The 56141-nt window shown below is 71.8% G+C and carries 54 protein-coding genes, 1 tRNA gene and 3 pseudogenes (1 of these 58 running past the window's edge); 38 read left to right on the forward strand and 20 right to left on the reverse strand.

All coding sequences use genetic code 11. The features are described from left to right. Window positions 1-4055, reverse strand: a 4055-nt coding sequence (locus ACWCPW_RS42175; protein WP_449766920.1) for an ATP-binding protein, incomplete at its 3' end; no start/stop codon positions are given. Between the two features lie 780 nt (window positions 4056-4835). Here ACWCPW_RS42175 and ACWCPW_RS42180 point away from each other — a divergent pair. Further along, window positions 4836-5042, forward strand: coding sequence for a cold-shock protein (locus ACWCPW_RS42180; protein WP_020554951.1), 207 nt, complete (start codon window positions 4836-4838; stop codon window positions 5040-5042). A 310-nt stretch (window positions 5043-5352) separates the two neighbouring features. Here ACWCPW_RS42180 and ACWCPW_RS42185 read toward each other — a convergent pair whose 3' ends face one another. From ACWCPW_RS42185 to ACWCPW_RS42200, 4 genes are all read right to left on the reverse strand, one after another. Beyond that, complete coding sequence (locus ACWCPW_RS42185; RefSeq protein WP_449766921.1) at window positions 5353-6792, reverse strand: MFS transporter; 1440 nt, start codon at window positions 6790-6792, stop codon at window positions 5353-5355. Next, entirely contained in the window at window positions 6789-7562 is a 774-nt protein-coding gene (locus tag ACWCPW_RS42190; RefSeq protein WP_449766987.1) for a TetR/AcrR family transcriptional regulator, read from the reverse strand. Before ACWCPW_RS42190 ends, ACWCPW_RS42185 begins: the two co-directional genes overlap by 4 nt. Window positions 7563-7663: 101 nt before the next feature. Further along, window positions 7664-9151: a sensor histidine kinase gene (locus ACWCPW_RS42195; protein WP_449766922.1), complete on the reverse strand. Its 1488-nt coding sequence runs from the start codon at window positions 9149-9151 to the stop codon at window positions 7664-7666. After that, window positions 9148-9837 (reverse strand): response regulator transcription factor, encoded by a 690-nt coding sequence (locus ACWCPW_RS42200; protein ID WP_449766923.1) that lies wholly within the window; start codon window positions 9835-9837, stop codon window positions 9148-9150. Before ACWCPW_RS42200 ends, ACWCPW_RS42195 begins: the two co-directional genes overlap by 4 nt. 150 nt (window positions 9838-9987) lie before the next feature. Between ACWCPW_RS42200 and ACWCPW_RS42205 the strand changes: the two genes are divergently transcribed. From ACWCPW_RS42205 to ACWCPW_RS42230, 6 genes are all read left to right on the forward strand, one after another. Then, the gene (locus tag ACWCPW_RS42205; RefSeq protein ID WP_449766924.1) at window positions 9988-11343 is read left to right on the forward strand and encodes a ferredoxin reductase family protein; all 1356 of its coding nucleotides are present in this window, start codon (window positions 9988-9990) and stop codon (window positions 11341-11343) included. Window positions 11344-11356: 13 nt separating this feature from the next. Next, window positions 11357-11842: an FMN-binding protein gene (locus ACWCPW_RS42210; protein ID WP_449766925.1), complete on the forward strand. Its 486-nt coding sequence runs from the start codon at window positions 11357-11359 to the stop codon at window positions 11840-11842. Window position 11843: 1 nt separating this feature from the next. After that, window positions 11844-12563, forward strand: a complete 720-nt coding sequence (locus ACWCPW_RS42215; RefSeq protein WP_449766926.1) for an FAD:protein FMN transferase — start codon at window positions 11844-11846, stop codon at window positions 12561-12563. Window positions 12564-12686: 123 nt separating this feature from the next. Further along, complete coding sequence (locus ACWCPW_RS42220) at window positions 12687-13424, forward strand: hypothetical protein (protein WP_449766988.1); 738 nt, start codon at window positions 12687-12689, stop codon at window positions 13422-13424. A gap of 134 nt (window positions 13425-13558) precedes the next feature. After that, window positions 13559-13912: an antibiotic biosynthesis monooxygenase family protein gene (locus ACWCPW_RS42225; RefSeq protein ID WP_449766927.1), complete on the forward strand. Its 354-nt coding sequence runs from the start codon at window positions 13559-13561 to the stop codon at window positions 13910-13912. Window positions 13913-13948: 36 nt separating this feature from the next. After that, on the forward strand, window positions 13949-14596 hold the full coding sequence (locus ACWCPW_RS42230) for a DsbA family oxidoreductase (RefSeq protein ID WP_449766928.1): 648 nt from the start codon (window positions 13949-13951) through the stop codon (window positions 14594-14596). Window positions 14597-14974: 378 nt separating this feature from the next. On the opposite strand, the gene ACWCPW_RS42235 is transcribed toward ACWCPW_RS42230, so the two are convergent. Further along, window positions 14975-15901: an SMP-30/gluconolactonase/LRE family protein gene (locus ACWCPW_RS42235; protein ID WP_449766929.1), complete on the reverse strand. Its 927-nt coding sequence runs from the start codon at window positions 15899-15901 to the stop codon at window positions 14975-14977. Window positions 15902-16164: 263 nt separating this feature from the next. On the opposite strand from ACWCPW_RS42235, the gene ACWCPW_RS42240 reads away from it, so the two are divergent. Together ACWCPW_RS42240 and ACWCPW_RS42245 are read left to right on the forward strand one after the other, a co-directional pair. Further along, entirely contained in the window at window positions 16165-16614 is a 450-nt protein-coding gene (locus ACWCPW_RS42240; protein WP_449766930.1) for an Lrp/AsnC family transcriptional regulator, read from the forward strand. Between the two features lie 236 nt (window positions 16615-16850). Continuing rightward, window positions 16851-18014, forward strand: a complete 1164-nt coding sequence (locus ACWCPW_RS42245) for a cysteine desulfurase family protein (RefSeq protein ID WP_449766989.1) — start codon at window positions 16851-16853, stop codon at window positions 18012-18014. Window positions 18015-18041: 27 nt separating this feature from the next. On the opposite strand, the gene ACWCPW_RS42250 is transcribed toward ACWCPW_RS42245, so the two are convergent. After that, entirely contained in the window at window positions 18042-18758 is a 717-nt protein-coding gene (locus tag ACWCPW_RS42250) for an NAD(P)-dependent oxidoreductase (protein ID WP_449766931.1), read from the reverse strand. Between the two features lie 94 nt (window positions 18759-18852). On the opposite strand from ACWCPW_RS42250, the gene ACWCPW_RS42255 reads away from it, so the two are divergent. The 7 genes from ACWCPW_RS42255 (at window position 18853) to ACWCPW_RS42285 (ending at window position 23161) form a co-directional block, all read left to right on the forward strand. Further along, complete coding sequence (locus ACWCPW_RS42255; RefSeq protein WP_449766932.1) at window positions 18853-19536, forward strand: TetR/AcrR family transcriptional regulator; 684 nt, start codon at window positions 18853-18855, stop codon at window positions 19534-19536. Window positions 19537-19946: 410 nt separating this feature from the next. Continuing rightward, entirely contained in the window at window positions 19947-20498 is a 552-nt protein-coding gene (locus tag ACWCPW_RS42260) for a hypothetical protein (protein ID WP_449766933.1), read from the forward strand. A 3-nt stretch (window positions 20499-20501) separates the two neighbouring features. After that, window positions 20502-21023: a MauE/DoxX family redox-associated membrane protein gene (locus ACWCPW_RS42265; RefSeq protein ID WP_449766934.1), complete on the forward strand. Its 522-nt coding sequence runs from the start codon at window positions 20502-20504 to the stop codon at window positions 21021-21023. Continuing rightward, a complete protein-coding gene (locus ACWCPW_RS42270; RefSeq protein WP_449766935.1) occupies window positions 21020-21583 on the forward strand; it encodes a hypothetical protein in 564 nt (187 codons plus the stop codon). The genes ACWCPW_RS42265 and ACWCPW_RS42270 overlap by 4 nt, the downstream gene beginning before the upstream one ends. Next, complete coding sequence (locus ACWCPW_RS42275; RefSeq protein ID WP_449766936.1) at window positions 21580-21942, forward strand: hypothetical protein; 363 nt, start codon at window positions 21580-21582, stop codon at window positions 21940-21942. The genes ACWCPW_RS42270 and ACWCPW_RS42275 overlap by 4 nt, the downstream gene beginning before the upstream one ends. A gap of 151 nt (window positions 21943-22093) precedes the next feature. Next, window positions 22094-22645, forward strand: coding sequence for a hypothetical protein (locus tag ACWCPW_RS42280; RefSeq protein ID WP_449766937.1), 552 nt, complete (start codon window positions 22094-22096; stop codon window positions 22643-22645). A gap of 153 nt (window positions 22646-22798) precedes the next feature. Then, window positions 22799-23161 carry a hypothetical protein gene (locus ACWCPW_RS42285; protein WP_449766938.1) on the forward strand — a complete coding sequence of 121 codons (363 nt, stop codon included), beginning with the start codon at window positions 22799-22801 and terminating at the stop codon, window positions 23159-23161. Here ACWCPW_RS42285 and ACWCPW_RS42290 read toward each other — a convergent pair. Further along, window positions 23139-24281 carry a helix-turn-helix transcriptional regulator gene (locus ACWCPW_RS42290; RefSeq protein ID WP_449766939.1) on the reverse strand — a complete coding sequence of 381 codons (1143 nt, stop codon included), beginning with the start codon at window positions 24279-24281 and terminating at the stop codon, window positions 23139-23141. The two genes, ACWCPW_RS42285 and ACWCPW_RS42290, sit on opposite strands and share 23 nt — an antisense overlap. Before the next feature lie 331 nt (window positions 24282-24612). On the opposite strand from ACWCPW_RS42290, the gene ACWCPW_RS42295 reads away from it, so the two are divergent. After that, window positions 24613-25074 carry a VOC family protein gene (locus ACWCPW_RS42295; protein WP_449766940.1) on the forward strand — a complete coding sequence of 154 codons (462 nt, stop codon included), beginning with the start codon at window positions 24613-24615 and terminating at the stop codon, window positions 25072-25074. A gap of 119 nt (window positions 25075-25193) precedes the next feature. Here ACWCPW_RS42295 and selB read toward each other — a convergent pair whose 3' ends face one another. From selB to ACWCPW_RS42310, 3 genes are all read right to left on the reverse strand, one after another. After that, the gene (selB, locus tag ACWCPW_RS42300; protein WP_449766941.1) at window positions 25194-26981 is read right to left on the reverse strand and encodes a selenocysteine-specific translation elongation factor; all 1788 of its coding nucleotides are present in this window, start codon (window positions 26979-26981) and stop codon (window positions 25194-25196) included. 131 nt (window positions 26982-27112) lie between these two features. Then, a complete protein-coding gene (selA, locus tag ACWCPW_RS42305) occupies window positions 27113-28441 on the reverse strand; it encodes an L-seryl-tRNA(Sec) selenium transferase (protein ID WP_449766942.1) in 1329 nt (442 codons plus the stop codon). A gap of 51 nt (window positions 28442-28492) precedes the next feature. Continuing rightward, window positions 28493-28589, reverse strand: a tRNA-Sec gene (locus ACWCPW_RS42310). Between the two features lie 64 nt (window positions 28590-28653). Here ACWCPW_RS42310 and selD point away from each other — a divergent pair. Next, window positions 28654-29682 carry a selenide, water dikinase SelD gene (gene selD, locus ACWCPW_RS42315; RefSeq protein ID WP_449766990.1) on the forward strand — a complete coding sequence of 343 codons (1029 nt, stop codon included), beginning with the start codon at window positions 28654-28656 and terminating at the stop codon, window positions 29680-29682. A gap of 187 nt (window positions 29683-29869) precedes the next feature. On the opposite strand, the pseudogene ACWCPW_RS42320 reads toward selD, so the two are convergent. Then, window positions 29870-30027, reverse strand: a pseudogene (locus tag ACWCPW_RS42320) (carboxylesterase family protein); the annotation flags it as partial. Between ACWCPW_RS42320 and ACWCPW_RS42325 the strand changes: the two are divergent. The 3 genes from ACWCPW_RS42325 to ACWCPW_RS42335 all read left to right on the forward strand — a co-directional run bounded on the left by ACWCPW_RS42325 (window position 29984) and on the right by ACWCPW_RS42335 (window position 33362). Continuing rightward, a complete protein-coding gene (locus ACWCPW_RS42325) occupies window positions 29984-30238 on the forward strand; it encodes a hypothetical protein (RefSeq protein WP_449766992.1) in 255 nt (84 codons plus the stop codon). The pseudogene ACWCPW_RS42320 and the gene ACWCPW_RS42325 sit on opposite strands and share 44 nt — an antisense overlap. A gap of 148 nt (window positions 30239-30386) precedes the next feature. Then, on the forward strand, window positions 30387-31244 hold the full coding sequence (locus tag ACWCPW_RS42330; RefSeq protein WP_449766943.1) for a hypothetical protein: 858 nt from the start codon (window positions 30387-30389) through the stop codon (window positions 31242-31244). Window positions 31245-31580: 336 nt separating this feature from the next. Continuing rightward, the gene (locus ACWCPW_RS42335) at window positions 31581-33362 is read left to right on the forward strand and encodes a glycoside hydrolase family 3 protein (RefSeq protein ID WP_449766944.1); all 1782 of its coding nucleotides are present in this window, start codon (window positions 31581-31583) and stop codon (window positions 33360-33362) included. Window positions 33363-33511: 149 nt separating this feature from the next. Here ACWCPW_RS42335 and ACWCPW_RS42340 read toward each other — a convergent pair whose 3' ends face one another. The 3 genes from ACWCPW_RS42340 to ACWCPW_RS42350 form a co-directional block, all read right to left on the reverse strand. After that, a complete protein-coding gene (locus ACWCPW_RS42340; protein WP_449766945.1) occupies window positions 33512-34072 on the reverse strand; it encodes a DinB family protein in 561 nt (186 codons plus the stop codon). A 231-nt stretch (window positions 34073-34303) separates the two neighbouring features. After that, window positions 34304-34771, reverse strand: coding sequence for a MarR family winged helix-turn-helix transcriptional regulator (locus ACWCPW_RS42345; RefSeq protein WP_449766946.1), 468 nt, complete (start codon window positions 34769-34771; stop codon window positions 34304-34306). A gap of 157 nt (window positions 34772-34928) precedes the next feature. Beyond that, window positions 34929-36056, reverse strand: a complete 1128-nt coding sequence (locus tag ACWCPW_RS42350; protein ID WP_449766947.1) for a M20 family metallopeptidase — start codon at window positions 36054-36056, stop codon at window positions 34929-34931. A 308-nt stretch (window positions 36057-36364) separates the two neighbouring features. Here ACWCPW_RS42350 and ACWCPW_RS42355 point away from each other — a divergent pair, with 308 nt between their 5' ends. The 3 genes from ACWCPW_RS42355 (at window position 36365) to ACWCPW_RS42365 (ending at window position 37740) form a co-directional block, all read left to right on the forward strand. Next, the gene (locus tag ACWCPW_RS42355) at window positions 36365-36886 is read left to right on the forward strand and encodes an acyl-CoA thioesterase (RefSeq protein ID WP_449766948.1); all 522 of its coding nucleotides are present in this window, start codon (window positions 36365-36367) and stop codon (window positions 36884-36886) included. Beyond that, window positions 36883-37152 (forward strand): hypothetical protein, encoded by a 270-nt coding sequence (locus ACWCPW_RS42360; RefSeq protein ID WP_449766949.1) that lies wholly within the window; start codon window positions 36883-36885, stop codon window positions 37150-37152. The genes ACWCPW_RS42355 and ACWCPW_RS42360 overlap by 4 nt, the downstream gene beginning before the upstream one ends. Before the next feature lie 348 nt (window positions 37153-37500). Next, window positions 37501-37740 carry a hypothetical protein gene (locus ACWCPW_RS42365; protein WP_449766950.1) on the forward strand — a complete coding sequence of 80 codons (240 nt, stop codon included), beginning with the start codon at window positions 37501-37503 and terminating at the stop codon, window positions 37738-37740. 210 nt (window positions 37741-37950) lie between these two features. Here ACWCPW_RS42365 and ACWCPW_RS42370 read toward each other — a convergent pair whose 3' ends face one another. Beyond that, window positions 37951-38457, reverse strand: coding sequence for an RrF2 family transcriptional regulator (locus ACWCPW_RS42370; RefSeq protein WP_449766951.1), 507 nt, complete (start codon window positions 38455-38457; stop codon window positions 37951-37953). 124 nt (window positions 38458-38581) lie between these two features. Here ACWCPW_RS42370 and ACWCPW_RS42375 point away from each other — a divergent pair, with 124 nt between their 5' ends. Continuing rightward, complete coding sequence (locus tag ACWCPW_RS42375; RefSeq protein WP_449766952.1) at window positions 38582-39322, forward strand: SDR family oxidoreductase; 741 nt, start codon at window positions 38582-38584, stop codon at window positions 39320-39322. A 114-nt stretch (window positions 39323-39436) separates the two neighbouring features. Then, complete coding sequence (locus ACWCPW_RS42380) at window positions 39437-39883, forward strand: PPOX class F420-dependent oxidoreductase (RefSeq protein WP_449766953.1); 447 nt, start codon at window positions 39437-39439, stop codon at window positions 39881-39883. A 200-nt stretch (window positions 39884-40083) separates the two neighbouring features. Here ACWCPW_RS42380 and ACWCPW_RS42385 read toward each other — a convergent pair. After that, a pseudogene (locus tag ACWCPW_RS42385) lies at window positions 40084-40236 on the reverse strand (serine hydroxymethyltransferase); the annotation flags it as partial. Window positions 40237-40743: 507 nt separating this feature from the next. Between ACWCPW_RS42385 and ACWCPW_RS42390 the strand changes: the two are divergent. From ACWCPW_RS42390 to uppS, 3 genes are all read left to right on the forward strand, one after another. Then, the gene (locus ACWCPW_RS42390; RefSeq protein WP_449766954.1) at window positions 40744-42132 is read left to right on the forward strand and encodes a salicylate synthase; all 1389 of its coding nucleotides are present in this window, start codon (window positions 40744-40746) and stop codon (window positions 42130-42132) included. Window positions 42133-42448: 316 nt separating this feature from the next. Next, entirely contained in the window at window positions 42449-43669 is a 1221-nt protein-coding gene (locus ACWCPW_RS42395) for a cytochrome P450 (protein ID WP_449766955.1), read from the forward strand. A 396-nt stretch (window positions 43670-44065) separates the two neighbouring features. Further along, complete coding sequence (gene uppS / locus ACWCPW_RS42400; protein ID WP_449766956.1) at window positions 44066-45886, forward strand: polyprenyl diphosphate synthase; 1821 nt, start codon at window positions 44066-44068, stop codon at window positions 45884-45886. 39 nt (window positions 45887-45925) lie between these two features. Here the strand turns inward: uppS and ACWCPW_RS42405 are convergent, their stop codons facing one another. Both ACWCPW_RS42405 and ACWCPW_RS42410 read right to left on the reverse strand, forming a co-directional pair. Then, window positions 45926-46414 (reverse strand): nucleoside deaminase, encoded by a 489-nt coding sequence (locus tag ACWCPW_RS42405; protein ID WP_449766957.1) that lies wholly within the window; start codon window positions 46412-46414, stop codon window positions 45926-45928. Further along, window positions 46405-47277, reverse strand: a complete 873-nt coding sequence (locus tag ACWCPW_RS42410) for an LLM class flavin-dependent oxidoreductase (RefSeq protein WP_449766958.1) — start codon at window positions 47275-47277, stop codon at window positions 46405-46407. The genes ACWCPW_RS42405 and ACWCPW_RS42410 overlap by 10 nt, the downstream gene beginning before the upstream one ends. Window positions 47278-47370: 93 nt before the next feature. Here ACWCPW_RS42410 and ACWCPW_RS42415 point away from each other — a divergent pair, with 93 nt between their 5' ends. Further along, a complete protein-coding gene (locus ACWCPW_RS42415) occupies window positions 47371-47844 on the forward strand; it encodes an Lrp/AsnC family transcriptional regulator (protein ID WP_449766959.1) in 474 nt (157 codons plus the stop codon). Between the two features lie 125 nt (window positions 47845-47969). Beyond that, complete coding sequence (locus ACWCPW_RS42420; protein ID WP_449766960.1) at window positions 47970-49145, forward strand: epoxide hydrolase family protein; 1176 nt, start codon at window positions 47970-47972, stop codon at window positions 49143-49145. 103 nt (window positions 49146-49248) lie between these two features. On the opposite strand, the pseudogene ACWCPW_RS42425 reads toward ACWCPW_RS42420, so the two are convergent. Continuing rightward, window positions 49249-50127, reverse strand: a pseudogene (locus ACWCPW_RS42425) (haloalkane dehalogenase); the annotation flags it as partial. A 196-nt stretch (window positions 50128-50323) separates the two neighbouring features. Here ACWCPW_RS42425 and ACWCPW_RS42430 point away from each other — a divergent pair. The 7 genes from ACWCPW_RS42430 to ACWCPW_RS42460 all read left to right on the forward strand — a co-directional run. Then, entirely contained in the window at window positions 50324-50857 is a 534-nt protein-coding gene (locus tag ACWCPW_RS42430; RefSeq protein WP_449766961.1) for a MarR family winged helix-turn-helix transcriptional regulator, read from the forward strand. A 175-nt stretch (window positions 50858-51032) separates the two neighbouring features. Next, window positions 51033-51575 (forward strand): SigE family RNA polymerase sigma factor, encoded by a 543-nt coding sequence (locus ACWCPW_RS42435; protein WP_449766962.1) that lies wholly within the window; start codon window positions 51033-51035, stop codon window positions 51573-51575. Next, window positions 51572-52297: a hypothetical protein gene (locus tag ACWCPW_RS42440; RefSeq protein ID WP_449766963.1), complete on the forward strand. Its 726-nt coding sequence runs from the start codon at window positions 51572-51574 to the stop codon at window positions 52295-52297. The genes ACWCPW_RS42435 and ACWCPW_RS42440 overlap by 4 nt, the downstream gene beginning before the upstream one ends. Window positions 52298-52642: 345 nt before the next feature. After that, complete coding sequence (locus ACWCPW_RS42445; protein ID WP_449766964.1) at window positions 52643-52879, forward strand: acyl carrier protein; 237 nt, start codon at window positions 52643-52645, stop codon at window positions 52877-52879. 408 nt (window positions 52880-53287) lie between these two features. Further along, window positions 53288-53656: a chaplin gene (locus tag ACWCPW_RS42450; protein WP_402241732.1), complete on the forward strand. Its 369-nt coding sequence runs from the start codon at window positions 53288-53290 to the stop codon at window positions 53654-53656. A gap of 1186 nt (window positions 53657-54842) precedes the next feature. Continuing rightward, the gene (locus ACWCPW_RS42455) at window positions 54843-55352 is read left to right on the forward strand and encodes a hypothetical protein (RefSeq protein ID WP_449766965.1); all 510 of its coding nucleotides are present in this window, start codon (window positions 54843-54845) and stop codon (window positions 55350-55352) included. A gap of 245 nt (window positions 55353-55597) precedes the next feature. Further along, window positions 55598-56141: the 5' portion of a hypothetical protein gene (locus tag ACWCPW_RS42460; protein WP_449766966.1), read on the forward strand. Its footprint extends 254 nt past the window's final position; 544 of the gene's 798 nt are visible here — the first part of the coding sequence; the start codon lies at window positions 55598-55600; the stop codon falls past the right edge of the window.

Below are 56141 nucleotides of genomic sequence, written 5' to 3' on the forward strand. Positions count from 1 at the left end.
CGCATGCGCTCGGCCAGGTCCAGCGCGGCGATCACCCGACGGCACTCCGGCTCCGACAACGCACCCAACGCCTTCGTCGGATCCCCGAGCAGCACCACCCGGATGACGCCCTCGGGGTGCCGCGTGGTCGGGGTGGTGACCACGCCCGCGACGATCGCCGCGGTGTTGTTCCCCCTGGGCCGGTCGACTTCCACCAGCGCGCCGTGTTCGTCGAGGTCGTACTCGGCGAAGTCGCCCAGCAGACGGACCAGTTCATACGGGTACACGGTGTTGCGGCCACTCGCGCGCAGCACCTTCTGGCGGTAGTCGTCGACCGGCTCCACCGGCTCCACCGTGCGCTCGCCGACCGTGAGTTCGGTGCCGCCGGAGGCGTCGAAGGTGATCCGTACCACGATCTTGTTCAGTTCACCGGTCTTGCGATCGCGCTGCCGCAGGATGAACAGGATCTCCTCCAGGCCGGCGCCCGCGGTGGTCGGCAGTACGCGTCCGGCGATCGTCTCCAGTTCCGCGCGGGTGATCTCGCTCGGCGGCCAGACGTAGATCACGATCCGGTTCGTGTTGGCGTGTTTCGTGGTCGACCGCCGCGACCGCGCGCGGCGGATCGAGTCGAGGCAGGTGGCGAAGACGTCCTCGGCCGTCGGCAGCGCGAGCAACCTGCCGTCGTGCCCGCGTAGTTCGGTCAGGTCGCGGACCTGGGCGCAGGCGACGAGCCGGTCGTCCGACGGGTTTTCCTTCGCCACGCACTGGTAGAGGTAGACCTCCTCGTCCGACGAGGGCAGTCGGGTGAGGTCGAACCCGCTCAGCCGTTCCAACTGCATGCGCTGCGCGATGTAGGGATGCAGACCGCGAATCAGTCGCTCCTCGGCCATCCCGGTGCCCGACGGGCGGAACGTGAAGTGGTGGTGCATGACCGTGCCCCGGCTGCCCGCGACGGTGACGGTGAGTCGGCGGACCCGGTTCGGCAGCGCGTGCAGGTCGAGGACCTCGTGCAGCGCCGTCGCCATCTCCTCGGAATCCGCCGGCTGCTTCTCCCAGGCGAGATAGATGTCGGCTTCGACGGCGTCCTCGCCCGCCAGTCTCGCCAGCCCGCGCAGCGCGCCGCCCAGCGCGTCGAACCGCACCGCCGCGGAGACCAGGTGTGAACTCGCGCGCTCGGCGACCACGAACGTGCAGCCCGCGACCTCGGTGGTGCGCACTCCGGTCAGAGCCTTGTTGCCGTAGTACCGCCGGGTCAGCACCTCCAGCATGATCGCGTTGTCCCGGTCGTCGCGCACGAGCCGCCGGCCCAGCAGCCGCACCAGCGGCTCGGTGCTGCGCACCATCGCGGCGATGCGCTCCGCGCGGTCCGGCGCGTCCGGGTGGGCGTCCAGGTGGCGCAGGTGCTTGCGGACGTCGGCGTACACGCGAGCGCGGTTGCGGCGCAGCAGCGGCTGGGCGAACCAGGCGAACACCATGCCGCGCGCGAGGTCGGCGACCGCCGGGAAGCGCACCTGTGTGGCGGCCACCAGCCGCTCCAGTACCAACCCGGCGGGCTCGCGCAGCGTCTCGTCCGGCGGCGGCTCGCGCAACCACGCGCGCAGCAACGTGGTCACGAGCAACGCGTCCGCGGACGCGCGTTGTTGGGCGAGGAAGATCCGGAACACCGCGGCCTCGAGCGCGGTCGAGGGCTCCGACTCGGTGACGCCGTAGTGTCCCAGTGCCTTGGCGAGCTTGGCCCGGAAGGCCTCGGGCAGCCCGGCCCGTTCGACGTCGAGGCTTTGCAGATAGGTGTGGAAGTGTTCGCGGGCGCTGTGTACGTGGCCGTGACCGTCGCCGGCGCCGTCCTCGCCTGCCGGGCGGTTGCGGCTCAGTTCGGCGAGGTCGGCGAACATGTCGACGAGCTCGAGTTCCTCGGCCAACGGTCGCCCGTGGCCCTCCTCGGCGGCCGCCCGGCGCGCGGTGAGGTAGTCGTCCAGGACCCGGCGTTCGTCGTGTGGATCGACGTCGAAGCCCAGAAGCAGCCCGCGCAGGTCCGCGAGGCCGCGGGCGACGCGCTCCCGCGTCGGGATCGTCGCGGGCGCGGCGGGCAGGTCCAGTTCGACGGATTCGGCGGACGAGGTGTCCTCGGCTCGGGCGGTGTCGTCGGCGAGCGGTTCCAGACGCAGCAGTGGTGCCCCGGTGTCCACCTGGCTGCCCACGGACACGGCGCACTCCTTCAGCCGCGCCTTGAACGGCGCCCGCAGCACCGTCTCCATCTTCATGCTCTCCAGCACCAGGACCGGCGCGCCCGACTCGACCTCGGCCCCGACCGCCACCGGCGTGGCGACCACCAGCGCGGGCGCGGGCGAGCGGACGACGCCGCCCTCGTCGCGGCTGACCCGGTGGGTGACGCCGTCGACCTCGACCTGGTGGACCGGCCCGTGGGTGTCGGTGAGCAGGCGGTAGGGGGTGCCGTTGACGATGATCTGGCCGGTGTGCCGGTCGAAGCGGTCGAGCTCGAAGTCGGCGGTGCGGATGTCTTCGCCCGCCTGGATGCCGACGCGGAACCGGTGTGCGCCGACCCGAGCGACGCGTACGCGGTAGCCGACGCCGCGCAGCTTGAGGTCCAGCGGCCGACCGCTCTCGTGCCGCACCTGCGGGCGTCCGCCGAACGCGGTCGACAACAGCCGCCGGCGCTCGACGCGTTCGTCCTCCTCGTACGCCTCGATCGCGGCGGCGGCCAGCGCGACGGCGGAGTGCCGGTGCGAGACGAGCCGGCCCTGGGCACGCACGCGGTCGATCCAGCCGGTGTCGGCGCTCGCGTCGATCACCTCGGGCTGGTCGAGCAGATCGAGTACGAAGCTCTTGTTGGTCGCGCCGCCCTCGATGATCACCGTGGTCTGCGCCATCGCCCGGCGCAGCCGGCCGAGCGCCTCGTCGCGGTCGCGGCCGTAGGCGATGATCTTGGCGATCATCGAGTCGAAGTCGGCCGGGATGGTGTCGCCCTCGCCGACGCCGGTGTCCACCCGGACGCCCGGTCCCGCCGGCAGGTCCAGTCGCGCGATGCGGCCCGGGGAGGGTGCGAAGTCGCGGTCGGGGTCCTCGGCGTTCAGCCTGGCCTCGATGGCGTGCCCGCGCTCGGCGGGCGGCTCGCCGTCGAGCCTTGCCCCGGATGCCACCCGCAGTTGCGCCTTGACCAGGTCGAACCCGGTGGTGATCTCGGTGATCGGGTGCTCGACCTGGAGGCGGGTGTTGACCTCGAGGAACGCGAAGCGTTGCTCGCCGGGGTGGTACAGGAACTCGACGGTGGCCGCGCCGCGGTAGTCGACCGCGATGGCCAGTCGTTCGGCCGATGCCTTGAGTTCGGCCGTCTGTGCGGGGCCGAGGACCGGTGAGGCGGACTCCTCGATGACCTTCTGGTTGCGCCGTTGAATCGAGCAGTCGCGGACGCCGAGCGCCCACGCGGTGCCCTGCCCGTCGGCGATGACCTGGACCTCGACGTGCCGGGCGCCGGTGACCAGGCGCTCGAGGAAGACGATGCCGCTGCCGAAGGCGCGCGCGGCCTCGTCGCTGGTGCGCTCATAGGCGTCGGTCAGCTCGGCCTCGCTCGTGACCACCCGGATGCCGCGCCCACCGCCGCCGGCGGTGGCCTTGAGCATCAGCGGGTAGCCGATCTCGGCCGCCGCCGCCAAGGCGGCGTCCAGGGTCTCCACCGCGCCGCGACTCCACGGTGCGACCGGGACGCCGACCTCCTCGGCGATCAGCTTCGCGCCGATCTTGTCACCGAGTCGGCGCATCGCCTCGGCGCTCGGGCCGACGAACGTGACACCGATCCGCTCGCACAACTCGGCGAACGCCGGGTCCTCGGCCACGAAGCCCCAGCCGACCCAGGCGGCGTCCGCCCCGGTCTCCACCAGGGCCCGCTCCAGGACGGCGTGGTCGAGATACGGCCGGGCCGAGGCGGGGCCGAGATCGTAGGAGAGGTCGGCCTCGCGCACGAAGGTGGCCGCGTGGTCGACGTCGGTGTGCAGGGCGACGGTCTCGATCCGGGTTCCGGTTTCCGCGGCCAGTTCGCGGACGGCGTGGACAAGCCGCATCGCGGCCTCACCACGGTTGACGATGGCGACACGACTGAACACCCGAACGACCCTCCTGTGAACCGACGATGACGCGCCGCGACAGGGCGGCCCGGCGGTGACGACCTCCGTCCCGCGGCCATGGCCATATCGCAGACGGCGCACGCTACAGGTGACGGGGTGTTCCGAACGACCACCGACCGTCACGTGCCGCGGCCCGACCGGGGCGGGCGCGACGGTGGTCGGGGCAGGTTCCGCCGCACCCGAACCGCACCTCGTAGCGGGTCCTCGGCACCGCCCGCCCCGATCACCCACACGACGGGTGCCCTCGGATCCGGCTTGATGATTGCCTGATTGGCCGTCATCCGTTCGGAGTAGCGTCGCTCGTCCTCGTCTTCCGTCCTCGCGTTCGGCGCTCTCCTTCGGCGCTCTCCTTCGGCCGAACCGAGCAACCCCCCGTGCGAGTGCCCGCGTTGGGGTCGTGACGCCGGTCGTCGACTCGTCGGCCCGGTCGGCCCCGGCCGTCGCGCGGTGTCGGGCACGCGGGCTTCGTGGCCGTCCCCGCCCGGTCGCGCGCCGTCGCGGGCGGGTCGAGCCGACGGTCCGCCGTGCTCTCGTCGCTTTCCGTGCTACCTTGATTCCAGTTGCAGTTGTGGTCCTCATGAACTCTATGTGCACCTGACGGGCGTGATCCGTGGGTGCACTTTTTGTTTGTCCGGTCATCTCCGGGTGGGCTCCTCGCGGCGACACGGAATCGCACATCGCGAATTCCGGCACTGCCCCCGAAAGACGGAGAATGACATGGCGACCACCGGCACCGTGAAGTGGTTCAATGCGGAAAAGGGCTTCGGCTTCATCGAGCAGGACGGCGGCGGCCCGGACGTCTTCGCCCACTACTCGAACATCGCCGCCCAGGGCTTCCGTGAGCTCCAGGAAGGCCAGAAGGTCTCCTTCGACGTGACGCAGGGCCAGAAGGGCCCGCAGGCGGAGAACATCGTTCCCGCCTGACGCTCTTCGATGTCCCGTGCGGGACCCGCGCCGTCGAGGCCGCGGGTCCCGCTTCCGTTTTCGCTTCGCGACCGCGCCACCCGCGCACCGGACGGCGGCGGCCACGACGGAGCAGCACGTGCCGCGCGGGGGCGTGGTCACCCGTGGGTCAGGGTTGCTTCACCGGTGGCATGCCGGCCGCGTCGCGCAGTTCGGCGTTCAGCCGCAGCGCCTCTTCGAGTCGGTCCTCCAGGAGCACTGTGCGGCAGGCCGCGTCCACCGAGGTGCCCTGGTCGACTCGACCGGCAATCGCCGCACTCGGCCCGGGACTTCACACCGGCCGGTCGGCGGGGCGGAGGCGTTCGTCGGCCGAGGCCGACGTGTCGCTCCTCGCGTCGGGCCGGGCGCGGGGCAGGAGCAACGCCGGCAGCAGGCCCAGGGCGGCGAGTCCGGCCAGGGTCGACAGGGTGGGACCCATCGTCGAGGCGGGCATCGCACTCACGGGCCCGACACCGGACGACCTCGGCGGCATCATGCCGGCGGCGACCGCGATGCCCAGGGTCGGACCGACGTTCATCGCGGTCTGTTTGAGTCCGCCGACGACCCCGGCGTACCCGGGCGGCGCGTCGCCCACGACGGTCCCGGTGGCGGTGACCATCACGGCGGCGAACCCCGCGCCGAGCACGGCCAGGGCCGTCTCGGTGAGGATCCATGTGCTGCTCGGACCGACCCTGGACAGCGCCGCGATGCCGAGGACGACCAGGCCGACGCCGGCGATCGCGGTGTGCCGCGCTCCGTACCGGCGCAGCGCGGCGGTGGCGACGGGCGCGCCCAGGACCATGAGCGCGGTCAGCGGAAGCACCCGCAGAGCGGTGTCGAGCGCGTCGAGCCCGAGCACGCCCTGAAAGAAGAACGTGCTCACGAACAGGGCCCCGAACATGCCGCCGCTGACGACCAGCAGCAGCACCATCGATGCCGTCACCGGTATGGAGCGGGCCACCACCGAGGGCACGATCGCATCGGCGGCGCGGCGCTCGTGGACGACGAACACCACCGCGACGCCCGCGGCCGCCGCGAACCCGAGCCACGTCGGCGCGGCGGCCCATCCGTGCGCCGGAACGTCGGCCAGCGTGTGCACCAGGATCGCGAGCGCGCTCGCGAGCAGGGTCGCACCGACGAGGTCGAGCCGCCGCGATCCGGCACGCGCGGGCGTCGGCACCCGCAGGGCGAGGGTGAGCGCGGCGATCACGAGCGCGGCGGGGACGTTGATCCAGAACACCGCGCGCCAGCCAAGTTGTTCGACGAGCACACCCCCGAGCAGGGGCCCGGCCGCCGCGGCGATCCCGATCGCGCCGGTACGGATGGCGACCGGCGTACCCAGGCGATCCGGGGCGTAGGCCAGTCTCAGCAGCGCGAGGGTGGCGGGTTGCAGAAGTGCGCCGAACACCCCCTGGACCGCCCGCAGGACGATCACCCAGCCGACGTTCGGCGCGAGCGCGATGCCGGCCGATGCGGCGCCGAAGCCGAGTACCCCGATGAACATCAGCCGGGGGTGTCCGTATCGGTCGCCCAGGCGTCCGGCGATGACGAGCAGCCCGGCCACCGCGAGCAGGTAGCTGGTACTGGTCCACTGGACCTGCGCCACACTCGCGCCGAGGCCGCGCTGGAGACTGGGCTGCGCCACGAGCAGGACCGTGCCGTCCAGCGCGACGATCATCGCGCCGGCCACGCTGACCGCGAGCGCGAGGTGTCGCCTCGTGTTCTCGTTCATGCGGTCGCCGGGCCGAGGTGCGCGTCCAGGGCCGCCGTGACGAGCAGGTCGAGATGTCCGCCGTCGGGGCCGACTTCGGGGCCGACTTCGGGGCCGCCCTCGGAGCCGCCTCCGGGTCCTCCTGCGGGCCCTCCTGCGGATCCGGCGCCCGCCGACGTGGTGTCGAGCGCGAGTTGCAGGCTGTCCCAGGCCCACAACTGGGCGATGCCGTGCAGGTTCGACCAGAGCGCCGCGGCTGTCACCTCCGGCGACGGCAGCGGCAGCGGCAGCGGCAGCGGCAGCGGTGGCGACGACGCCCCGGAGTCGCTCGGTGCGCCGCCGCGCCGCGCGTCCTGCTCCCGCTCCGTCCGGCATTGCGTGATCAGCCCGACGATGATCTCGAACAGCGGGAGGGTCGACTCCCGGAGCCGCGGTTCCGGCGATCCGTGTCGTTCGCTGTCCAACAGGTCGTGCCGGAACATCAGCTCGAACATGCCGCGGTGCTCCAGCGCGTACCCGACATACGCCCGTGCGAGCGCCGCCAGCCGGCCGCGCGGCGACGCGCCGGCGACGGTAGCGGCCTCGAACCGCGTCCTCAGGTCCGCGAAGCCGCGCCGGGCGATCGCCGAGAGCAGCGCGTGATGCGTGGCGAAGTACCTGCGCGGAGCCCCGTGCGACACCCCTGCCCGGCGAGCGATCTCACGCAGTCCCAGTGCGCCGATCCCGTCGGTCGTCACGACGTCCACGCCGACGTCGATCAGCCGTTCCCGAAGCGATTCCTCGCGTGCCATGTGTGCCATGGACAGTGTCTACCATCATGCGTAGACAGTGTCTACGCCGGACGTGGACACTGTCTACGCTTACGGCTCCCGCGCGGGCGAGTCCCCAGGCCTCACGCCTTCCGCAAGGCCGCCGCGCCGGAGCCCGACGCGGCCGGCTCGCCGGCGGGGCTGTTCAGGGGCAGCCGAACCGCGAAGACCGTCGCCTCGGGGCGGCTGGTCACGTCGACGACGCCCCCGTGCGCTCGGACCAGGGACCACGCGACCGCCAGGCCGAGGCCGCTGCCGCCGCGTTCGCGGCTGCGGGCCCGGTCGACGCGGTAGAAGCGGTCGAAGATCCGGGCCTGGTCGGCGGCCGGGATGCCGGGGCCGGAGTCGGCGACGCGTACCACGGCGGTACCGCCCTCCACCGCGACCGTCACGGTCACCCTCGTCCCGGCGGGAGTGTGCACGGCGGCGTTGGTCAGCAGGTTGTCCAGCACCTGCCGGATCCGCATCGGGTCGAGCCGCAGCCGCACCGGATCGGACCCCGCCGACAGGGTCAGCGGGTGGTCGGGGCGGCCCGCCCGGAACGCGTCCGCGGCCTGGCGGGCCAGCTCCACGAGGTCCGCCTCCTCCAGCCGCAGCGGTGCCTCGACCTCACCGGCGTCCAGGTGGGCGAGCAGCAGCAGGTCGTCCAGGAGCACGCTCATCCGGGCCGCTTCGGCGCGCAGGCGAGCCAGGTGCCGGTCGCGCTCCTCGGGCTCGTTGGCCGCCGCGTACTGGAACAGGTCCGCGTACCCGCGAACCGACATCAGCGGGGTGCGCAACTCGTGCGACGCGTCCGCGACGAAGCGCCGCAGCCGTTGTTCGACCTCGGTACGCACCGCCAGCGAGTCGTCGATGTGTTGCAGCATCGTGTTGAACGCGGTGCGCAACTCCTCGACCTCCGGCCCGCCGTCGCTGCCGTCGGCGCGCATCGACAGTCGCGCGGAATCGGTCAGGTCGTGCGAGGTGATGCCGTGAGCGGTCCGCGCCATGTCGCCGAGCGGCATCAGGCCCCGGCGCAGCAACGCCCGGCCTACCAGCACCAGCGCCGACAGGGCCAGGGCGAAGGTCACCGCGAGCACGGTGATCAGCCGGCGCGTGGTGTCCTGGATGTCGTCCATCGGCGCGGCGCTGACCAGGATCACGCCCGGTTGCACGTTGCACGCGCGCACGAGGTAGTCGCCCTCGCCGTCGATGCGCACCGTGCGCAGCAGATGGGCGTCGTCGGACCGGCGCCTCATCGCCTCCGCGGTGGCGGCGAAGGCGCGGGTGTCGGCGGGAACGTCGGCGGGCGGGCGCAGTTCGACGCGGTCGCCGTCGACCTGGTAGACCGCCGTGTACCAGCGGTAGTACGGCTTGCCCTGCACGGTGCCGTGCAGCATCGCGTCCTTGGTCTGGGTGAGTTGGACCATCCGCATCTGGTCGCCGAGCTGGCGCTCCAGGTAGTCGCGCATGTACGCGGCCATGACCGTCCCGACGATCGCGAAGACCGCGAGCGCCAGCACGCCCAGGCCCAGCGCGAGGCGGGTGCCCAGGCGCAGTCTGCGGTACGTCTGCCGCAGCCGGCGGATCACCCGGCGACCTGCCGGACCACGTATCCCACGCCGCGCACGGTGTGGATCAACGTCTCGCCGGTGTCGTCGAGCTTGCGGCGGAGCCTGCTGACCACCAGCTCCACGACGTTGGAGCGACCGCCGAAGCCGTACTCCCACACGTGGTCGAGAATCTGAGCCTTGGTCAGCACGGTCGGCGACTTGCGCATCAGGTAGCGCAGCACCTCGTACTCGGTGGGCGTGAGGGTGAGCAGCCGGTCGGCGCGGCGGACCTCGCGGGTGTCCTCGTCCATGGTCAGGTCGGCGACCCGCAGTACGGAGCGCTCGAATCCGGGCCCGGAGCTGCGGCGCAGCACGGTCCGCAGCCGGGCCATCAGTTCCTCGACCGCGAACGGCTTGACCAGGTAGTCGTCGCCGCCGCGGGTGAGCCCCTCGACCCGATCGGCGACGCCGTCGCGGGCGGTGAGGAAGACGACGGGCGCCATCGTCCCGGCCCGGCGCAGCAGGTCGAGCACCCGGAATCCGTCCAGGTCGGGGAGCATGACGTCGAGCACCACGATGTCCGGAAGGAACACGGCGGCCTGGCGCAGCGCCTCCTCGCCGGAGTACGCCGTCGCCGTGTCCCAGCCCTCGTAGCGGGCGACCGTGGCCACCAGGTCGGCGATCGGGGGGTCGTCGTCCACCGCGAGCAATCGTACTTTCGTCACACCCCAATACTGGGGGACGCCGCGAAGGACGCCATAGCCGTTCTCGTCGCGGGCGCGGGTTGATAAGGACTTGAAAGCTCATCGACAGCGGATCGACAGCTTCTGCCCGGCAGGCTGGACGGCATCACCGGGACCGAAGGAGTCGTATCCGTGACGATCGCCCCGCCCGCCCGAGATGCCAGGCACGCCCATCCGCCCCCGACGGCGATCCGCCCCAAGACGGCGGCCCGCGCCGGGCTGTACGCGCTGCTCGCCGCGAACGTCGTCGCGGTGGCCGTGTTCTTCGTGCGCGCCGGAACCGACGGGTCGAACGCGTTGATCCTGCTGGGTCGGCTCGCCGGGCTCTACGGCGCGCTGCTGATGGCCTTCCAACTCCTGCTCGTCGCACGGCTGCCGTGGTTCGACCGGCGCATCGGCATGGACCGCCTCACCGTCTGGCACCGTCGGGTGGGCTTCGGCCTACTGTGCACGCTGCTCTCGCACGCGGTGTTCATCACCTTCGGCTACGCGCGGATGTCGTCGCTGCCGCCGGCCGAGGAACTGGTGGAACTGGCCAAGACCGTCGAGGGCGTGCTGCGGGCGATCACCGCCCTACTGCTGATCCTCGTGGTCGGCGCGGTGTCGGCACGCTACGCACGGCGTCGACTGGCCTACGAGACATGGCATTTCATCCACCTGTACACGTACGTCGCGGTGGTGCTGGCGTTCTCGCACCAGATCGCGGTGGGCACCACCTTCACCTCCTCGTCCACCGCCACCGCCTACTGGTGGACGTTGTGGGGCGCGGCCCTCGGCTCGATCCTGGTGGGGCGCGTGTTGCTGCCGGTGCGGCGCAACCTGCGGCACCGGCTGCGGGTCACCGCCGTGGTACCCGAGTCCGACAACGTCGTGTCGGTGTACATCACCGGCCGCCGACTGGACCGACTGCCCGCCCGTGCGGGCCAGTTCTTCCTGTGGCGCTTCCTGACCCGGGACCGCTGGTGGCAGGCCAACCCGTTCTCGCTGTCCGCCGCGCCGGACGGTCGCACGCTGCGGCTCACCGTGAAGACCGCCGGTGCGGGCACCGCCTCGCTTCGGCATCTCCCGGTCGGCACACGGGTGTTCGCCGAGGGACCGTACGGCGCGTTCACCACGATGCACCGCACCCGCCCGAGCACACTCCTGATCGCCGGCGGCGTGGGCATCACCCCGATCCGGGCCCTGCTGGAGGAACTGCCCGGCGACGTCGTGCTGATCTACCGCGTGGCCACCGGCAAGGACGCGGTGCTCCTCGGGGAGTTGCGCGAGCTCTCCGCCGACCGGGATGTCGAACTGCACCTGATCACCGGCCCGGCCACGCCGGACAAGTTGGCGCCGGAGGCGATCGCCGCACTGGTACCCGACGTGTGCGACCGCGACGTGTTCGTGTGCGGCCCGCCCGGCATGACCGGCGCCGTCCTGCGCGGTCTGGGTGAACTGCGGGTGCCGACAGCGCAGATCCATGCCGAGCGCTTCAGCCTGGCCTGACCGGAGGGACGTCATGAAGCGAGCATTGTTCGTGGTGGCCGTGAGCGCGGTGGGCTTGATCCCGCTGTGGCGGTTCGAGCCGTCGGCCGGCACGTCCACCGTCGTCGCCGATGCCCCGGCGCCCGTGCGGGCGCCGGCGGAGGCCGGCGCGGCGCCCGACCCGGCCGGCACGCCCGACCCGGCCGGCACGGCCGCGCCGGGTGCCCATGGCACACCCCCGACCGCGTCGAGCGGCGGCACGCGGGTGATCCCCGGGTCGACGATCAGTACCAAGCACGGCAACGTCCAGGTGGAGATCACCTACGCGGGCGACCGGATCACCTCGGCGCGCATGCTCAAGCAGCCCGACAGCGGGCCGACCCGCAAGGCCGTGCCGCAACTCATCCAGGAGACCCTGGTCGCGCAGAGCGCCGACGTGGACTCGGTCTCCGGGGCGACCACGACCAGCCAGGCCTACGTGAAGTCGCTGCAGGCCGCCATCGACGCGAAGGGGGCGTGAGGTGCGCCGCGTCGAGCACATCATGGGCCTGCCGATCTCGCTGGCCACCGACGCGGTGGTGCCCGGCGAGGCCGCGGACCCGGTGTTCGCGTGGTTGCGCGAGGTCGACGCCAGGTTCAGTCCGTTCCGCCCGGACAGCGAGGTCTCCCGGCTGGACCGCGGCGAGCTCACCGAGGACGAGTTGAGCGCGGACCTGACCGAGGTGCTTCGGTTGTGCGAGGACTACCGCGTCGCCAGCGACGGCGCGTTCCGGGTACGGCTGCCCGGGCGCGGGCTGGACCCCTGCGCGATGGTCAAGGGCTGGGCCGTGCAGCGCGCGGCCGAACTGCTCGCGGTGCGCGGCGTACGGAGGTTCTGCCTCAACGCCGGGGGCGACGTCGTCGCGGCGGGCGGCCCGTGGCGGGTCGGCGTCCGGCACCCGACCCGGCCCGACCGGCTGTGCACCGTGCTGGAGATCGCCGACGGCGCGGTCGCCACCTCCGCGCGGTACGAGCGCGGCGATCACATCCTCGACGGCCGCACCGGCCGTCCGGCGGTCGGCCTGCTCAGCATGACCGTCGTCGCGCGGTCGCTGACCGAGGCCGACGCCACCGCCACCGCCGCGTTCGCGCTGGGCACCGACGGCGTCGCGTGGGCCGCCGCCCGCGACGGCTGCGAGGTGTTCGCGATCGACGCCGGGCACCGGGTGTACCGCACACCGGGCCTCCCGCTCGCGGGGTGACCGATCTTCGCGTCCGCGCGTGAGGATGTCGGCTCGGTGTGGTGGACTCCTGGCCGAGGCGAGGGGTGTTCCGCCACACCGTCGGCGGGACGACGAATCGAGAAGCGGGAGTTCGCGGTGTCGATGCATGAGATCGAGGATCTGGTGGCGGACTCGATCAGGGTCCTGGACGCCCACCACGGGCCGGACGAGCCGCGCCTGCGCGACTGGTTCGCCGTGCTGTACGGCTTCCAGGAGTGGTTCGACTGCTCGTTCACCCATTTCCGGGTGATGGACATCCTCCTGCGGCGCCGGTTCAGCTATGCCTTTCCCCTCGATCAGCACCCGAACTACGCGCAACGAAGGGACCGTTTCGACGCGTTGCACGAATTCACCGCGTTGCGGACCTACCCCGAGGACGCGGAGGAGCACGACGACTTCGACGGCTACACCTCGTGGCTCGAGGACGGCTACGTCGATCCGCCGTTGTTGTACTGCGACGCGGGCTCGCAGTTGTGGCGGCGCATGGTGGAGTCCGGCCGGCTCGGCGGCCCGGACGCGGCGGCACCGCGGCCCGTCCCGTTGATCGACGTGGTTCGCGAGGTCGCGGTCGCCGCCGAGAAGCGGGGCGACCGGGAATTGATCGCCATGTGGTACTCGCAGGGCTGCCACATGCTCCTGGACGGCCCCGCCGGCTGCCCGTTCGACGTCGAGGAATTGGCCGAGATGCCCGCCGTCCGCGAACTGCGGGCCATCGTCCGCCGCACGCACGCGCTCGCCGTCGACGTGCCGCCCGAACACCGCCCGCCGGCCGAGGCACTCGACGGCGACGACCTGGAATCCTGGTGGTGGACCGGCGTGTCCGCACCGGGAAGGCCGTAGGGCGTGTCTTCGATCCCCCGCCGACACGTTCGTCTTCGACGCCCTTGACCTCAACCCAGCTTTAAGTTCCAGAATACCGGTCAGGGGTCGCGCCACCCCACTCCACTCGAACAACCGGTAGCGGGAGAACTGACATGAGCACCGACCAGGGTTTCTACTCGATCATCGACTACACCGTCGACGGCCCCGCCACGCAGACCGAACTCGTCGATGCCTTCGCCGAGATCCAGGAGCGGTGGGTCAACTTCTACCCCGGCTACCGCTCGGCCCGCTTCCACGTGAGCACCGACGGGACGCGGGTGTACAACATCGTGCACTGGGCGAGCGAGGCCGACTATCGCCACTTCGTCGAGAACTCCGACACCGACGGCAGGATGGCCGCCATCGGGAAGGCGCTGGAGGCACTCGGCGACCGGGCCGAACCGCGCATGACGGGAGTCCCCACATACACCGTCGTGCGCGAAGTGGGCCCCCGGACCGGCGAATAGCCCGAAATCGGCCGCCGTCCGAGGAGAGGACCATCCATGAAGGTCGAGATCTACGGAGACGTCCTGTGCCCGTGGTGCTTCATCGGGAAGAGACGCGTCGAAGCGGCCGTGCGCGGCCTGCCGGAGGGCGGTCCGCTCGTCGAGATCCTCTGGCGAAGTCGCGAACTCGCCCCCGATGCCGGTCGCGTCCCCGGCCCGACGGCGGCCGAGTCGATGGCGACGTGGTGGGGCGATCGAGCGGCCGAGCGGGTCGAGCACATCCGCGCCGAAGGCAGGCTCGAAGGGCTGGAGTTGAACCTACATCTCGCCCGGCCGGTGAGCACGTTCGACGCGCACCGCCTGGCGTATCTGGCCGCCGAGCACAACCTGGCCGACCCGGTGATGGAAAGCCTGTTCCACGCCTACCACACCGACGGTCGGAACATCGCCGACCCGGAGGTCCTGGCGCACTTGGGCACCACGGCCGGTCTGCCCGGGTCCGATGTCCGCCGCCTGTTGCACGGTGACGCCTACACCCGGGACGTACGAGCGGACGAGGCCCGCGCCACGGCTCTGGGCATCACCGGCGTCCCGTCGGTGGTCATCGACGGCGGATCCCCGACCTCGGGCATCCAGCCGCCGGCTCGACTTCGCGCCCTGCTGGAGGAGGCCATGGCGGCGGCACGCGTCGGGTCCGCCGACTGACGGGCCGGGCCCGGCGTACAGCGTGGCGGGGCGAGGCGTTGGGCAGCCCTGTGCCGACGCCCCTCGCCCCGCCGCCCGGTGACGAACGGTTGGCCGATGGAGCCACGCGGGCGGGCTGTTCGGCGGCAGCGGCAGCGGCCTGCCCGCGTTGCGGATGAGGTGGCGCGTACGTACCCGGCTGCTCGCCGGGTGGTGTGGGCTGCATGAACTTCCCCTCCCCTGAGGCGTCCTGCCTGTCCGGCAAGCGTCCGCCGCCCGGTCGTCGAGCACCGGCCGGCGCCGCACGCCGGCTGCGCCGCGTTTCGTCCGATTCACCCCGGGGTCGAGCACTCCCTTCCATCCCGCGCACCGCAGCGGCGACAACACCCGGAAGAGCGGTCAGCGCTTCGGCAGCCGTGAGGTGCCGGTGACGGCCGCGACCAGGGAGTACAGCGAGGTGTTGGCAGCCAGGAACATGCGATTGCGCTTGGGGCCGCCGAAAGTGATGTTGGCGACGGGCTCGGGGGTACGGATGCGGCCGATGAGGGTGCCGTCCGGGGCGTAGCAGTGCACGCCGTCCGCCATCGCGGCGACCCACAGACGACCCCCGTCGTCGAAGCGAATGTTGTCGAACCGGCCGTCACCGGGGCGGCATTCGACGAAGACCTCGCCGTCCGAGAGCGTCCCGTCCGCACGAACGTCGAAGACGCGCACGTGGTTGGCCCGGGAGTCGGAGACGTACAGCCGCCGCTCGTCCTCGGACAGCACCAGCCCATTGGGTCCGGCGAACCCGTCGGCGACCAGGCGCACTTCAGCGGTCACCGGGTCGATCCGGTAGACGTTGGTCGCCCCGATCTCGCTCTCCGCACGATTACCCTCGTAGTCGCTGGTGATACCGAAGTCGGGGTCGGAGAAGTAGATCGAGCCGTCCGAGTGCACGACGGAGTCATTGGGGCTGTTCAGCCGCTTGCCTCCGAAGCGGTCGGCCAACACGGTGATCGAGCCGTCGTGTTCGGTACGGGTGACGCGACGGTTGCCCTGTTCGCAGGTGACCAGTCGGCCCTCGCGGTCGAGGGTGTTGCCGTTGGGGTGTCCGGCCGGCGAACGGAAGACGCTGACGACGCCGTTGGTCTCGTCCCAGCGCAGCATGCGGTCGTTGGGGATGTCGCTCCAGATCAGGAAGCGCCCTGCGGGGAAGTACAGCGGGCCCTCCGACCAGCGGCCACCCGAGTACAGCGTCTCCAGCCGGTCGTCACCGTTCATGCAGCGCTCGGTGCGGAAACGTTCGTCGATCATGTCGTAGATCGGGATTCGCGCCTCGGACATCGTCTCGCAACTCCTTGCAGTCTCTGAATGACATCCTATTGGTCATCATGATTGCAGAATATGCTTCGGTATCGTCAAGGTTTCACCGAACCTAGTCCACATTGACGGGATCGTAGGCGCGAGCCCGCGCGCCCGAGCTTCGGCCGCACCCCCGGCGGCCCCGGCCGTGCGCGGTCACGGCCGCCCGTACGCGGTCACGGCGGCACCGACACGGCTCGCTACCATCGAGCCCCCTCGATCGGCGCGACAACGGAGGAACCGCAATGGACGACATCGATCGGGGTCTGCTGGCGCTGCTCCAGGAGGACGCGACGCGCACGTACGCCGAACTCGGCAGGGAGGTCGGGCTGTCCGCCGGCGCCGCACACGAGCGGGTACGCAAGCTGCGGGCGGCGGGCGTCATCCGCCGCACCACCGTCGACGTCGACCCGGTCGCGGTGGACCTGGACGTCCTGGCCTTCGTCACCGTCGACTCGGTCGCGTGGATGGGGGAATCCGCACCGTCCTTCGCAGCCATCCCGGAGATCCAGGAGGCACACGTGATCGCCGGGACGGCCTCGATCCTCCTCAAGATCCGCACCGACTCCACCGCGGCGATGCAGGACGTCCTGCGCCGCATCCACGCCATCACCGGCGTCAGCAGTACGCAGGCCACGATGGTCCTCGAAACCTTCTTCGAACGCCCGATCTCCACGGGCAACACGAGCACCTGAGCAGACCATCGCAGCCCAGATCATCTGGGCACAGACGATCGGAACCCAGACCGTCGGACGCAGACCATCTGGACACAGACGGTCCGAGCCCAGACCGTCGGACGAAGACCATCTGAGCACAGATGATTGTGGCTCGGTCCATCGCAACTAAGATCATCTGGACGCAGATCATCTGTGCGCACAGCTCACCGGAACAAGCCCGGCTCCGAGGGTGAAAGGGAGATCCCGTGAACGGAATGGCGCAAGGCAGCCCGGCCCTCGCCGACGGACCCATCTATCTGGACTACAACGCGACCACCCCGGTCGACCCGCGAGTCGCGCTCGCGATGGGGCCCTTCCTGACCCACTGGTTCGGCAATCCCTCCAGCGGTCACCCCTACGCCGACGAACCCCGTGCCGCCCTTGCGACGGCACGCGGTCGGGTCGCGGCGCTCCTCGGAGCGGACGCCGAGCGCATCGTGTTCACCGGTTCCGGCTCCGAGGCCGACCAACTCGCCATCCGCGGCGCGGTCCTGGCCTCCGAGGCCGCGCGGCCGCACGTGATCACGCAGGTCACCGAGCACCCGGCGGTCCTGGAGACGTGCCGCGCGCTCGAGCGACTGCACGGCGTACGCGTGACGTATCTACCGGTCGACGCCGACGGACTGGTCGATCCCGGCCGACTGGCCGCGGCGCTGGACGCCGACACCGTCCTGGTGTCGGTGATGGCCGCCAACAACGAGACCGGCGCCCTCCAGCCCCTCTCCGAACTCGTCGCGGTGGCCCACGAATACGGCGCGCTGTTCCACTGCGATGCCGCCCAGGCGGCCGGTCGGATCCCCCTCGACGTGCGCGACCTCGGCGTGGACCTGCTGACCGTGGTCGGGCACAAGATGTACGCCCCCAAGGGCACGGCCGCCCTGTACGTGCGCGAGGGGCTCGCCCTGGAACCGGTCGTCTACGGGGGCGGCCAGGAGTACGGCCTGCGCGCGGGCACCGAGAACGTCGCCCTGGCCGTCGCCCTGGGCGCGGCCTCGGACATCGCGGCGGCCGAACTCGCGGACGGCGCGCCGAACCGAATCGCGGCGCTGCGCGACGACCTGCACCGCCGCCTGGCCACCGCGCTGCCCGGTCGCGTACACCTCAACGGCTCCGAGAAGGAACGCCTGCCGAACACCCTCAACGTCCGCATCGACGGCGCCCTGGGTCACGAATTGCTCACCTTCGCACCGGAGTTGGCCGCGTCCACCGGCTCGGCCTGCCACCGCGGCCGGCACACCCCCTCCCCGGTCCTGACCGCCATGGGCATCCCTCCGGAAAGCGCGCTGGGCGCGCTGCGGCTGTCCCTCGGACGCTGGACCACACCGGAGGACATCACAACCGCCGCAACCGCCCTGATCAACGCGGCAAGCGCGCCGTGATGGCAAAGCGGCCGACCGATGCCGGTGCTATGGCCGGTCCTGGGCGCGCCCGCCGTGCGCGAGGGCGCTGGGAGTGCGGCAGCCGACGATCGCCGGGGCCTCCCGGACGAGCGTGTCGTCGGTGAGCGCCTCCACCATGAACAGCGCGAAGTCCACCCGGCGGGTCAGGTCGCTGGCCAGGACCGGGTCGCCCACGTGCCGGCTCCATACCGGCAGGCCCTGGCTGTCGCCCTCCTTCAGGGTGCTGCCGCGCACCACGGTCCACCGGGTGTCGCTTTCGAACACCCGGCGGCACGCCTCCACTTGGTCGTCGATCTCGACGGCCCGAACGAGCTTGCCCACCACGGCGGCGATCCGGACGCCCATGGTGAACATCCGCGAGTACCGGTCCTTGCCGTCGCGGGTGATGTGCCAACCGCAGGAGAAGACCAGGCGGGCGCCCGGCCGCGCGTGGTCGAGCACCGCCTGTGCCGTGCCCGACGCGTACTGCCGCACGCCCCACGGCACCAGTACCGTCAGGACCCCGTCGCACCCGGCGACCGCCCGCCGGATCACCTCCGGGTCGTTCGTGGGCCCGGGGACGACGGTGATCCGGCCGTCGAACGCGGCCAGCTTCGGCACGCTGCGCTCGCGGCACACGCCGACCACCTCGTAGCCGCGCTCCAGCGCCTGCCGAACCATGTACTGCCCGAGCTTCCCCGAGGCTCCGACGATGCAGACCTTCTTCATTCGTTCCGTGCCCATGGCGCGGTCCCTTCGTCGCAATGACGACCTTATGTTGTAAGGGAAGCTAGCCTTATGTTGTAAGGTAGTCAACAGAAGGCAAAAGGAGGAGCGGATGAGCGAGGTAGGCAGGCGCCGGCGCGGCGCCTCGGCGCGCACGCCGCTCAGTCGCGAGCGCGTGATCCGCACGGCGGTGGCGGTCGCGGACGAGAAGGGTTCGGCCGCGCTCACCATGCGCGCCATCGCCGAACCGCTGGGCGTCGAGGCGATGTCGCTCTACCACCACGTCGCGAGCCGGGACGACGTGCTCGACGGCATGGTGGACGCGGTGTTCGCGGAGATCGACCTGCCGCCGCGCGACACGGACTGGAAGAGCGCCATGCGCCGGCGAGCGGCCTCCGCCCGTTCCGTACTCCGGCGCCATCCGTGGGCCGTCCCCCTGCTGGACTCCCGCACCCGGCCCGGCCCGGCGACCCTGCGCCATCACGACGCCGTCATCGGGGCATTGCGCGCCGGAGGGTTCTCCGTCCGGATGACGGCGCACGCGGTGTCGCTGATCGACAGCTACGTGTACGGCTTCGTGATCCAGGAGTCGAGCCTGCCGTTCGGCGACTCCGCGGAGTTGGAGGAGGTCGCGGGCGCCATCCTGCAAGAGATGCCCGCCGACACCTACCCCCACCTCACCGAACTCGTCACCGAACAGGCCCTCGAATCCGGATACGACTACGCCGAGGAGTTCACCTTCGGCCTCACCCTCATCCTCGACGCCCTGCGCCCCGACGAAGTCGCGGGCGACTAGGGCGTGTCCCGGGCGGGGCGGCGGAAAACCGGGTCAGCACCGCGCTTTCTGGTGCTCGGCCGCGCCGGCTCGAAGTCCCGTCCCGACCGAACATGGCCGGCGAGTACATCACCAATCCGCGCCCTGGCCGGAGTCGTCCGCCCGCGCCCGGACCGCGCACCCGGGTCGGGCCGGCCACGACGGTCCGGCCGGGATGCGAACACGGGTCAATGCACCGCTTTTCGCGCCTCCCGACCCGATATTCGGGTTGCGAGATTCCACGTCGGCAATATTCTCCCGGTTCGCTTTCCCTCCCCTTGGCCGAATTCCGGCCACCAGAAACGCTGGGCATGGATCTCATTGCCCTCCCCTTCGCCGTCGGCCAGCATCGAGAAGTTCGTGCGGGTCCGAATCGACGCCGAGGAGAGTGCATGAACGGCAAAGCACGTCTGTCCCGACGGGAAGCCCTGAAAGTGGGCGGCGTATTCGCGGTGGGCGCGACCGTGGTCCTGACCACGGGCGCGGGTACCGCGGGAGCCGCGGAGACCGTGCCGGCCGAGGCCGGTTCGAACGCCGGCACCGGCAAGCGCGGCGACCTGGCCCGGGTCACGGATGTCGGCGGTACCGGTGCCGGCGCTGCCCGCGCCGGCGTTCTGCGGGTGGCGACACCCGCCGCGCCGGTGGGCAACGCCCTGCGCGCGGCCGGCGAGGAGGTCCCCTATGTGGGCTTCCCGGACAACTTCACCCTGCGGGCCGGCGACCTGGTCACGGTGACCGATCAATGGCCCGGTGTGCCGATGGCCGCGGTGCCGGTGTGTCGGTGGGTCACGGGGGTGCCCAAGCGGCACCGGGACGGGGACTTCACCGTCGCCGGGCGCCGGGTCGCCGAATCCCCGCTGCTCCGGGAGGGAAAGCGGATCAGGGTCTGCCTCCTGGACACCGAACTCCCCAACGCCCAGGTGCTGAAGACGCTGGCAGCCTGATCGATGATCATCGCGTCGGCCGCCGTCGTACGTTTCGTGGCGGCACTCGTCCTGCTCTACGCGGCGGCGCAAAAGCTGGTCGCGCCACGGCTGTTCCGGCCCACGTTGCACGCCCTGCGGGTTCCGGGGGCCGGCGCCGTCACCATCCTGGTCCCGCTCGTGGAGATCGCCGCGGCCGTCGGCCTGGTGTCGTTTCCGCACGCGATGCCCACCCCCGTCCTGGTGACCGGATTGGGGGTGTCGTTCGCCGCCGTCGCCGCCGTGGCGATGCGGCGTGGCGAGCGGATCCGGTGCGCCTGCTACGGCGAGGCCGGTGACGCCGTCCTGGGTGTGCGGCAGATCGCGGCCCTGCCGGTCTGGGTGGGTGTCGCCCTCGTCGGTTTCCTGGCCCCGGTCGGGGCGACGAGCGGTGTCCGGTACACCGCGGCACTCGGGCTCCTCACGGCCGTCGCGGTGATCGTGGCGAAGCTCGTTCCCTTGGCACGTGAGAACCACTCCTACATGCAAAGCAGGGAAACCCCATGACGTTCCTGTGGGTGGCCGTCGGCGTCCTGAGCCTGCTCGTGGCCATCTGTGTACTCGCTCTCGTCGATCAGTATCGGACCCTGGAACTGATCCGCGCCAAGCTCAAGCTCGAGGACAACCCGACTCCGCTCGAACTGCCCCTGGACCGGGACCTGTCGCCGTCGGCGATCGGGATGACCGCGGACCTGGACGCGCTGGAGCACCTGGTCCTGCTGTTCCTGTCCACCTCGTGCAACACCTGCCGCACCATCGCGGAGGCGATGAACGGCCGTCCTCCCAAGGGGGTTCGGGTCGTGCTGGAGCAGGTGCACAGCGCGGAGGAGGGCGCGAAGTGGCTGGCCGAGAACAACATCCCGGCCCAATTCGCGACGGTCGACGTCACCGGCGACATCGCGTCCGCGTTGGGCGTCGACGTGACACCGTCCGCCGTGTTGTACCGCCTGGGTGCGCCGATCGCCGCCCAGACCATCCCCTCCTACCGGCAGCTCGAGCCGCTGCTGTCGGTGCCCAAATCGCTGCCGAAGCTCAAATACGCTGCTGAAGGGACGATCTCGGCATGAGCATCACTCAGGAATGTGTGCAGGTCGCGGACACCGACATCGAGCCGCGCAAGGGCACGGGCCGCGGCATCGGGGTGAAGGCGCTGGCCGGGGCCTCCGCGTTCATCGCGGGCCTGGCCACGCTGATCAACGCCACCCCGGCCGCCGCCGACTGCCAGGGATCGCCGTGCTGTTCGCTGGCGAGCTGCACGATGTGCAACTACCGGGTGGCCCGCGACCGCTTCTACTGCCCGAGCGGCTACAACCGCACGGTGTGGAGTTGCGTCTCGGGCAGCTCCATGTTCTGGTGCGGCGAGTGCTCCGGCGGCACGAGCTGCTGGAACGGGCCGTTCGCGTGCTCGATCTGGTTCAACAACTAGCCGGGGACGACGCCTCATGCCCTTGATCACGTTGTGGACGGTGAGCATCGCGGCGATCGCGGGGTTCGCCCAACTCTTCAGCCCTTGAGGCCAGTCCTTCATCGGAGTGATCCGCCCCTTCGTGCAAGGGGATTCCGACACCGGACGGCGGATGGCCGTCCGTTTCGCCGCGACGCTCGCCGCGGGTCACCTCGCCATGTCCGGCCTGTTCGTGGCGTTGCTCTATCAGATCGGTACCGTCACGGCCGGATACCTGCCCCGCGATGTCGCGCTGGGGATCTGCGTCGTGGCCGCCGTCGCCGCGATCGGCGTGGATGCGCGCGCCGTCCGCGACAACGGGTATTCCCTGGGGTTCCAACGACAGACGTCGAAATCCCTGATGCACGACGAGGGCCGGCCCTGGTGGGTCACGCCCCTGTTCTGGGGTCTGGACACCGGGCTGATCGGCAGCACCTTCCGGGTCTCGTGCACATCGTGGGTCCTGCTGTTGGCCGCGCTGCTCAATGTCGCGCCGCAGTGGAGCGGGCTGGTGTACGGGTTCTGCTTCGCGATCCCGTTGTTGGTCTCGATCGTCGCGGGAAACGGCGAGGGGTTCGGGTACAAGGGTTCCCAACCTCCGCTGCGGATGGCCCAGTCGGCCGGGCTGGCCGTGCTGGGCACGCTCCCGATCGGCGTGTTGTGGGGTCTGTATGCGATCGGGTGAACCCATGAGAATGGAATCGACCCCATGAGGATGGAAACGACGCGGCGCGTGGTCGCCGCGACCCTGGGAACCGTCGTCGCGTGTGTCGGACTGGCCGGCTGCGCGGCGAACGGGGACCGGGGAAGGCGATCGGCGGGGTGCGACGATGCCGTCGTGCCCACCGATACCGGATTGCCCCAGGCCCTCCACGACGCGGGTTCGCCCCGCGTCGTGGGCGGCGGCACGATCTGGTTCTACGCCCCGGACACCGACCACTGGGGTGACCTGTTGTCCGAGCGCGAGGAAGGCTCGGCTGGCAAGTACCCGTTGTGGGTGGGGGATTCGGCCGCGCCCACGGTGACGGTCCGGGGCGTCTCGGGAACCCGGGGCGTCGGTCGGGCCGAACTCGCCCCGACCGCCCAGGGACTGCCCGGCGCCCTGCCGATGGGCGTCGAAGTACCCGGGCCGGGATGTTGGTCGGTGACCGCGCACAGCGCCACGGGCACCGCGAGCATCACGGTGCGGGCGAAGACGTAGCCGCGCCCGGGCCCGAGTGCGGATCCGGACCCGAGTTCGGGTCCGGGTCCGGCCCGGGTGCGCGCGTCGCGCCGGCCGCCAGCAGTCTCTCCGCGAGCGCGCGACAACGACCCACCAGTTCCGGAGGGTCGAGTATCTCGAAGTCGTGCCCGAGCAGGAGTACGTGCATCAACACGACGTCGAGGTTGCCGGCGCCGCTGAGCACCTCGCAGCGCTCGCTCCCGCGCGGCCGCACCACGGCCGCCGACGCCGAGATCTGCGCGCCCACCGTGTCGGCCGAAGCGTGCACCAGAAAGCGCGCCCGGTGCGGGTAGACCCGACTCGCGACACCCTCCTGCACGTACGTCGCCGCGTCCGGCGCCGCGCGCGGCCGAAAACGCCAGGTGCGGGCGGACACGGCGGTCATCCGGTCGACCCGGAAGCTGCGCCAGTCGTCGCGATCGAGGTCGTAGGCGAGGAGGTACCAGCGCCGGTCGGAGGCGACCAGGCGGTACGGCTCGACCCGCCGCCGTCGCGGCCCACTCCGGGAGTTCCGGGAGTCCGCGACGTTCCCGGCGACCCCCGAACTCCCGGTCGGGTAGTCGAAGCCGGCCTCGACCTCGTCACGGCAGGCTCTGGCCAGCGTCATGAGCACCTCCGGGTCGACCGACGCACGGCCCGCGCCGAACGACTCCACCGAACCCGAAAGCGCACGCACCTCGTGCCGAAGCCGGGTGGGCAACACCCGATCGAGCTTGGTCAGCGCCCGCAGCGCGGCCTCACCGGACCCGACGACCGCACCACCGGCACGACCCGCGTCACCCGCGCCGCCCGCACCCGTACCCGCGCCCGCGCCCGCGATCAGCGAGACCACAGTGGCGATCGCCTCCTCGTCGTCGAGCAGCAGCGGCGGCAGATCCTTGCCCGTGCCGAGTTGGTAGCCGCCGCCGACCCCCTGGCCGGCATGTACGGGATAGCCGAGCGACCGCAGCCGCTCGACATCGCGCCGCACCGTCCGCGAGGTGACCCCCAGCCGCTCGGCGAGCTCGGGGCCGGACCAGACCCGGCGCCGCTGAAGCAGCCCGAGCAGCGTGAGCACCCGCTCCGTCGTACCCCGCTCGTCACCACGCGCCACGCCCATGTCGAACACCCTGCCAGAGATGGCGGACAGATCCTGTCCGCCTAGGGTGTCAGGGTGGGTCCATGGACGCGGACGACCTGGCGGTACGGCGACGGCGCGGCCGGGGAGCTCGACCGACCCGAGGGCCGGCACGACGCCCGGCTCACCGGCGCGCGCGACCTCCGCGACGCCGGGCTCCGGCTGCCGGTCGGCGCGAAGGCGCCTCCCCCGAGGCGACCAGGGCCGATCCGGTGCCGCACATCCACCGCGAACCGATCCACCGCCTGTCCGAGGTCCGCCCGCTGCGCGACCTCCACCCGCACATCCGACCCACCATGAACGGAGCAACCCGATGAGCCGCCACTTCCAGGTGACCTTCGACGCCCACGACCCGAGGGCGCTGTCCTCCTTCTGGGGCGAGGCGCTGGGCTATGTCATCCCCGGCCCGCCCGGGGTCGACCTGCCCGAGGGGGCCGACCCGCTGGCCGCGTGGGACGAGTTCCTCGCGCGGATCGGCGTGCCCGAGGAGCAGCGCAACACCCGATCGGCACTGGAGGACCCGGACGGAACCGGTCCGCGAGTGTTCTTCCAACAGGTACCGGAGGGCAAGGTCGCCAAGAATCGCGTGCACCTCGACGTGCGGGTGGCTCCCGAACTTCAGGGGGAGGAGCGCATGGCGGCGCTGGAGGCCGAGTGCGCCCGGCTCGTCGCGTTGGGTGCGGCCCGGGTGCAGCGCCACGAACCCGCTCCGCCGCTGGGCACCGGCCACATCGTGATGACCGACCCCGAGGGCAACGAGTTCTGCCTGGACTGACAGTGACGATTGCCGTGGCTCCGCCCGGGGTCCGACTCACCCACCCGGAGCGCGGTCGCCCGCCGCCTCGGCCGCCTGTGCGGCCGAGCCGGCCGGCGGTGGCACGACGCGCTCCCCGGTTACCCGGGCGCGGCCCCGGGCCCGTCGACCCGCACCACGATCCGGCGATCGTCCGGCAGGCGACGGATCCGGCCCGCGCGCTCCAGGTGTTCCAGGACGGGCATCGCCACCCGGCGCGTGGTGTGCAGCGCGGCCCGCGCCCGCGCGACCGTGAAGGGCTGCTCCAGGACGGCCAGCCGCCGCACGGCCTCCTGCGGCGCGTCGGGCAGCAGGAGTACCGCGTCGGCGGCCCGGAACAGCGCGCCGGCGCGCACCGAGGCCGCCACCTCGCGCCTGCCCAGGCCGAGTTCGGCCAGGCCCTCGGCGGTGCGGGCGGCGAACGGCGCGTGCGTGAGTTCCCCCACCAGTACCTCGACCGCCGCCGCCACGCCGGCGGGCAACTCGGTGACCCGGGTCCGGTGCGCGATCCGCCCGTGCCGGACGGTCAACGGCGGCTCGACCAGGGCCAGGACCAGTTCGCGATCGGCCAGCGCGAGCGCGCGCCGAGCCTCCTCGACGGACAGCCCCGCGTCCAGGTCCCGATCGGCGTGTACCGCCTCCACCAGGCCGCGCAGCCGTTCCCGCAGCCCGTCCCAGTGCGTCGGGTCCGCGAGCCAGTCGCCGACCACCGCGGCCCGATCCGTGTCGATTCCCATCGCACCGAGATCCCGGCGGCGTACCAGCTTGCGCCGGGACAGTTCGGCGGCCTCGTCGGGGATGTCGCACATGCCGGCCAACTCCACCGCGCGGGCCGCGGCGGCGCCTCGGCGCCCGCGCAGTTCCGGCGGGCGCACGTCCAGGATCACGACGCCGCCCAGGATCCGGCGCAGCCCCGGATCACGCAACAGCGCCCGGTCCCCCAGCCGCAGCGGCAGGGCCGTCTCCGCCCGCAGGCGCGCGGTGTCGGCGCCCAGCGCGCGGACGCGCACCGCGACCGCCGCCGAGCCGATGTGCAAGACCGCGCCGCGCGGCAGCGACGCGGCGGGGTCGCCGTGCACACGTATGTCGAACTCGTCGGTGGGAACGAACCGTGCGGGGGTCAGCAAGGCGTCGCCTCGGCCGATCTCGGCGACTTCGACGCCGCGCAGGTTCACCGCGACCCGGCCCACCGCCGCCACCTCGGGGAGCGCCCGGCCCAGGGCCTGTACGCCGCGCACCCGCACCCGCCGGTTCGTCGAGGCGATCGTGTAGGTGTCGCCCACTCGCACCCGGCCCGCCGCAAGGGTGCCGGTGACCACCGTGCCGCTGCCGCGGACGGAGAAGGAGCGGTCCACCCACAGCCGTACCGGCCCGTCGGTGACCGGGGTCGGCAGCGCGTCGGTGACCCGCGCCAACGCCGCCCGCAGCTCGTCCATGCCGTGTCCGGTGCGGGCGCTGACGGCCACCGCCTCCACCGCGCCCAGCGCGGACTCGCCGATCCGCGCGCGGGCCTGCGCCATCGCCGGTTCCGGGTCCGCCAGATCGGCGCGGGTGACCACGAGCAGGCCGCTGCGCACGTCGAGCGCGTGCAACGCGGCCAGGTGCTCGGTGGATTGCGGCATCCATCCCTCGTCCGCCGCGACCACGAACATCACCGCCGGGGCGGGTCCCACTCCCGCGAGCATGTTGGTCACGAAGCGTTCGTGCCCGGGGACGTCGACGAACGCCAGATGTCCGCCCGAGGGCACCCGCGTCCATGCGAAGCCGAGATCGATCGTCATCCCCCGCCGGCGCTCCTCCGCCCAGCGGTCCGGCTCCATCCCGGTCAGGGCCCGCACCAGCGTGGACTTCCCGTGGTCGACATGCCCCGCCGTGGCCACCACCCGCATCTCACCGCCCCCCGAGCGGGTGGGGGACCGCGCCCGGCCGTCCCGGGCCGCGAACGACCCGCGACGGCCCGATGGACCCGGGACCGGCGATGGCCCGGGCCCCGACTCGCACCCGCACCCGCACCCGCACCTCAAGCCTCCGTGCGCGCGCGGACGACCGCCGCGATCACATCCGGGTCCCGGTCGGCCGGCACGCAGCGCAGGTCGAGCAGCAGGCGGCCGTGCTCGACCCGACCCACGACGGCGGGTGCGCCGACGCGCAGCGGTCCGGCGAGTTCGTGCGGCAGCGCGACGGCGAAGGACGCCAGTGCCACGCCGGGCGCTCCCCCGCCGCCGACCCGGCCCTGTGCCTCGACCACGTGCGCGGGCACCCCGGCCGCCTCCAGCGCGCCGGCCAGGTCCCGGGACCGGTCCGCGAGTTCCCGGGCCGGGATGTGCAGGGCTGCCGTCACCGGTGGGCGTGGTCCGCGCAGGGTCGCCTCCAGGGCCGCCAGGGTGAGTTTGTCCACGCGCAGCGCGCGGGCGAGCGGGTGGGCGCGCAGCGCGGCGATCACGTCGGCGTGCCCGAACAGCAGGCCTGCCTGCGGGCCGCCGAGGAGTTTGTCGCCGCTCGCGGTCACCAGCGTCGCTCCCGCACGCAACATCGACGCCGCGTCGGGTTCGTCGGGCAACAGCGGTTCGGGCGAGAGCAGTCCGGAGCCGATGTCGACCACCACCGGACAACCGAGCGTGGCCAGCGACCCCACGTCGACGGCCGCGGTGAATCCGGAGACCACGAAGTTGGACGGATGCACCTTCAGCACGAAGCCCGTGTCCGGGCCGACCGCGTCGGCGTAGTCGCGCAGGTGGGTGCGATTGGTGGTGCCCACCTCGCGGACGCGCGCGCCGGTGGAGGCGATCAGTTCGGGCAGTCGGAAACCGTCGCCGATCTCCACCATCTCGCCTCGGCTGACCAGGATTTCGCGTCCGCTCGCGAGCGCGGTTGCGGCCAACACCAGGGCCGCCGCACCGTTGTTGACGACATGTACGGCCGGGGCGTCGGGCACCGCCGCGGCCAGCGCCGCGAGAGCGGAGCGTCCGCGCGGGGCCCGCCGGCCGGAGCCGAGGTCGAACTCGACGTCGGTGTAACCCGCCGCGTCCGCCACCGCCCGGATCGCCGCGTCGGACAGCGGCGCACGACCCAGGTTGGTGTGCACCACGACGCCGGTGGCGTTGAGCACCGTACGCCCTCCCGGGGCCTGCTCCACGAGCGCCGACACGACCGACCCGACCAGCCGCTCCGGCGCCAACTCGCCGCTGCGGACCGCCTGTTGGGCGGTGTGGATGGCGTCCTTGACGGCGGCCCGGCCCAGCCGCCGCAGCGGTTCCGTCAACGCGGGATCGGCCAGGACCGTCCCGGTCGCCGGCGTACCCCGGCGCGGATCCGCGCCCGGCCCCGGCCCGTCTTCCCTTGTGCGCACGCGTGGTTCCCCCGGAGACCCGGTCGTCCGGGCACCCGGTCGGGTGCCCGGTGGCGGAGGCGGACGGGAATCGAACCCGCCCGGCCCGGATATCCGGACCACATCGGTTTTGAAGACCGAGGGGGGCACCAGCCACCCGAACGCCTCCATGCCGCCGACTCGGGCGGAATGTGTCACCAACTGTCGGACTGCGTAAGCATGATGGCATGACCATGTCTTCTGTGTCCGCCGGGTCTTCTGTCGCCGCCGGACTCCGCCTGACCCGATACGCACACGGTGGCGGCTGCGCGTGCAAGATCCCACCGGGCGAACTCGAGGCCGTCGTCGCCGGGCTGATCCCCGATGGGGCCGACGACGGCGCCCATCCCCTGCTGGTCGGCCTGGAATCCGGCGACGACGCCGCCGTGGTCGGCTTCGGCCCCGGGAACGCGCTCGTCCTGACCGCCGACTTCTTCACCCCGGTCGTGGACGACCCCTACGACTGGGGTCGCATCGCCGCGGCGAACGCGCTGTCCGACGTGTACGCGATGGGCGGGCGGCCGATCGTCGCCGTCAACCTGCTCGGCTGGCCGCGTGACGTGCTGCCGATGGACGTGGCGGCCGAGGTGCTGCGCGGCGGCGCCGACGTCGCGCGGATCGCCGGCTGTCTGGTCGCCGGCGGTCACAGCGTCGACGACCCGGAGCCCAAGTACGGCATGGCCGTCACCGGCTCCGCCGACCCGGAGCACCTGCTGCGCAACGGGGCCGGCCGCGCGGGTGTCCCGCTCACCCTCACCAAGCCGCTGGGCGTGGGGATGCTGAACAACCGACACAAGAGCACCGGCGAGGTCTTCCCGCAGGCCATCGCGTCGATGACCGCGCTCAACGACGTCGCGAGCCGGGCCGCGTTGGCCGCCGGTGCGGTCTGCGCGACCGACGTCACCGGCTTCGGGCTGCTGGGCCATCTGCACAAGCTCTCCCGCGCGAGCGGCGTCACCGCCGTCGTCGACACCGCGGCGGTCCCCTACCTCGAAGGCGCCCGCGAGGCCCTGGCCGCCGGCTACGTCAGCGGCGGCAGCCGCCGCAACCTCGACTGGGTGAGCCCCCACCTGGACGCGGGCAAGGCGGACGCGGACGAACTCCTGCTCCTGGCCGACGCCCAGACCTCCGGCGGACTCCTCGTCGCCGGCGAGATCCCCGGCCACCCCGTGATCGGCGAACTCGTGCCGGCCCGCCCGGGGGTCACGATCGCGCTGCGCTGACCGGGACTCGCGACCCCGGGCGGCGCAACCGCCGGGCCACGCAGTGGGGTTCGGTGCCCGGGGCCACTGCCGGGAGCCACCGCTCCGGGATCGCCGCGGGACTCGCGACCCCGGGGCGGCGCAACCGCCGGGCCCCGGAGCGGGGTTCGGTGCCCGGGGCCACTGCCGGGAGCCACCAACACGCCGCCCTGGGCGGCGGCGGCCCGTACGCCACCGCCTCCCGCACCCGCTCCCATCCCCGCACCGGACGCGGCGCGGCGCGGCGAACCGCAACGAACCCACCGGCGGCTCGGCGAACGGGATGCCGCGGAAGACCGCCACACCCGCCTCCAGGCTGCCGCGCAGCACGCCGGCCGCGATCCGGACCCTGGGCCGGGATCCGGACGGCTCCGCCGCGTTCGACGCCTCGGACGGCTCGGACGGCTCGGACGCGTCAACGGTCATCGCAGGTCCCTCCATGGACGAATGGCGCGCGAGCACAGCCGGAATTCGCGTCGGCTCCGACACCGCGCATCGTCCCGCCGCGTCCGGACCCGCGCCGGCCATCTACCGATGACCCCGGACTCGGCCGACGGCGTACCCCCGAATCCCTCGGGGTCCCTCGCCTTCGGGCAAGGGTCCCTCGGGATCGGGATGCGATCTTTCGTCGGTCCGAAAGCGGCGTAAGACTCGTGCTCTCGACCGACCATGGGGGAACTCAGCACATGCGCAGCGCACGATTTCGTCTTGCGGCCCTTGCCGTCGCCACGTCGGTGCCGTTGTTGCTCGCGTCCGCGTGCGACTCCGACGCCGGAACGGACGACAAGGGTGCCAAGGGGGTCGTCACGACCGGCGCCGCGGCCGACGGGCCCGGCCGGTCCCAGTCGCCCGGCCCCTTCGACCCGAACGGCTCCGGCACGGCCGGTGCCAAGTCGCCCTCGGCGACCCCGAAACCGTCGAGCGGCGGCGGGTCGACCGGATCGGCGGGCCGGGTGCTGACGCAGGATCAACTGTCCTCGGTGGTGGTGACGCGAGCGGAGATGAACACCGGGGCGGACTACAGCAAGGACGTTCCCAACCCCCGTGTCCTCGGCGGGAAGGAGACCGCCGAGCGGCCCGAGTGCCAGCCGTTCGTCGACCTCATGCTGCCCGGCAACGGCACGCCCGCGCCCCTGGCCGCCATCAAGGCCGCGACGTCCGCGGACCCGACCCCGGCCGACCCGATGCCCGGTCGCGCCGACATCGTCGAGTTGTACGCCTTCGGTCCGGGCCAGGCGGAAGACCTGTTCGCCAAGGGCCGCACCGCTCTCGCCGCGTGCTCGACCATCACGACCAAGGACGAGCAGGGCACCCGCACCACGATGGCCTACACCCGGGCGAACGGGCCCGCCCTGGGCGACGAGTCCTTCGCGGCGACCGCGCAGGACCCCGAGGCGGGCGCGAGCGGCCTGTTGCTGGTGCGGGTCGGATCGCACCTCGTGCTCGTATCGACCGTCGACCTGGAGAGCACCAAGGCGATCCCGCCCAACCAGGCCCTGGCCCGCACCCAGGTGAGCAAACTCCAGGCGGCCGTGCGCTCCTGACCGAAGCGGCGTGCCCGGATCCACCTCCGGGCACGCCGCGACGAGGACATCGGCGGGATCTCGCCCATCGGCAGCGGCCCGCGCACCGGTCCCGGGGTGACCGCGACGTGCCGCGAGAGCCAGGACCCCATCCGCCGTCCCCGCTGGACCCTTCGTCCGGCTGCCGGTTCCGCACCCTCTGCGCCTACGCGACCCGACGGTGCGTGGACGAGGAACCCACCGTGCGCGCCGTCGGCGAACAACGGCACCGTAGCCTGCCACCACCCGCTTCTGCCGCTCTCCGCGCCGACGACAGAACACCCCACGTCCGCCATCGACCACCGGGACTGATCCGCGATGCCCCAGACGCTGCGTCACCACGACGGCACCCGCTTCCGCGACCTCAACCACAACGGGACCATGGAGCCCTACGAGGACCCCCGGCTCCCGGTCGACGAACGCGTCGCCGACCTGCTGGGCCGGATGACCCTGGAGGAGAAGGCCGGACTGATGTGCTGCGGCCGGATGATCCCGGGCGAAGGTACCCGCGTTCCCTCCGGAGCCGAACTGATCGGCGAACGCGGCATCAACACCTTCGGGCTGACCGCCATGCCCTCGCCGGTCGAGATGGCCCGGTGGAACAACCATGTGCAGGACCTGGCCGCCGCGACCCGTCTCGGTATCCCCGTCACGCTCGCCTCCGACCCCCGGCACGGCTTCACCGAGAACCCGGCCACCGCGTTCACCGGCGGCGCGTTCAGCCGCGGCCCCGAACCGATCGGCCTCGCGGCCACCGACGACCCCGCACTCGTCGAGGAGTACGCCGCGGCGATGGCCGCCGAACTACGCGCCGTCGGCGTCCGCGTCGCGATCCACCCGATGGCCGACCTGGCCACCGAACCCCGCAAGCCGCGCACCAGCGGCACCTTCGGCGAGGACGCCGACCGCGCCGGACGCATCCTGGCCGCCTACATCCGGGGCTTCCAGGGCGAGCGCGTGGGAGCGGACAGCGTCGCCTGCATGACCAAGCACTTCCCCGGCGGCGGACCCCAGGAGGGCGGCGAGGACCCGCACTTCGCCTACGGCACGCGCACCGTCTACCCGGGCGGAAACCTCGACTACCACCTGCGGCCCTTCGAGGCCGCGTTCGAGGTCGGCACCGCCCAGGTCATGACGTGCTACTCGATCCCGGTCGGCACGGCGCTCGCCGAGGTCGGCGCCTCGTTCAACCGCGACATCCTCACCGGTCTGCTCCGCGAACGCTACGGCTTCGACGGCGTGGTGTGCAGCGACTTCAACGTGCTCACCGGCATGGAGATCCCCGGAATCGTCGCCTTGCCACCGCGCAATTGGGGCGTCGAACACCTCTCCATCGCCGAGCAGGCGGTGCTGATGCTCGACGCCGGCGTCGACCAGTTCGGCGGGGAGACCCGGTCCGACCTGATCGTCGACGCGGTGCGCTCGGGCGCCGTCGCCGAAACGCGCATCGACGAGTCGGCGCGGCGGATCCTGCGCGACAAGTTCCGGCTCGGTTTGTTCGACGACCCGTACGTCGACCCCGACAACGCCCAACAGGTGGTGGGACACCCGTCGCGCGCCGAACTCGGCCGCCGCGTGCAGCGGCACGCCCTGGTCCGGCTGACCGGCGAACCCTTCACCGCTCGTCCGCGCCCCCGGCTGTACGTGGAGAACATCGACTCGGAGATCGCGGCCCGCTACGGCACCGTGGTGGAGCGACCCGAGGACGCGGACCTGGCCGTCATCCGGATCGACGCCCCCTACGAAGTCCGCGAAGGACTCTTGGAACGCCACTTCCACGCCGGATCCCTCGACTTCCCCGCCGACGAGCTCGAGCGTCTGCGCAAGCTGTGCGCGACCGTACCCACGGCCATCGACGTCTTCCTCGACCGCGCCGCGATCCTCACCGAACTCGCCGGCTGCGCGACCGCCCTCATCGCCGACTTCGGCGCCGACGACGACCTCGTGCTGGACGCCGTCTTCGGCAACAGCCCCACCCCCGGAACCCTGCCCTTCGACCTGCCCTCGTCGATGCGGGCGGTCCGCAACTCCCGCGAGGACGTCCCCTTCGACACCCACGAACCGCTCTTCCGCTGCGGGCACCCGCACACGACCCGGTGACGACACACGCCCGGCGCCCGCTTGTCCGAGCCGACGCACGCCCGTCACCGCGCCGTCCGCGGCCGCACGGCCGGCAGGCCCGCGCGGCGTGCGTTCGTCGGGGCGGTCGTCGGGCGTATCCGGCGATCGTCGGGACTCGGGGCGCGTGGTTACACGCCGATCGCTCCGTCGATACGTTCGCGGAGCAGGTCGGCGTGGCCGTTGTGGCGGGCGTACTCCTCGACCATGTGCACGAGTACCCAGCGCAGGGACACCGTTCCGCGCCACTCGTCGTCCCCCTCGACATCGAGGTCGGGCGCCTCGATGGTGAAGCGCTCGGCGAAGGCGACCTCCGTACGCCAGGCCTGCCAGGCCTGCTCGACGATCGCGGAGTCGGGCGCCGCGCCGTCGAAGTCGCCGTCGGGATCGGCCGGCGAGGAGAACCGGGCCGGTGCGTCCTGCCCGGCCAGCACCTTGCGGAACCAGCGCCGCTCCACGTCGGCGAGGTGGCGCACGATGCCCAGCAGCGAGAGGGTGGAGGGTTCCACGGATCGCCGGGCCAATTCCGTCCCCAGCCCGGAGCACTTCAGTTCCAGGGTCGCGCGCTGGGCGGCCAGGATGTCGGTCAGGATGCCGAACTCACCGCCCGTGGTGGGGCCGTCGAAGCGACGGTTGGCGGCGACACCCGCGAGCAGGTCGCCTCTTCTGGTCGGTTCGGTCGTGTCCGTCATGGTCGGCCATCACGATCTGCCCGGTAGGGCCTAGGAATTTTCGGGACTCGGGGACTCGGGGACTCGGGGACTCGGGGGCTCGGGAGCTCGGGGGCTCGCCTGTTGGCCCGAGCAGCATCACGGGTGCGCGGCCGGCCGGGTCGACCCCGGGCAGCCCGCCCGGGTCGCGGAGCAGCGCGGCTTGCCCGGCGGCGAGTGCTTCGACAACCCCGGCCCCGACCTCGGCCGAGCTCACGTACCGCGCACCCAGGCCGCCAGTTCGGCCAGGTGGACGTTCTCGCGGGCAGCGTGCAACTCGGCGCCGAGGGCCGCGCGGTAGGTGGCCGTCGCCTGCTCGTAGCGCAGGTGTCCGGCCGTACTGACCGTCGCGCGCACGCCCCGGCCGTCATCCCCACCCACGGAGGTTCGTGCGGCCATGCCTTGGGCCTCCAGGCGCCCCACGAGTCGGGTGACCGAGCTGACCTTCAGGCCGATGCGCTCCGCCAACTCCCCCATCCGCAGGCTTCCTCCGCTGTCCTGCCTGCTCAGTGCGCACAACGCCCGATACTCCGAGAGCTGCAGGCCGTGGGACTGCCGCAGGGCCTGGTCCAACCGCTGTTCGATCCGACCGAGCAGGCGCACCGCCATGCACCAGCGGTCGTCCTCGTCGTCACCGGCGGGCGCCGCTCCGGGGTCGCCGGGCGGCATGAAGTCCGACATGGCGACAACTTACATACTGCTTGTACAAGCAATCAAGTCCCTCGAACCGAGCGAACCGCACGCCCCCCAAGCACCCAAGCACCCAAGCACCCGAGCCCCCGAGCACCCGGCACCCGGGCACCCGGCCTCCGACGCACCGCCGCTCCGTACCCTGCCTCTACTCCGCGGCGCGGAGTCCGTCGATCGTCGTCGCCAGCAGCGCTGTTCGCATCGGCATGCTCGCGATGTCGACGAACTCGTCGCGCGCGTGCGGATGCCCTCCCACGGCGCCCATGCCGTCCAGGGTGGGGATGCCGATCGCGGCGGTGAGGTTCCCGTCCGACCCGCCGCCCGAACGCACCGCTTCCGGCTCCGGAACCCCCAGCTCACGTGCCGCCGCGCGCACGCGCGCGAGCAGGTCGAGGGACATGGCTTCCTCGAGCGGATATCGGTTGACACCGCCGCTCACCAAGAGCTCGGCCCGGGGCAGTACCGCTCGCAGACCCTCCATGTGCTTCGCGACACGGTCGAGTTCGGCACGACTCCAGGCGCGGACGTCGACCGCCAACGTCGCCGCCTCGGGCACGGTGTTGACCGTGGACCCGGACGCCGCGACGGTGGGTGTGACCGTGGTGCCCAGCTCCGCGCGCGCCACCGGGATCAGTGCGAGTACCTGGTGCGCGAGTTCCACCGTCGTGTTCACGCCCAGCTCCGGTTCCAGACCCGCGTGGGCGGCCCGACCCCCGACCTCCAGCCGAAAACGGGCCACCCCCTTGCGCGCGACCTTGACCGCACCCCCGTCCGCGCTCGGCTCCCCCACCAACACCGCACCGGACTCGGCGGCCACCTCCTCGACCAGCGCGCGCGAGATCAGCGAACCGGTCTCCTCGTCGCCGGTCAGGAGCATCCCGACCCGATCCCGCGCCGTGGAGGCCCGGGCCGCGTACAACATCTGTACGATCCCGGCCTTCATGTCGAAGACACCGGGACCCCGCGCCACTCCGTCCCGCGCCGAGAAGGGCAGCTCCGCGAGGGTTCCCATCGGCCACACGGTGTCGTAGTGCCCGAGCAGGAGCGGCCCGCGCCCCCGCGGACGCCAGACCAGATTCGTGATGCCGTCCAGCACCACGCGCTCGGGTTCGCGACCGAGGAACCGCGTGCCCACCGCCGCCAGCAGTTCCGCGCACCGGTCCAGGGCCGCACGGTCCTCCGACGGGGATTCGCAGGTCACCAGATCGCGCAACAGAGCCACCATCGCGTCGAGCTCGGCCGACATGTCCTCGAGACAGCGCTTGGGGGAAGCCATACCCGAATACCTGTCCCGTCGACCGGCCCGATCCACCTCGACATCGCCGCACGCGGCGACATCGGCGTCGGCGAGACGTGGACCGCGCCGACACGGCCACGACGAACTTCGGCCTCAGACGCGGCGTGATGTGCGGCGACGGCACATCCTTGTTCGTGACCTCGCGAACACCAGGTCGTTGGGATGTCGTATGCCACGCCACCCGGGCGGCCCACGCGTCGCTCCGATCGCACGGGCGACGGCCGACGCCGTCCGAGGGAGCGCGGCCGTCGTACCCGGCGAGGAACGCGAAGGACGGACACACCACCATGACCACCGCGGAAACGAACTCTCCGGTCCGGGCGATGCCCAAGGCGCCCAAGGCGCCCGAGGCACCGGTGCCCGAGTACCGCAGCGAACGGCGCACCAGACTCTCGGACCTCGACCGCTTCGGACGCGTACACAACATCTCGCTGATCCGCTACATCGAGGACGCACAGGTGGAACTCACCGCCGCCGGCCTGGCCGGCGACGCGGTGTTGGACGTCGGTTGGGCAGCCGTACAGCGTGACACCTCGTTCCTGGTCCCGCTGCCCATGCTCGCCGAACCGGTACGTCTGGCCACCACGGTCACCCAGCTCGGTCGGTCCACGATGGCGTTGTCCACCCGGATCGAGCACCGGGGCGTCGTACACGCGCAGTCCTTCGACCGCTTCCTGGCATGCGACCACAACGGCATGCGCCGCCGCCTGGACGACGGCGAGTTGCGCTGGTTGCGCCGCTGGATGCCCGGTACGCGCGAGATCGCCGTCGGCGTCGGCGCGCCGCGGCACGAGGGCCGATTCGCGTGAGCGGTGACATCACGACGAACCCGTGCTCCGGTGATCCGGCGACCGCTCCCAGCCGCGACCAGCGCGCCGGACTGGCCTGCGCGGCCTGCGGCACCGACCTGCGCACCTCCCAGCACGCCGTCGTCACCGGCGGCACCCCTATCGCCCAACTCCTCGCCTGCCCCGGCGAATGCGCCCGACGCCTGACCGGGAACCCGTACGGCTTGGACCAGGAACCCATGCCGTTGGCCATCCGCATCGGCCGGCACGAAGGCTGGTCCTGGTAACCCTCCCCACCGATCCGCCTCCGGCACCCCGCGGCCGAGAGCATGCCGCGCGGAACCCGGGCGGGCCGGGCGGGCCGGGCGGGCCGGGCGGGCCCAACCTCGCGCCATGCCCGACGAGCGTCCCCAGTCCCCGGTCCCCGGATCACCGGCGGCGGACTCCCCGCCGATCATGAGCCTCGGCCACCGGGGCGCCCCACCCGTAACCGTTGTACGCCGACGGGCGTTGAGCCCGCTGTCGCCGGGCGACGCGAAGTCCGCGCCCGGGCGCTCCCCGACGGGGCGACGGAGACGCGCCCCACCGGGGCGTGATCCGTGACCCATGACCCGTGGTTCGGAAGGGATTTGCACATGACTCTTCGAGGACGGCTCGGCGAGATCGCCGTGTTGACGGCATTGGCGGCGGTCGGTACGGCCGCGGCGGCAGGCAGCGCCCACGCCGATCCCGCTCCGCAACCCCCGACGACCGCGGGGGAGGTCCCCGGCGCGGCGGCCGGCGCGTTCGCGGACGCGGTGACGACGGGCGGCCTGCCGATCGGCGGGGTGCAGACCGGGCAACTCCCCCTCGACGAGTTGCCCACGCTCGGCTGACCTCGGCCCGGGGTTCCCGCTCGGGAGGTGGGGGGTCGGGATCGGGATCGGGGTCGGGAAGTAGCGAGGTCGGGGGATGACGACGACCTCGCACAGGAGCGGACCGTCGAACGCGTGCCGTTGCGGGCCGTTCGCCGCGCAATCGAACGTCACGACATGATCAGCGGTAGGCGCCCAGTCGACGGTATGCGCCCAGTCGACGGCGGGCGCTCAGTCGGCGGCGGGCGCGCCCTCGCCGGCGCCCGGACCGTTCAGCCAGGTGCGGATGCCGGCGAGCGCGGCGGGGCCGTAGTCCTCGTCGACGCTCCTGGCCAGATCCGCGATGGTGATCGCGCGCAAAGCCGCGCGCCACGCGGCGTCGGCGGTGGCCATCGCGCGGGTGATCGCGCAGGGTCGGGTGCACGCCTCCGGCGCCGCCGCCAGCGGACCCCTTTGGCGGATCTCGGTGCACACGAACGCGGGTTCCGCGCCGTCCACGGCCGTCACGACGTCCAGGACGGTGATCCGTTCGGCCGCCCTGGTCAGCACGTACCCGCCCGACTTGCCCTGGATCGAGCCCACCAGATCCGCGCGGGAGAGCGCCTGGAGTTGTTTGGCCAGGTAGCTGCCGGAGACGCCGTGGAGTTCCGCGAGCCGCGCAGCGGGTACCGGCTCCGTCGCCGTGGTCAGCACCACACAGCAGTGCAGCGCCGACTCCACCCCACCCGACAACTTCATCCCCTCGCCCGTCCCTCCGGTTGACTCGGATGAACTCTATCCGAGTATTATCGCGGACAAGATGTATCCGAGTTTGAATGCGTTCCCGCGCGACCTCGCGCACTCGACGAGAGGCAGGACCACCATGAAGATCACGGTCGTCGGCGGAACCGGACTGATCGGCTCGCAAGTGGTCCGAAAGCTGACCGCGAGCGGCCACCAAGCCCTCCCCGCGGCGTTGTCCACCGGTGTCGACCTGATCACCGGGAAGGGCCTGCGGGAGGCGCTGGAGGGCGCCGAGGTGGTGGTCAATCTGGCGAACTCGCCGACCTTCGACGAGAAGTCCCCGGACTTCTTCCGCACCTCCATGGGCAACCTGCTCGACGCGGGGGCGGACGCCGGGGTCGGGCACCAGGTGATCCTGTCGATCGTCGGCGTGGACCGGGTACCCCGGCTGGACTACTACCGCGCCAAGTCCCTGCAGGAGGACCTGCTCCGCCAGGGGCCCACGCCGTACTCCATCGTGCGCGCCACCCAGTTCTTCGAGTTCATGGACGCCGTGCTGTCCTGGACCTCCGACGACGACACCGTCCGGCTGCCCGCCACCCCGATCCAGCCGATCGCCGCCGCGGACGTCGTCGACGCGGTCGTCGAGGTCGGTGTCGGCACCCCGCTCCAGGGCATCCGCAACGTCGCCGGCCCGGACGTCTTCACCCTCGACGAGCTCGGCAGGATCACCCTGGCCGCGCGCGCCGACGCCCGCGCCGTGGTCGTCGACGACGCGGCGGGCATGTTCGCGGCCGTCCCCGGCGACGTGCTCATCGCGGGACCGGACGCGCATCTGGCACCGACGCACTACCGGGACTGGATCCGAACGGGCCGGTAGCGGCGTCGCGTCGACGGGATCCGAGGGGTCCCGGAGTAGGGTTTCGGTGCGGTCGGATGCGGCGACGTCGTCGCGGGGGCATCCACCGCGGCCGGACACCGACGAGGAGGACCCATGTCGAAGCCGCCACTGCCCGAGCAGGCGATCACGATGTTGCGGCAGCCCAATCCCGCGGTCGTGACCACGCTCCGGGCCGACGGCCAACCCGTCTCCACGGCGACCTGGTACCTGTGGGACGAGGGCAGGGTGCTCGTCAACATGGACGAGGGACGCAAACGCCTCGAGCACATCCGCAACGATCCGCGCGTCTCGCTGACCGTGCTCGACACGGGGAATTGGTACACGCATCTCAGCCTGATCGGCCGGGTCACCGAGATCCGCGACGACAAGGACCTGATCGACATCGACCGCCTGTCCCGTCACTACGGCGGCCAGGACTACCCGCAGCGGGACCGGGGCCGAGTCAGCGCCTGGATCGACATCGAGCGCTGGCACGGCTGGGGCACGCTCAAGGACAGCGACCAGGCGGGCGGCAGCCGTACCGCCGCCGACGCGGAGTAGCCGAACCGGCCCCGGGCGATCGCGTCGGCGACGCGACCGCCTCGGAGCCGGGCCGGGGCCGATGTCGGCCGCGTGGCGGCGGTGTTGCCCTCGGATCGGCGAGTACGGCGTGGGCACGGGCGATGTGCCGCCGCACTCGCCGACCGGTCACGGGACGCCCGTACGCGTCGGCAGGCTCCCACGCGATCGTCCGGGAAGTCGGTCACGGTTGTGTCGGCGTCCACGTGCTGGGCCACCGCGTGGTAGAGGCGGCCCGAGAAGTTCATCGCCGTGCCGTGCGCGAGGTGGCCGCCGTGGGACAACTCCAGGCCCGGCATCGTGTCGCCGGGCGTCAGCAGCGCGCTCCAAGGTCGAGCGTTGCCGGGTCGGTTCGCGTCCGAGCAGGGCGTGGAGTTCGGGGTCGGCCTCGGCTGTCGACGGCGACAACGGGGCGGTCATCGGCACACCCCGTGGGCGATTCGCGGGTGATCACCACCGTTTGCCACTGATTCCCCTGCGGGCACGGGCGTTCGTCAACGACCCCTCCTCGGTCTCGCGGGTCCGGTTCGCTCCCGGAGCGGGAACCCACACCCGGCCTGGTACGTTGAAGTTAGGTAAGGCTAACCTACCTGATCACTACTCAACAAGGGTCGCCGAACGCGCATCGAGCGTGCTTCGTCGACGAGGGGCACACGCGCCCGGCCGTGTCCGCCATGAAACCAAACCCCTTGCGGGTGGGGGCGGTTCGGCCCCGACGGCCGGGATCGCGCGACTCCGGGACGTCGACGGCCCACCCGGATCCGACGTCCGACGCCGGATCCGCGCGCCACTCCGGCCCCGTTTCCCCCACCCATGCGCAACTTCCGAGGACGGTGCAACCAGTGGCCATCGAGTCCCCCGCGACCGCGCCCACCCGCCGCTACCTGCACGTTCGCCGAGAAGGGAGGTACGATCCGCCCGCCGTCGCGGTGCGGTTGGCCCAGTCCGGGCTCTTCGACGAATCGGTCGTCTACGCACGCGACGCGCGCTCGTGGTTCGCCGGCGGCGCGGCCATGGTGCTCACCATCCACCACGACACCGTCGTCGGCGCGGGCGAGGGTCGACGGACGAGCGTACCGTGGGCGGGCTCGCCCGCGCGGGCGATCGAGACCCTCCTGGCCGACGCACCGATCCGGGATTGGCGGCTGTACGGCCGTCTGGACTTCGAACTCGGCGCTGTACCACGGGTGTTGTCTCCCTCGGAGCGCGGCCCGGAGCTGGGTCGGCTGACCGTTCCCCGCGTAGAGGTCGAGGTCGACGAGACGTCGCTGACCGTGCGCGCCCTGGCGGGCGAGGACCTCGACCGGGTGCTGCTCGCCGCGACGGCCGCCGGCCGGTCGAGTCACACGACGACGCGGCCTGTGCAGGTCGAGACCGACGAATTCGCGCTGTTCGCCACCACCGTGGCAGCCGCGATCGACCGCATCCGGGCGGGCGAACTCGACAAGGTGGTCCTGTCCCGCGGTGTCGAGGTCCCCTACCCGGTGGACTTCCCCGCGACCTACCTGCGCGGGCTTCGCGCGAACACACCCGCGCGGTCGTTCCTACTCGACCTGCCCGGCCTCCGGGCCGCCGGATTCAGCCCGGAGACCGTCGTGGAGGTCGACGCCGACCTGCGGATCGCCACCCGACCGCTCACCGGCACCTGTCCGCGCGACGGCGACCCGGTGTTCGACGCACGGCGGCGGGCCGCGCTGGTCCAGGACGCCAAGGAGGTGTACGACCACGCGATCTCGGTACGCCTGGCGCACAGCGAACTGGCCGCGCTGTGCGACCCGGACGGTGTCGGCGTCGACGAGTTCATGGCGGCCAGGGAACGCGGCGGCGTCCAGCACATCGGCTCGCGGGTGTTCGGGCGCCTCGACGCGCGACACGGGCCGTGGGACGCGCTGTTCGCACTGTTCCCCGCGGTGACCGTGTCCGGTGTGCCCAAGGCGGCCGCGTGCTCGATGATCGCCGAGTACGAGGAGGCGCCTCGCGGCCTCTACGCGGGCGCGGTCGTACGGGCCACGCACGCCGGGGAGTTGGACGCCGCACTCGCGCTGCGCATGGTCTACACGCGGGACGACCGCGCCTGGTTGCGCGCGGGTGCGGGCGTCGTGGCCGACTCACGGCCGGTGCACGAATACCGCGGGACGTGCCACACCCTCGCCGCCGTCGCCCCGTACGTCGTGCCGGCGACACCCGAGGGCGAACCACCCGCAGCCTCCGCCGCGTTCACCGCCCGCTGAGCGAACACCGGCGTAGAACCCCGATCCGAGCCGACCCCGAGCCGCCCCCGCGCCGAGGTCGCCGCCCGCATCCTCGCCGACGAGGAACCTCACGTGCCCTTGGAATTCGCGTGTGCCCGTGGGCAGTTCGTGAGAACTGAGCGAACGAAGGGACTTCAGCGTATGGCTATAGTAATCACATGATTACACTTAGTTGCCGATCTTGTTCTCGCTCTCACCTGCGCCCGCGCCCGCGCTTACGCTCGCATCCCGCGTCGAGCGGAAGCGCGCCTTCACCACGACGAGGCCGTGCTCCGATCGGATGGGAGACAGGTCGGTGACGACACGTCCCGACACGACCACTCCACACGTGGACCTCGTCTCCGCATCCTTTCGGAACGATCCCTACCCGGCACTGCGGGCTCTGCGCGAGCACGACCCCGTGCATTTCGACCCCACGTGGAATGCCTGGCTGCTCACCCGGTACGACGACGTGGTCCGTGGAATCGCCCATCCCGACATCTCCGCGGACCGGATCACCCCACGCCTGCGGCAGTTCCCGCCCGCCCACCGCGAGCGGTTCCGCCCGTTGGCCGAAATGCTCCTCCGCTGGCCGCTGATGGCCGATCCGCCCGAACACGGGCCGCTGCGCACTCCGGTGACCCGCTCGATGAACCAACGCGTCATCCGGTCCTTCCAGCCCTTGGTCGAGCGCACGGTCACCGAGATCCTCGACCGCGCCCTGACCCGCGGCGAGCTGGACGCGGTCGCGGACCTGGCCGTACCGCTGCCGCTCTACGTCGTCTCGGAGATCATCGGCGCGCCGCGCGAATCCCACGAGTTGCTCAAACGCTGCGCCATCGGCATCGTCGACTTCTTCGGCGCCCCGCCCGCGACCTACCTGGCCACCGCCGCCGAGGCCCTCGACAGTGTCCGCGAAGCCTTTGCCCATCTGGGCGAGTTGGTCGCCCGGCGCCGCCGGGCACCGGGCCACGACCTGATCAGCGTGCTGCTCCGGGGTGGTTCCTCGTCGAACGAACAGGTGGTTTCCACCTGCCTGATGATGGTCTTCGCCGGTTTCGAGACGACCACCAACCTGCTCGGCAACGGCCTGTTGTCGCTGCTGCGCCATCCCGGGCAACTCGCGCGCCTGCGCGAGAGTCCCGACCTGCTGCCCTCGGCGATCGAGGAGATGTTGCGCCTGGAGAGCCCCGTGCAACGCCTGTCCCGGATGGCACGCCGGGACCTGGTGCTGGGCGGTCGCGAAATCCGCGAGGGCGACCTGGTGTTCTTCATGCTCGGCGCCGCGAACCGCGATCCGAGCGTCTTCGTCGACCCGGATCGCTTCGACATCGCCCGCGAGGGGCGTCGGCACCAGGCCTTCGGGCCGGGAGTCCACGCCTGCCCCGGCGCCGCGCTCGCTCGCATGGAGGCGCGCATCGCCTTCGGCGAACTCCTGCGCCGCGCACCGGTGATGTCGCTCGCCGACGACGACATCCGGTATCACGACAACCTCTCCGTTCGCGCGCTGCGCGAACTGCGCGTACGACTGGGCTGACACCGTCCCGACCCCGCCGGCGATCGACGCGCGGGGTCGGGGCACGTCGCACGGAGCGTGTCGGCGGGCACGGCCCGCACGATCGACGCGGGGCCGGCCGGGATCCTCGCCCCCGCGACGCGGCACCGACGTCTCGTCACCCGTTCGGCCCAGACCGGTCACCCTTGCGAGGCATCTTCGGCCCATACGCGTGACATGGCGGGCCGGAAACCGGTTGTCTCCCCCTATGCCCGGGTCATCCGCCAACACCGGGTCGTGACAAGGGCGTTGCCCCGATCGTGCGAGATCCGCGCGGTGTCGAACCGCCGGGGCGTGCCTGTCTTGTACGGATCCGCCCGTCCCGTACGGATGTGCCCGCCGCGACGCGCACGCCGTCCCGCCCGGCCGAGGAGCCCCATGCCCCGTTCCCGTTCCGTCTACCGCGCGGCAGCGATCGACGAACCGCGTCTCGTCGAAGGCTACGAGGCGTGCCGCAGGGCGATCCGCCGGGCGGGGGGCACGGAATACCCGACGGCCCGGCTGATGCCGCCGGCGTTACGCCCGGCGCTGTGGGCGATCTACGCGGCCGGCCGGGTGATCGACGACATCGCCGACACCGGTGATCCCGCCGGCAGAAAGGCGCTGTTCGACGCCTGGACCACCGCGTTCGACGAAGACCTGCGGCGCGGTGACAGCGAGGATCCGGTACGTCGGGCCCTGGTGCACACGATGCTGACCTGGGACCTGCCGACCGACGGCCTGTCGGCGGCGTTCGCCGCCACGCGAGCGGACATCGCCGGCCGCACCCATCCCACCTGGAAGGCGTGGAGCGCCTATTCCCAGGCGGTCAACACCTCCTTCTTCGCCCAGGGCGCGGCGCTCCTGGCCGCCGCGGGCCTGTACCTGCCGCTGCGGTTGCGCTACCTGGACGCCGCCCGGCAGTGGGTGGACGCGCTGAGCATCATCGACAACCTCGAGGACCTCGCGGAGGACCTCGCCCAGGGCCGGATCACCGTGCCCTTGGAGGTGCTCACCGACCACGGCCTCACGGCGGCGGACCTGACCGGCGGCACGCACGACGCGCCCGTCGCGGCGATGATCGGGCACCTGGTGGCACAGGCCCGCCTCTGGCTGGCCCAACCCGACCTGTTCCGCGAACTGCCCCCGGCCCTCGCGGTGGTGGCGGGCGCGGTGACCGACATCGGCCGGCTGCGGCTGGAACGCGTCGAGCGGGCCGGGGCGCGACTGCTGCGCGGAAAGCCCCGGTCGCCCCGTCTGGCGAGCCGGCGCATCCTGCTCCCCGCCCGGCTCAAGGCGCACGTGGCGTGGCGGTTCCTCACGCCGATCGGCCCCGCGCGGTCCCGGCAGGATGCCGCGACCCGTCGCCCGCCCGCCCCGGCGGGCCTGTTGCCGGCGCCCCGCTCCGAGACCCCCACGCCTCCCCGGCCGCATCCCTCGGGCGCGCGCCCGCCGAGCTGCCCCACGCGGCGGCTCCCCCGGCACGTGGCCGTCGTCATGGACGGCAACGGCCGCTGGGCCACCGACCGCGGCCTGCCTCGTACCGAAGGCCATCGCGCGGGCGGCGAGTCGATGCGGGACGTCGTACACGGCGCCTTGGAGATCGGCCTGCGGTACCTGACGCTCTACGCGTTCTCCACGGAGAACTGGCGTCGGCGGCCGGAGGAGATCGACGGCCTGCTCGCGCTCGTGCGAGACGACACGGTCGACGCGGCCGTGCTCGATCACGACGTGCGCTTTTGCTGGGCCGGCTCCGCCGAAGGTCTGCCCCAGGACGTCCTGGAACGCCTCGTCCGCCTGGAGCACGCCACCAAGGATCGCACCGGGCTGACCCTGACCCTGTGCGTCAACTACGGCGGCCGGATCGAACTCACCCAGGCCGCCGCCTCGTTGGCCCGGGCCGCCGTCGCCGGCCGGATCGACCCGGCGCACATCTGCGAGCGCGTGTTCGCCGCCCACCTGGCCCTGCCGGACCTGCCGGACGTCGACCTGCTGTGGCGCACCGGCGGCGAACAGCGCACCTCGAACCTGCTGCCCTGGCACGCCGCCTACGCGGAACTCCACTTCAGCGACACCCGTTGGCCCGACGCCGACCGCCGCGACCTGTGGCAGGCGATCACCGCGTACGCGGACCGCGGCCGCAACTTCGGCGCCGTACCGGATGCCGCGGCGCCGGCGGCGGGGCAGCCCGCCCACGACGCGGGCGCGCCGGGCCACTGACGCGCTGCTCCCTGCCGAAAGCGTCGTGGGGGAACGGTTTCAGCGACCCGCATCGCGGAAGCGGTGGTGCAGGGCGCGTACCTCCTCCGCCAAGTCGGGAACGGGACCCTCCACCACGAGCGCGGGAACGATCTCCCGGATCGGGAGGTTGCGCACGGACGCCGCCGGAACGCCGAGTTCGGCCAGCCAGGCGCTCGTCTGTGCGGCGGAACTCACGTAGACGATGCGACCGAGTCCCACCCAGCCGTGCGCCGCCGCGCACATCGCGCAGTGTTCGCCGGACGTGAAGACGGTGGCCGTCGCCCGCTCCGGCGCCGTCATGTTCGTGGCGGCCCAGCGGGCCAGTTCGAACTCCGGATGGCGGGTGGGATCGCCGGTGGTTCGCTCGCGGTTGCGGTCCTCGGCCAGGACGGTACCGTCCGCGGCCACCAGCACCGACCCGAACGGCTCGTCGCCGGCCTCCACCGCCTCGGCGGCGAGTTCCACACAGCGGCGCAGGTGGGTGAGGTCGTCCCGGGTCACTGCCATGGTGTCTCCGTAAGATGATGGGTGAGCGGGCCCACCCGATCGGCCACGGTGGCGAGCATCCGCCACGCGGCCTGCGGGTGCGCCGTCTCGCGGGGGTCGCCGTCGAACGGGTCCAGGACGACGGTGTCGGCGCCCAGGGCGCGCAGGTGGTCCAGGTCGGCGACGATCTGGTCGATGCTTCCCTCGCCGGCGAGTCGCTCGGCATCGGGCAGCGGTGCCTCGGTGACCCGCAGGGCGATGCGCGGAACCAGCGCCGGCACCGGGCGCTGTTGCTCGACGGCGACGGCCCGCAGCCGGTCCGCCGCCGCCCGCATCCAGGGCAGGGTGCGCCGCAGGGGGTGCCACGCGTCGCCGAGGCGCACCGCTCGCTCGATGCCCGCGTCACTGTTGCCGCCGACCCAGATCGGGATGCGGCCGACGCCGTAGTCCCGCTCGTCGTCCCAGGCCGTGCGGATGGCCGCGAGGTGATCGTCGGTCAGCTTCCCGCGCTGCCGGAACGGGACGCCGAGCGCCTCGAACTCCTGCCGCGCCCAGCCGACGCCCACCCCCAGGACCAGGCGCCTCCCGCTGAGCTGATGGAGGTTGGCGGCCATCCGGGCCACGAGCAGGGGGTGCCGATACGGGACGATGAGCACCGTGGTCCCCAGACGCACCCGCCGGGTGACGCCGGCCAGCCAGGCGAGCGTGGTGAAGGGCTCGTAGAACGGGGCGGGGTACTGCTCCGCGACATCGGGCGTGACCGCGACGTGGTCGGAGACCATCAGCAGATCGAATCCGAGCCCCTCCACGGTCTGCGCCCAGTCGCGCAGGACGCCCGGATCCGTGCCGGGACCGAAATTGGGAACATTGACGCCGAGTTGCATGCCCTGAGGCTATCCGGCGACAACCGCATACCCGAAGAGATCATTCACTGCCTTCCCCCGTGTCCACCGTGGATCTGCCGGTATTCTGGCCGAATGACCGAGGATCTCGACGATACCGATTGGGCCATCCTGGCGGAGCTGCAACGGGACGGACGCATCCCGCTGACCGAACTGGGGCGACGCGTCAGCCTCAGCTCCTCCGCGACGACCGAGCGGGTCAGACGCCTGGAGGCCATCGGCGTCATCACCGGATACCGGGCCGAGGTCGACCTCCCGAAGGCGGGCTTCGCCGTTCTGGCCGTGGTGCGCCTCAAGTACCCCGGCAGTCGGCACGGGCCCCTGCACCGACTCCTCGAAGAGCGCCCGGAGATCCTGGAGTGCCTGCGCACCACGGGAGAGGACTGCTACACCCTCAAGGTGGCCGCCACCTCGATGACCCACCTCGAAAGCACCATCGACCGACTCGCACAGTTCGGCAGCACCACCACCAACATCGTCTACAGCCAAACCCTCCCCTACCGAGGCCCCCACCGCCCCACCCCACCCACCGACAACCGGGAGGCCTAGGGCGTGTCTTGGATCGGTCGTTTCTCCGGGGCGGCGAGCGCAGCGAGGGAGCCCGAAGGGCGGATGCGGTGCCGGGCGTCGTGGAACTCGGCGGGGGATTGAAGACACGCCCTAGCATGCGTTCCATGCCGGACACCGCGCCTCGCCCCGAACCGTTCACCCAGCGGACCGCCCCCGCGGCGCTCGAGGATCTCCGGACCCGGCTGCGTGCGACGCGTTGGCCGGATGCGCCCGAGGACGCCGGGTGGTCGCTCGGGACCGACCTCGACTACCTGCGCGAACTCGTCGCCTACTGGGCGGACGGGTTCGACTGGCCCGCGCGGGAGGCGGAACTCGGCCGGCTCCGCCGCTTCCGTGTCCCGCTCGGCGGCCTCGGGATCCACTTCGTGCACGCCCGCGCCGTCGCGCCGACCGGTCCCGTCCTGCCGCTGGTCCTCGGCCACGGCTGGCCGGACTCGTTCTGGCGCTACACGAAGGTGATCCCGCTCCTGACCGACCCCGGCGCGCACGGCGCCGATCCCGCCGACGCGTTCGACGTGGTGGTGCCCGACATGCCGGGCTACGGGTACTCCGACCGCCCCGCCGGCCCGCCCCTCGACTCGATCGCCGTGGCCGGACTGTGGGCCGAGCTGATGGACGTCCTGGGCTACCCGCGATTCGGCGCGGCGGGCGGGGACATCGGCAGCCACGTGAGCCGCTACCTCGCGCTCGACCACCCCGACCGGGTCGTGGCCGTGCACCGTACGGACGCCGGCGTGCCCGTCTTCACCGGCGACCCGGCGGACCTGGCCCCCGAGGAGCGCGCCTGGATCGAGGGTGCCGTGGCCTGGGGCGGGAGCGAGGGCGGGTACGCCGCCATGCACCGCACGAAGCCGCAGACCGCCGCCTTCGGGCTGACCGACTCACCGGCCGGCCTGGCCGCGTGGATCGTCGAGAAGTTGCGCGCGTGGAGCGACTGCGACGGCGACATCGAGCGCTCCTTCACGAAGGACGAGATCCTCACGAACCTCACGCTCTACTGGCTCACCGGGACGATCGCGTCGTCGATGCGGATGTACCGCGCGAACGCCGCGATCCCGCCGGCCCAACACGCCCGCCGGGTCGAGGTACCGTCCGGATTCGCCCTCTTCCCCGGCGACATCGTCCGCCCGCCGCGGGCCTGGCTCGAACGCACGGCGAACGTCGTGCGCGTGACCGAGCCCGCGCGCGGCGGACACTTCGCGGCGTTCGAGGAGCCCGAGCTCTACGCCGAGGAACTGCGCGCGTTCTTCCGCCCGTTCCGGGCGGCGGCCACGGGCTGAGACCGCCGCCGCGCGCGGGCGCGACCAGCGGGTTCGGCTCTCACGGCCCCGACGGTCGCCATCGCCCGCGCGATGGGTCCCGAAGACGTCGATCCGGATCGTGTCACCGGGAGTCGTGCGAGGTGAGCCCGTGTGCCTCCAGCCACCCGGCGATCGCCTTGCCGATGGCGTCGGGCCGGTCCTCGGGGGCGTGGTGTCCGGCCGGGCCGCAGTGCTCGATCTCCAGGGCGGCGATGTGCTCGCGGCTCCAGGCGATCATCTCGTCACCGATGAGCAGCGTCGGCGAGGAGTCGAAGGTCAGGAGCAGCTTGGGCACGTCCGTACTGGCCCCGAGCCAGGCGTCGTAGGCGGTGATGCGGGCGACGACGTCGGCCGGCTCTCCGTCGATGGGCATCATCCGCGGCCAGGCCAGCAGCGGACGCCGGCTCTCCGGCGTCGGGTACGGGTCGCGGTAGGGCTGTACGTCCGCCTCGCCGAGCGGAGTCAGCACGCCGCCCTTGAACGCGGTCTCGATGAAGACGTTCTGTTCGAGCACCAGTTCCTCGCCGACTCCGGGCGTGCGGAACGCCTCGAAGCGGGAACGCGCGGGAGGCGGAAGTTCCTCGGCGGTCAGCGGCTTGAGCATCGTCTCCAGCATGACCACCCCGCGCACCAGCGTGGGGTGCCGAGCCGCCCGGTCGAGGGCGAGCGCGCCGCCCCAGTCGTGGCCGACCAGGACGACCTCACCCAGGTCCAGGGCATCGAACCAGGCGTCCAGGTAGCGGGCCTGGTCGGCGAAGTCGTAGTCGATGTCGGGCTTGCCCGAGGTGCCCATGCCGATCAGGTCCGGGGCCAGGGTGCGGGCCGCGCCGGCGACGTGCGGGGTGACGTTGCGCCACAGGTGCGACGAGGTCGGGTTGCCGTGCAGGAACACCACGGGCAGGCCGTCGCCGGTCTCGGTGTAGGCGATGTGGGAGTCGAGGACGTCGACGGTACGCATGGCGGGTGTTTCCTCTCGTGGTGCCCGGCTGTTCGGACCCGGACCGGAACCCGGATCGCATTCGGGATCGGGATCGGGATCGGGTGCACGCGACACCCCGGGTCGTTCGTTAGGGCCGTGAACGTTCATGTCACTAACGTTTAACTTCCTGGACCATATATCGTTAGTCCCACTAACGCAACGAGGTAATATCGATGCCATGAGCACCCGAGCGGCCAACGACGCTGCCGCGAAGACCAGCACCCCCGGGACCTGCGGCAACGGCACCGACGCGGGCGAAACGCCCGCTCGGGTACGCGGCTTGCCGACCAGGCTGCTGACCCAGAACGCGATGCACGCCGATCGCCTGGTGACCGACGGCCTCGCCGCCGAAGGCGCCCGCAAATGGCATTTCGTGGTCCTGGTCGCGCTCACTCAGAGCGGCCCCGCCAGCCAGTCCGCGCTCAGCCGTCGCACCGGCGTGTACCGCAGCGACATGGTCGCCGTCATCAACGATCTCGCCGAACACGGCTTCGTGGACCGCACGCCCGACCCGGACGACCGCCGCCGCAACGTCATCACCGTGACCCCCGAGGGCCGCGACCACCTGCGCCGCCTCGACGCGATCATCGACCGGGCCCAGGACGACCTGCTCGCGCCCCTGACCCTGGCCGAACGCCACACCCTGACCGGTCTGCTGACCCGGCTCCTGGACCACCACACGAAGACCGCGCCGGGCACCTCCGGCGATTGATCACGGCCCCGCCCGGCCCCACTCCGCTCCGGCCCGCCCCAGCCTGCCCCGGCCCGGCCCTGGACCATGCATCCGCCGGCAATCCGGTCGATTCCCGGCGTGACGCGATCGCGTCCGAGCGGAATGGATAGCGGGCCGCCCCCGCCGGCGTCTTGTCGGGTGAGAGGGGGGCCAATTGCGAACCCAGGACGAGGCACGCTTCCGAGAGTTCGTCGAGGACCGACGCGGCGCGCTGCTGCGTACCGCCTATCTGCTGTGCGGTGACCGCGACGATGCCGAGGACCTCACGCAGGCGACGCTGATCAAGGTCTACACCGCGTGGAGTCGGGTGAGCGAGGCGGACAACCCCGACGGGTACGTCCGCCGGGTACTCGTCAACACCCACCGCTCGCGCGCCCGGAGACGGCGGGTGTCCCAGTTCCTGACGGACCACCTGCCGGACCGGGCCGGGCTCGACTCCACCGCGGCGCTCGCCGGCCGCAGTGTGCTGATGGCCGCACTGGCCCGCCTGCCGATCACGCAGCGGACGGTGGTGGTGCTGCGGTACTGGGAGGACCGCCCGGATGTCGAGGTCGCACAGATCCTCGGCAAACCGGTCGGCACGGTCCGCAGTCAGGCCGCCCGAGGGCTGGCACGGCTGCGCGAGGACCCGCACATGGCCGATCTGATCACGCGTCGGCCGGCTCCCGCACAGCGGACGACGGAGGCACGGTCGTGATCGACGAAGACGACACCGCGTACGAGACAGCCGCGTTGAAGGAGATCTTCATGACGGAGATTCAGGAGACCGAGATGACCCCGCCGAGCGTCGAGGAGGTGGTGCGTGGGGCCAGGTCCAAGCGCCGTCGCAGGCTGACCCTGGGCGTGTCCGCCACCGCGTTCCTGGTGGCGGTCGGCGGCGGGGGCACGGTGATCGCGTCGTCGGTGCTGGACGAGGACGGCGAGTCGTCCGCGATCATCGCGGTCGACGCGGGCCGGCCCGTACCCGGCACCGAGCCGGGCGTCGTGATCATCGAGGGTGTCACCGGGGGCAAGGTCTGGCGCACCCGTACCGAGGCCCACCCCGACGGAAAGGTGTGCCACTTCGATCTGGACCCGGTCACCAACGCACGGGGCGCGGGCAGTTGCGCCGGTCCGCCGATGCGCGACGGCGTGGTCGTCCCCGATGTGCTCAAGGTCAACTGGTCCGGCAACAGCATCGACAACCACGACGGCACCTGGTCGTACGAGGTCATGGGCACCACGGCGGCCGATGTCGCCCGGCTGCGGCTGACCTGGAAGGGCGCCAGGGAACCCGTCATGCTGACCGCGGCCCCGATGACGAAGGACAGGAACGCCTTCTCCGCGAAGATCACCGCCGAGGCGGGGTCGCCGAAGTTCGAACTGGTCCCGCTGGACGCGAACGGGCTGCCGTTCGCGAGCATCGACCCGCCCGCGTAGCTCCCGCGGCGTTTCCCATGGGTGGGATCCGGTACGGGGCCGGGTCCCACTCACCGATCGCCTCCGGCGGCGGGCCGCTCCTCGGCCCCGACGGCATCACGCCCCGAAGCACCGCGGATCCTCGACGTCCGCCACGGCGGGCCGACCGCGGGCGCCGACCGCCACCGCGTTCGCCGCCTCCCTGCGCCCCGCCACTCCGCACACCGCAGCGGGACGGACAACCGTTGGTTGACGTCGGCGGGATCGTGAGACCCTGGCCTACGTGGGCCGTGCGTGGCCGTACCGGTCGCCGGCGCGGCTTCGGAGGCCGGGCGGGTCGGCCGGCCGCGACCCTGGGAGTACGAGTTGAGCACGACCGAGAAAGCCGTCATCGCGGCCGCATGCAACCTGGCCTGGGTGAACGTGGACGACATCACCGGGACGACGAACCTGGAGAGCGACCTGGGATTCGACTCGATCCAAAAGGCGGAGCTGCTCCTCAACCTGGAACGCGAACACGGCATCACCCTGACCGCGAGGGAGCGCCTGGCCACCGTCGACGACGTGGCGGCGGCCATCGACGCGGCCAAGCGGGCCGGGTAGCCGAATCCCCTCACGCCCGACGCCCGCGCGGCGCCACCTCGGCGGAGGAGTCGAGCCGGGTCGATGCCGACGTGCGCGGGTCGGACCGGAGCGGGCTCGGTGCGGTCGAGGGCCGGCCGGTTCCTCCGGTCGTCGGTGACGACGGCGGTCCCTCCTTCGCACACCGCTCTCGATCACCCCCACGCCCCGCCCTTCCGCCGACCCGGCACTCCCGTGGGCACGAGAGGACGCCGCACCGCCACGTTCCGCCCCGCTTCCGACCCGGTGGATCGCCGACCCGGCGCGGCGAGCAGATCGTGCGTCAATCGGGTGAACCATGGGGATGGTGGTTACCCGAACCGAACAGCCTCGTTGAGAGGAGTGCGCGTCGTCATCTGGCGGCGCGGATGCGCTACAGGGGAGATTGTCGTGAACTCGTTCAAGAAGGCCGGTGTCCTGGCTGCCGGTACCGCCGCCCTCGTGATGGGGGGCACGGGTGCCGCGAGCGCGAGCTCCGAGGCCGACGCCGCCGCGGTGCACTCCTCGGGTGTCTTTTCCGGGAACATCGGCCAGTCCCCGTTCCACACCCCGGCGATGGGATGCGGCGACACCGCCAACGGGGCCGCTGCGCTCAACCCGGCGTTCGGCAACGAATGCATCGTCGCCGAGGTCGAGAACGAGGTCTACTACGACGGCGACCACGAGCACGAGGGCCACCGTCCCCAGGGCCACCCCCACGGTGGTGGCTACCAGCACGACAATGGCCACCGCTCGCTCCTCGAGCGTGTGGGCGTCTGACGCCTCGTTCGATGTTTCCGGTTCGGCCGCCTCCTCCGCGTCCGATACCCGGGGCCTCTGCGGTTCTCCGCGGGGGCCCCGTCGTGTTGCACACCCGCCCCAAATCCACCACACCCCCAAAGCAACAACCCACACCGAACACGAGAGTTCGCCGTCCTGTGGGCGTGCGTCGCCGACCTCGGCAAGGTCGTGCCTGTGGTCGGGGAGGAGTATTGCGCCTCCTGTTTCTCGCGGCTGCGCGTGATCGCCGAGCTCGCGGCGGCGCGATACGTGCCCGCCGCGATCCGACCGCCGGGTGGGACGGTCCGGAGTGTGCGTGGTGCGTGTGGCCGCAGCACCGTTGCGATGTTTCCGGTGTCGACGCCTCCCCCGCCGCGCTCCCCGACTGATGCGCGTGCCTCGAGAGCGCCGCCGGTGCGCCTCTGCCGATCAAGCCGGGCCCGATGCCAGGCTCTCGTGCATGGCTGCTTGGGACGGGACCCACATCGTGCGCGGCGAGGCGATCTACCGCCCGCTCGAATAGACGGCCGTACCGGCCACGCCTCACGCGGGAAACAGCCCACCCCACTCGGGTCACCGAACGCGGAGTGAGTCCTCGACCGGTCGAGGCCCGCGCGCACGGAGCGGATCCGCGCGGCGACCCTCGACGCAACAGGCCGGGACCGTACGTGCGTTCATCCGACGTGAGAATCGTCACGGCCCCACCACCCGCGCACGCGTCCGCCCGGGCGCGGCTTGCCCGCCGGCCCGTCCGCACCGGTCGTCACAGTCCCGCAACCTGCGGCCCAGGGCACGAGGGCGCACACGCTCTTGGGGCCGGGGTCCGGGCACCGACCGTCGCGCGAGCGCACGCGCGACCACCCGGTGAAGAAAAACGACGCCGGGCGGCAACCGGGTGGAACCGACATTCGAGTAATTCAGTAGGCGCCGAAACCACCGGTGCCGACCGCTCCGACAGCAGTACGCCGCAACCGACGCCCCACGACGATCGCCTCGTTCGCGGCGCGCCGACAGGATCACACTCGTCGCCGGTATGGGTCTCGCCCATCCCCGTGTTGTCCCGGACCGAGCGCCGACGGCGGACGGTCCGACGCCGACGCCCGGCCGCGTTCACGGCATCCGCCACCGACCGCTCACGACCCGTCCCACGACACCTTCACCGAAGGCATCCCACCCAGGAGATCCAGTGAACCCCAACGACAAGCCCGTCGACCAGGTCCTCGGTGCCCAGGCCGCAGGCGCCCTCGTCAACGCATGGATCGACACCTTCATGACCGAGGACCTCCTCAGCCGCGCGGCCGCCACCCGCGCGGCGTGCGAGCGCCTCGCCGACCGCTCGCCGTGGCTGATCGTCGAACCCGGGCAAACCTGGTGCCTACGTGAGGAGTTCGCTCCCACCTCCGATTTCTCCCCGGGCCGGGTCCGGGTCCTCGCCGTCCGCCGCGCCGGCGGCATCCATCCCCTCGAGGGCACCGCGGCGGTCCGGATCAGCGACGTTGAACACGACCCCGACCATGCCATCGGCTGGATGGACCTGGAGGACTTCGACATCCTCTACGCCCTCGACGACTGGCCCCGATCGAGCCCGACCACCCGCGACTCCGGCACCACCGTGCACGAAGGCCCCACGACCGAAACGCTGATCGAGCGCCTACAGGAATCCGAATGCGGCCGGCGGGACCAAGGAATCGAATAGACGCACCGCGCGCGGGCTCGCGACGGCGAACAACCAAGCCCCGGGCCCGAGTCCGACGGATCGACCGGAAGGTTTCGACGGAAGGCACCGACCGGAGGAATCGACCCGAGGGATCGACAACCGGCCACCCGCGGCCGGATCACCTGGGGAAGCCCGGAGCTTGGCGCAAAACCTACCTGCGAGGTGTTCGCGGATAGTGATTGGGTGACTTCCGTCGGTTATCGCGCTGAGGTGGGGAGTCACGCGTGATCATTCAGTTGTACGGCGAGTGGACCGGGCGTTCGGATACGGTCACCGGCTACGAACAGGCGGTGGCCGGCTGCCCGGAACTGGCCGATCGGCACAAGGAATACGTCACCTCCGGTCGGCGGAGGTTCGAGCGGGCGATGCTCGACAAGGGACTCGCCCTCTACATCGACGTCCCGCACCACCTGCTCGGCTTCGACGACTCCGGCGCCCGTGGCATCGCCGAGATCAGGCCGAACAGCTGGGACGGCGGCTTCCTGAACTTCGAGGTGGGCGGCGGCCGGCACTGGACCGACGGCCTCGTCACCGCACCCGAATCGGTGCTGTGGCAGGCGATTCACGCCTATTGGAGCGTGAAGGTGCCGGCATACGAAGGCGCGTCCGCGCAGGAGCGGCAGGCGTACCGGCGAGGGCGTCTGCCGTCCGAGGCGAAGGGCGTACCCACCATCGAGGACCTTTCCGGCCTGATCGACTACACCCGATGCGAGCAATCCGGGCCGGTCCTGGTGGTGAAGGGCTGGAACATGGAGTTCGAGCATCCCG

The organism is Embleya sp. NPDC001921 (genome assembly GCF_053594475.1).

What these genes read in the sequence shown, in the direction of transcription:
- selB (WP_449766941.1), bottom strand. Translation starts at nt 26,981, where the DNA reads ATGCGGGTGGTGGCCACGGCGGGGCATGTCGACCACGGGAAGTCCACG.
- uppS (WP_449766956.1), top strand. Translation starts at nt 44,066, where the DNA reads ATGCCCCGTTCCCGTTCCGTCTACCGCGCGGCAGCGATCGACGAACCG.
- ACWCPW_RS42340 (WP_449766945.1), bottom strand. Translation starts at nt 34,072, where the DNA reads ATGACGGACACGACCGAACCGACCAGAAGAGGCGACCTGCTCGCGGGT.
- ACWCPW_RS42430 (WP_449766961.1), top strand. Translation starts at nt 50,324, where the DNA reads ATGAGCACCCGAGCGGCCAACGACGCTGCCGCGAAGACCAGCACCCCC.
- ACWCPW_RS42365 (WP_449766950.1), top strand. Translation starts at nt 37,501, where the DNA reads ATGACTCTTCGAGGACGGCTCGGCGAGATCGCCGTGTTGACGGCATTG.
- ACWCPW_RS42380 (WP_449766953.1), top strand. Translation starts at nt 39,437, where the DNA reads ATGTCGAAGCCGCCACTGCCCGAGCAGGCGATCACGATGTTGCGGCAG.
- ACWCPW_RS42280 (WP_449766937.1), top strand. Translation starts at nt 22,094, where the DNA reads ATGGCCGTCCGTTTCGCCGCGACGCTCGCCGCGGGTCACCTCGCCATG.
- ACWCPW_RS42355 (WP_449766948.1), top strand. Translation starts at nt 36,365, where the DNA reads ATGACCACCGCGGAAACGAACTCTCCGGTCCGGGCGATGCCCAAGGCG.
- ACWCPW_RS42230 (WP_449766928.1), top strand. Translation starts at nt 13,949, where the DNA reads ATGAAGGTCGAGATCTACGGAGACGTCCTGTGCCCGTGGTGCTTCATC.
- ACWCPW_RS42235 (WP_449766929.1), bottom strand. Translation starts at nt 15,901, where the DNA reads ATGTCCGAGGCGCGAATCCCGATCTACGACATGATCGACGAACGTTTC.
- ACWCPW_RS42335 (WP_449766944.1), top strand. Translation starts at nt 31,581, where the DNA reads ATGCCCCAGACGCTGCGTCACCACGACGGCACCCGCTTCCGCGACCTC.
- ACWCPW_RS42350 (WP_449766947.1), bottom strand. Translation starts at nt 36,056, where the DNA reads ATGGCTTCCCCCAAGCGCTGTCTCGAGGACATGTCGGCCGAGCTCGAC.
- ACWCPW_RS42260 (WP_449766933.1), top strand. Translation starts at nt 19,947, where the DNA reads ATGAACGGCAAAGCACGTCTGTCCCGACGGGAAGCCCTGAAAGTGGGC.
- ACWCPW_RS42370 (WP_449766951.1), bottom strand. Translation starts at nt 38,457, where the DNA reads ATGAAGTTGTCGGGTGGGGTGGAGTCGGCGCTGCACTGCTGTGTGGTG.
- ACWCPW_RS42420 (WP_449766960.1), top strand. Translation starts at nt 47,970, where the DNA reads ATGCCGGACACCGCGCCTCGCCCCGAACCGTTCACCCAGCGGACCGCC.
- ACWCPW_RS42295 (WP_449766940.1), top strand. Translation starts at nt 24,613, where the DNA reads ATGAGCCGCCACTTCCAGGTGACCTTCGACGCCCACGACCCGAGGGCG.
- ACWCPW_RS42265 (WP_449766934.1), top strand. Translation starts at nt 20,502, where the DNA reads ATGATCATCGCGTCGGCCGCCGTCGTACGTTTCGTGGCGGCACTCGTC.
- ACWCPW_RS42410 (WP_449766958.1), bottom strand. Translation starts at nt 47,277, where the DNA reads ATGCAACTCGGCGTCAATGTTCCCAATTTCGGTCCCGGCACGGATCCG.
- ACWCPW_RS42405 (WP_449766957.1), bottom strand. Translation starts at nt 46,414, where the DNA reads ATGGCAGTGACCCGGGACGACCTCACCCACCTGCGCCGCTGTGTGGAA.
- ACWCPW_RS42415 (WP_449766959.1), top strand. Translation starts at nt 47,371, where the DNA reads ATGACCGAGGATCTCGACGATACCGATTGGGCCATCCTGGCGGAGCTG.
- ACWCPW_RS42240 (WP_449766930.1), top strand. Translation starts at nt 16,165, where the DNA reads ATGGACGACATCGATCGGGGTCTGCTGGCGCTGCTCCAGGAGGACGCG.
- ACWCPW_RS42255 (WP_449766932.1), top strand. Translation starts at nt 18,853, where the DNA reads ATGAGCGAGGTAGGCAGGCGCCGGCGCGGCGCCTCGGCGCGCACGCCG.
- ACWCPW_RS42245 (WP_449766989.1), top strand. Translation starts at nt 16,851, where the DNA reads ATGGCGCAAGGCAGCCCGGCCCTCGCCGACGGACCCATCTATCTGGAC.
- ACWCPW_RS42185 (WP_449766921.1), bottom strand. Translation starts at nt 6,792, where the DNA reads ATGAACGAGAACACGAGGCGACACCTCGCGCTCGCGGTCAGCGTGGCC.
- ACWCPW_RS42270 (WP_449766935.1), top strand. Translation starts at nt 21,020, where the DNA reads ATGACGTTCCTGTGGGTGGCCGTCGGCGTCCTGAGCCTGCTCGTGGCC.
- ACWCPW_RS42375 (WP_449766952.1), top strand. Translation starts at nt 38,582, where the DNA reads ATGAAGATCACGGTCGTCGGCGGAACCGGACTGATCGGCTCGCAAGTG.
- ACWCPW_RS42220 (WP_449766988.1), top strand. Translation starts at nt 12,687, where the DNA reads ATGCATGAGATCGAGGATCTGGTGGCGGACTCGATCAGGGTCCTGGAC.
- ACWCPW_RS42250 (WP_449766931.1), bottom strand. Translation starts at nt 18,758, where the DNA reads ATGGGCACGGAACGAATGAAGAAGGTCTGCATCGTCGGAGCCTCGGGG.
- selD (WP_449766990.1), top strand. Translation starts at nt 28,654, where the DNA reads ATGTCTTCTGTGTCCGCCGGGTCTTCTGTCGCCGCCGGACTCCGCCTG.
- ACWCPW_RS42210 (WP_449766925.1), top strand. Translation starts at nt 11,357, where the DNA reads ATGAAGCGAGCATTGTTCGTGGTGGCCGTGAGCGCGGTGGGCTTGATC.
- ACWCPW_RS42225 (WP_449766927.1), top strand. Translation starts at nt 13,559, where the DNA reads ATGAGCACCGACCAGGGTTTCTACTCGATCATCGACTACACCGTCGAC.
- ACWCPW_RS42345 (WP_449766946.1), bottom strand. Translation starts at nt 34,771, where the DNA reads ATGTCGGACTTCATGCCGCCCGGCGACCCCGGAGCGGCGCCCGCCGGT.
- ACWCPW_RS42180 (WP_020554951.1), top strand. Translation starts at nt 4,836, where the DNA reads ATGGCGACCACCGGCACCGTGAAGTGGTTCAATGCGGAAAAGGGCTTC.
- ACWCPW_RS42290 (WP_449766939.1), bottom strand. Translation starts at nt 24,281, where the DNA reads ATGGGCGTGGCGCGTGGTGACGAGCGGGGTACGACGGAGCGGGTGCTC.
- ACWCPW_RS42275 (WP_449766936.1), top strand. Translation starts at nt 21,580, where the DNA reads ATGAGCATCACTCAGGAATGTGTGCAGGTCGCGGACACCGACATCGAG.
- ACWCPW_RS42190 (WP_449766987.1), bottom strand. Translation starts at nt 7,562, where the DNA reads ATGGCACGCGAGGAATCGCTTCGGGAACGGCTGATCGACGTCGGCGTG.
- ACWCPW_RS42325 (WP_449766992.1), top strand. Translation starts at nt 29,984, where the DNA reads ATGCCGCGGAAGACCGCCACACCCGCCTCCAGGCTGCCGCGCAGCACG.
- ACWCPW_RS42330 (WP_449766943.1), top strand. Translation starts at nt 30,387, where the DNA reads ATGCGCAGCGCACGATTTCGTCTTGCGGCCCTTGCCGTCGCCACGTCG.